The 55747-nt window shown below is 74.3% G+C and carries 49 protein-coding genes and 6 tRNA genes (1 of these 55 cut by a window edge); 19 read left to right on the top strand and 36 right to left on the bottom strand.

Annotation, left to right across the window (positions count from 1 at the left end):
• Positions 1-351: the 3' portion of a DsbA family protein gene (locus tag ACFVUH_RS15370; protein WP_355370771.1), read on the top strand. Its footprint begins 150 nt before the window's first position; only the last 351 of its 501 coding nucleotides appear in the window; its start codon lies off the left edge, out of view; it ends in the stop codon at positions 349-351.
• Positions 352-355: 4 nt separating this feature from the next.
• Here the strand turns inward: ACFVUH_RS15370 and ACFVUH_RS15365 are convergent, their stop codons facing one another.
• From ACFVUH_RS15365 to ACFVUH_RS15355, 3 genes are all read right to left on the bottom strand, one after another.
• A complete protein-coding gene (locus tag ACFVUH_RS15365; RefSeq protein ID WP_387913614.1) occupies positions 356-1198 on the bottom strand; it encodes a GNAT family N-acetyltransferase in 843 nt (280 codons plus the stop codon).
• 94 nt (positions 1199-1292) lie between these two features.
• Positions 1293-2123: an aminotransferase class IV gene (locus tag ACFVUH_RS15360; protein WP_387913613.1), complete on the bottom strand. Its 831-nt coding sequence runs from the start codon at positions 2121-2123 to the stop codon at positions 1293-1295.
• Positions 2124-2192: 69 nt separating this feature from the next.
• Entirely contained in the window at positions 2193-3254 is a 1062-nt protein-coding gene (locus ACFVUH_RS15355; RefSeq protein ID WP_387913612.1) for a chorismate-binding protein, read from the bottom strand.
• Positions 3255-3545: 291 nt separating this feature from the next.
• Here ACFVUH_RS15355 and ACFVUH_RS15350 point away from each other — a divergent pair.
• The 6 genes from ACFVUH_RS15350 (at position 3546) to ACFVUH_RS15325 (ending at position 4183) form a co-directional block, all read left to right on the top strand.
• A tRNA-Gly gene (locus ACFVUH_RS15350) sits at positions 3546-3618 on the top strand.
• Positions 3619-3658: 40 nt separating this feature from the next.
• Positions 3659-3732: transfer RNA gene (locus ACFVUH_RS15345), tRNA-Cys, on the top strand.
• A gap of 34 nt (positions 3733-3766) precedes the next feature.
• A tRNA-Val gene (locus ACFVUH_RS15340) sits at positions 3767-3841 on the top strand.
• A 27-nt stretch (positions 3842-3868) separates the two neighbouring features.
• A tRNA-Val gene (locus ACFVUH_RS15335) sits at positions 3869-3940 on the top strand.
• Positions 3941-3998: 58 nt separating this feature from the next.
• Positions 3999-4070: transfer RNA gene (locus ACFVUH_RS15330), tRNA-Val, on the top strand.
• Between the two features lie 41 nt (positions 4071-4111).
• Positions 4112-4183 (top strand) — tRNA-Val (locus ACFVUH_RS15325).
• A 326-nt stretch (positions 4184-4509) separates the two neighbouring features.
• Here the strand turns inward: ACFVUH_RS15325 and ACFVUH_RS15320 are convergent.
• A complete protein-coding gene (locus ACFVUH_RS15320; protein ID WP_355370781.1) occupies positions 4510-4710 on the bottom strand; it encodes a hypothetical protein in 201 nt (66 codons plus the stop codon).
• 433 nt (positions 4711-5143) lie between these two features.
• Here ACFVUH_RS15320 and ACFVUH_RS15315 point away from each other — a divergent pair, with 433 nt between their 5' ends.
• Positions 5144-7360 (top strand): protein kinase, encoded by a 2217-nt coding sequence (locus ACFVUH_RS15315; RefSeq protein WP_387913611.1) that lies wholly within the window; start codon positions 5144-5146, stop codon positions 7358-7360.
• Between the two features lie 366 nt (positions 7361-7726).
• Here ACFVUH_RS15315 and ACFVUH_RS15310 read toward each other — a convergent pair whose 3' ends face one another.
• Positions 7727-8536 carry an RNA methyltransferase gene (locus ACFVUH_RS15310; protein ID WP_355370786.1) on the bottom strand — a complete coding sequence of 270 codons (810 nt, stop codon included), beginning with the start codon at positions 8534-8536 and terminating at the stop codon, positions 7727-7729.
• A gap of 98 nt (positions 8537-8634) precedes the next feature.
• Between ACFVUH_RS15310 and ACFVUH_RS15305 the strand changes: the two genes are divergently transcribed.
• A complete protein-coding gene (locus tag ACFVUH_RS15305) occupies positions 8635-11406 on the top strand; it encodes a SpoIIE family protein phosphatase (RefSeq protein ID WP_387913610.1) in 2772 nt (923 codons plus the stop codon).
• Between the two features lie 222 nt (positions 11407-11628).
• Here the strand turns inward: ACFVUH_RS15305 and cobA are convergent, their stop codons facing one another.
• The 17 genes from cobA to ACFVUH_RS15220 all read right to left on the bottom strand — a co-directional run bounded on the left by cobA (position 11629) and on the right by ACFVUH_RS15220 (position 33275).
• Positions 11629-12882, bottom strand: a complete 1254-nt coding sequence (gene cobA, locus ACFVUH_RS15300; protein WP_387913609.1) for a uroporphyrinogen-III C-methyltransferase — start codon at positions 12880-12882, stop codon at positions 11629-11631.
• A gap of 97 nt (positions 12883-12979) precedes the next feature.
• Positions 12980-16669, bottom strand: coding sequence for a nicotinate-nucleotide--dimethylbenzimidazole phosphoribosyltransferase (gene cobT / locus ACFVUH_RS15295; protein WP_387913608.1), 3690 nt, complete (start codon positions 16667-16669; stop codon positions 12980-12982).
• 471 nt (positions 16670-17140) lie between these two features.
• A complete protein-coding gene (gene cbiE, locus ACFVUH_RS15290) occupies positions 17141-18436 on the bottom strand; it encodes a precorrin-6y C5,15-methyltransferase (decarboxylating) subunit CbiE (protein ID WP_387913606.1) in 1296 nt (431 codons plus the stop codon).
• A gap of 211 nt (positions 18437-18647) precedes the next feature.
• The gene (locus ACFVUH_RS15285; protein ID WP_355370800.1) at positions 18648-19313 is read right to left on the bottom strand and encodes a GNAT family N-acetyltransferase; all 666 of its coding nucleotides are present in this window, start codon (positions 19311-19313) and stop codon (positions 18648-18650) included.
• A 205-nt stretch (positions 19314-19518) separates the two neighbouring features.
• Positions 19519-20349, bottom strand: a complete 831-nt coding sequence (locus ACFVUH_RS15280; RefSeq protein ID WP_355370803.1) for a MetQ/NlpA family ABC transporter substrate-binding protein — start codon at positions 20347-20349, stop codon at positions 19519-19521.
• A gap of 59 nt (positions 20350-20408) precedes the next feature.
• Entirely contained in the window at positions 20409-21152 is a 744-nt protein-coding gene (locus ACFVUH_RS15275; RefSeq protein ID WP_355370806.1) for a methionine ABC transporter permease, read from the bottom strand.
• The gene (locus ACFVUH_RS15270; RefSeq protein ID WP_387913603.1) at positions 21149-22189 is read right to left on the bottom strand and encodes a methionine ABC transporter ATP-binding protein; all 1041 of its coding nucleotides are present in this window, start codon (positions 22187-22189) and stop codon (positions 21149-21151) included. Before ACFVUH_RS15270 ends, ACFVUH_RS15275 begins: the two co-directional genes overlap by 4 nt.
• A 569-nt stretch (positions 22190-22758) precedes the next feature.
• Complete coding sequence (locus ACFVUH_RS15265) at positions 22759-23259, bottom strand: GNAT family N-acetyltransferase (RefSeq protein ID WP_355370811.1); 501 nt, start codon at positions 23257-23259, stop codon at positions 22759-22761.
• Positions 23260-23680: 421 nt separating this feature from the next.
• Positions 23681-23938 (bottom strand): RNA polymerase sigma factor, encoded by a 258-nt coding sequence (locus ACFVUH_RS15260; RefSeq protein ID WP_387913601.1) that lies wholly within the window; start codon positions 23936-23938, stop codon positions 23681-23683.
• A 113-nt stretch (positions 23939-24051) separates the two neighbouring features.
• Positions 24052-25485, bottom strand: coding sequence for an argininosuccinate lyase (argH, locus tag ACFVUH_RS15255; protein WP_355370816.1), 1434 nt, complete (start codon positions 25483-25485; stop codon positions 24052-24054).
• 86 nt (positions 25486-25571) lie between these two features.
• Entirely contained in the window at positions 25572-26765 is a 1194-nt protein-coding gene (locus tag ACFVUH_RS15250) for an argininosuccinate synthase (RefSeq protein WP_387913600.1), read from the bottom strand.
• A 199-nt stretch (positions 26766-26964) separates the two neighbouring features.
• The gene (locus ACFVUH_RS15245) at positions 26965-27513 is read right to left on the bottom strand and encodes an arginine repressor (RefSeq protein ID WP_350545237.1); all 549 of its coding nucleotides are present in this window, start codon (positions 27511-27513) and stop codon (positions 26965-26967) included.
• A 17-nt stretch (positions 27514-27530) separates the two neighbouring features.
• Positions 27531-28793, bottom strand: a complete 1263-nt coding sequence (locus ACFVUH_RS15240) for an acetylornithine transaminase (RefSeq protein ID WP_387913599.1) — start codon at positions 28791-28793, stop codon at positions 27531-27533.
• Positions 28790-29665, bottom strand: coding sequence for an acetylglutamate kinase (gene argB, locus ACFVUH_RS15235; RefSeq protein ID WP_355370945.1), 876 nt, complete (start codon positions 29663-29665; stop codon positions 28790-28792). The genes ACFVUH_RS15240 and argB overlap by 4 nt, the downstream gene beginning before the upstream one ends.
• Before the next feature lie 88 nt (positions 29666-29753).
• Positions 29754-30926: a bifunctional glutamate N-acetyltransferase/amino-acid acetyltransferase ArgJ gene (gene argJ, locus ACFVUH_RS15230; protein WP_387913598.1), complete on the bottom strand. Its 1173-nt coding sequence runs from the start codon at positions 30924-30926 to the stop codon at positions 29754-29756.
• Entirely contained in the window at positions 30923-31951 is a 1029-nt protein-coding gene (gene argC / locus ACFVUH_RS15225; protein WP_380686017.1) for an N-acetyl-gamma-glutamyl-phosphate reductase, read from the bottom strand. Before argC ends, argJ begins: the two co-directional genes overlap by 4 nt.
• Positions 31952-32051: 100 nt before the next feature.
• The gene (locus ACFVUH_RS15220; RefSeq protein WP_387913596.1) at positions 32052-33275 is read right to left on the bottom strand and encodes a methyltransferase; all 1224 of its coding nucleotides are present in this window, start codon (positions 33273-33275) and stop codon (positions 32052-32054) included.
• Between the two features lie 105 nt (positions 33276-33380).
• Here ACFVUH_RS15220 and ACFVUH_RS15215 point away from each other — a divergent pair, with 105 nt between their 5' ends.
• From ACFVUH_RS15215 to ACFVUH_RS15205, 3 genes are all read left to right on the top strand, one after another.
• The gene (locus ACFVUH_RS15215; protein WP_355370833.1) at positions 33381-33785 is read left to right on the top strand and encodes a VOC family protein; all 405 of its coding nucleotides are present in this window, start codon (positions 33381-33383) and stop codon (positions 33783-33785) included.
• Positions 33786-33816: 31 nt separating this feature from the next.
• Entirely contained in the window at positions 33817-34191 is a 375-nt protein-coding gene (locus ACFVUH_RS15210; protein ID WP_355370836.1) for a S4 domain-containing protein, read from the top strand.
• 146 nt (positions 34192-34337) lie between these two features.
• Complete coding sequence (locus tag ACFVUH_RS15205) at positions 34338-34589, top strand: hypothetical protein (RefSeq protein ID WP_355370839.1); 252 nt, start codon at positions 34338-34340, stop codon at positions 34587-34589.
• A 69-nt stretch (positions 34590-34658) separates the two neighbouring features.
• On the opposite strand, the gene ACFVUH_RS15200 is transcribed toward ACFVUH_RS15205, so the two are convergent.
• From ACFVUH_RS15200 to ACFVUH_RS15190, 3 genes are all read right to left on the bottom strand, one after another.
• Positions 34659-35168: an FBP domain-containing protein gene (locus tag ACFVUH_RS15200; RefSeq protein ID WP_355370842.1), complete on the bottom strand. Its 510-nt coding sequence runs from the start codon at positions 35166-35168 to the stop codon at positions 34659-34661.
• 114 nt (positions 35169-35282) lie between these two features.
• Positions 35283-35828 carry an HD domain-containing protein gene (locus tag ACFVUH_RS15195; protein ID WP_387913593.1) on the bottom strand — a complete coding sequence of 182 codons (546 nt, stop codon included), beginning with the start codon at positions 35826-35828 and terminating at the stop codon, positions 35283-35285.
• Positions 35825-36712: an SAM-dependent methyltransferase gene (locus tag ACFVUH_RS15190; RefSeq protein WP_355370848.1), complete on the bottom strand. Its 888-nt coding sequence runs from the start codon at positions 36710-36712 to the stop codon at positions 35825-35827. Before ACFVUH_RS15190 ends, ACFVUH_RS15195 begins: the two co-directional genes overlap by 4 nt.
• A 279-nt stretch (positions 36713-36991) precedes the next feature.
• Between ACFVUH_RS15190 and ACFVUH_RS15185 the strand changes: the two genes are divergently transcribed.
• Both ACFVUH_RS15185 and ACFVUH_RS15180 read left to right on the top strand, forming a co-directional pair.
• Positions 36992-37888 (top strand): polysaccharide deacetylase family protein, encoded by an 897-nt coding sequence (locus tag ACFVUH_RS15185; protein ID WP_387913591.1) that lies wholly within the window; start codon positions 36992-36994, stop codon positions 37886-37888.
• Positions 37889-37938: 50 nt separating this feature from the next.
• Positions 37939-38937 carry a ketopantoate reductase family protein gene (locus ACFVUH_RS15180; protein ID WP_387913590.1) on the top strand — a complete coding sequence of 333 codons (999 nt, stop codon included), beginning with the start codon at positions 37939-37941 and terminating at the stop codon, positions 38935-38937.
• A 94-nt stretch (positions 38938-39031) separates the two neighbouring features.
• Here the strand turns inward: ACFVUH_RS15180 and ACFVUH_RS15175 are convergent, their stop codons facing one another.
• Positions 39032-39850 carry an SDR family oxidoreductase gene (locus ACFVUH_RS15175; RefSeq protein WP_355370856.1) on the bottom strand — a complete coding sequence of 273 codons (819 nt, stop codon included), beginning with the start codon at positions 39848-39850 and terminating at the stop codon, positions 39032-39034.
• A 295-nt stretch (positions 39851-40145) separates the two neighbouring features.
• Between ACFVUH_RS15175 and ACFVUH_RS15170 the strand changes: the two genes are divergently transcribed.
• Complete coding sequence (locus tag ACFVUH_RS15170; protein ID WP_355370859.1) at positions 40146-41021, top strand: 3-hydroxybutyryl-CoA dehydrogenase; 876 nt, start codon at positions 40146-40148, stop codon at positions 41019-41021.
• Between the two features lie 413 nt (positions 41022-41434).
• Here ACFVUH_RS15170 and ACFVUH_RS15165 read toward each other — a convergent pair whose 3' ends face one another.
• The 9 genes from ACFVUH_RS15165 to infC all read right to left on the bottom strand — a co-directional run bounded on the left by ACFVUH_RS15165 (position 41435) and on the right by infC (position 50925).
• Positions 41435-42166 carry a hypothetical protein gene (locus tag ACFVUH_RS15165; RefSeq protein WP_355370861.1) on the bottom strand — a complete coding sequence of 244 codons (732 nt, stop codon included), beginning with the start codon at positions 42164-42166 and terminating at the stop codon, positions 41435-41437.
• A 107-nt stretch (positions 42167-42273) separates the two neighbouring features.
• Positions 42274-43119 carry a chitosanase gene (locus ACFVUH_RS15160; RefSeq protein ID WP_355370864.1) on the bottom strand — a complete coding sequence of 282 codons (846 nt, stop codon included), beginning with the start codon at positions 43117-43119 and terminating at the stop codon, positions 42274-42276.
• Positions 43120-43304: 185 nt separating this feature from the next.
• Complete coding sequence (pheT, locus tag ACFVUH_RS15155; protein ID WP_387913588.1) at positions 43305-45806, bottom strand: phenylalanine--tRNA ligase subunit beta; 2502 nt, start codon at positions 45804-45806, stop codon at positions 43305-43307.
• Complete coding sequence (pheS, locus tag ACFVUH_RS15150; RefSeq protein WP_355370869.1) at positions 45806-46927, bottom strand: phenylalanine--tRNA ligase subunit alpha; 1122 nt, start codon at positions 46925-46927, stop codon at positions 45806-45808. Before pheS ends, pheT begins: the two co-directional genes overlap by 1 nt.
• A gap of 248 nt (positions 46928-47175) precedes the next feature.
• A complete protein-coding gene (locus tag ACFVUH_RS15145; RefSeq protein ID WP_355370872.1) occupies positions 47176-48279 on the bottom strand; it encodes an ATP-binding protein in 1104 nt (367 codons plus the stop codon).
• A 116-nt stretch (positions 48280-48395) separates the two neighbouring features.
• A complete protein-coding gene (locus tag ACFVUH_RS15140) occupies positions 48396-49262 on the bottom strand; it encodes an RNA methyltransferase (protein WP_355370875.1) in 867 nt (288 codons plus the stop codon).
• A 98-nt stretch (positions 49263-49360) separates the two neighbouring features.
• Positions 49361-49756 (bottom strand): 50S ribosomal protein L20, encoded by a 396-nt coding sequence (gene rplT / locus ACFVUH_RS15135; RefSeq protein ID WP_030395970.1) that lies wholly within the window; start codon positions 49754-49756, stop codon positions 49361-49363.
• Between the two features lie 109 nt (positions 49757-49865).
• The gene (gene rpmI / locus ACFVUH_RS15130) at positions 49866-50060 is read right to left on the bottom strand and encodes a 50S ribosomal protein L35 (protein WP_045701618.1); all 195 of its coding nucleotides are present in this window, start codon (positions 50058-50060) and stop codon (positions 49866-49868) included.
• A gap of 139 nt (positions 50061-50199) precedes the next feature.
• Complete coding sequence (gene infC, locus ACFVUH_RS15125) at positions 50200-50925, bottom strand: translation initiation factor IF-3 (RefSeq protein ID WP_355370948.1); 726 nt, start codon at positions 50923-50925, stop codon at positions 50200-50202.
• Positions 50926-51385: 460 nt separating this feature from the next.
• On the opposite strand from infC, the gene ACFVUH_RS15120 reads away from it, so the two are divergent.
• Entirely contained in the window at positions 51386-51763 is a 378-nt protein-coding gene (locus ACFVUH_RS15120; protein WP_380687750.1) for a DUF1844 domain-containing protein, read from the top strand.
• Positions 51764-51821: 58 nt separating this feature from the next.
• Here the strand turns inward: ACFVUH_RS15120 and ACFVUH_RS15115 are convergent, their stop codons facing one another.
• On the bottom strand, positions 51822-52595 hold the full coding sequence (locus ACFVUH_RS15115) for an SseB family protein (RefSeq protein WP_355370881.1): 774 nt from the start codon (positions 52593-52595) through the stop codon (positions 51822-51824).
• 100 nt (positions 52596-52695) lie between these two features.
• On the opposite strand from ACFVUH_RS15115, the gene ACFVUH_RS15110 reads away from it, so the two are divergent.
• The 3 genes from ACFVUH_RS15110 to ACFVUH_RS15100 all read left to right on the top strand — a co-directional run bounded on the left by ACFVUH_RS15110 (position 52696) and on the right by ACFVUH_RS15100 (position 55637).
• Complete coding sequence (locus tag ACFVUH_RS15110; protein ID WP_387913587.1) at positions 52696-53940, top strand: amino acid deaminase/aldolase; 1245 nt, start codon at positions 52696-52698, stop codon at positions 53938-53940.
• A 79-nt stretch (positions 53941-54019) separates the two neighbouring features.
• On the top strand, positions 54020-54451 hold the full coding sequence (locus ACFVUH_RS15105; protein ID WP_387913586.1) for a hypothetical protein: 432 nt from the start codon (positions 54020-54022) through the stop codon (positions 54449-54451).
• A 265-nt stretch (positions 54452-54716) separates the two neighbouring features.
• The gene (locus tag ACFVUH_RS15100) at positions 54717-55637 is read left to right on the top strand and encodes a lytic polysaccharide monooxygenase (protein ID WP_355370890.1); all 921 of its coding nucleotides are present in this window, start codon (positions 54717-54719) and stop codon (positions 55635-55637) included.
• The last annotated feature ends 110 nt before the right edge of the window (positions 55638-55747 follow it).

Genomic DNA, 55747 nt, shown 5'->3' with positions numbered 1-55747 from the left:
AAGCACGCCTACCCCGCCGCCGAGGCGGCCGAGGAGGCCTTCGCGCAGGGCCTCGGCTGGCCGTTCGTCGAGGCCCTGCTGGAGCGGGTCGAGGACCTGGAGGCGCGCGGCACCCAGGTGCTGCTGGAGGTGGCCGGGCAGGTGGGGGTGGACGCCGAGGAGGTGGACACCGCGCTGGTGGACGGGCGGCACATGCTGACCGTGGACGCCGACCAGGCCGAGGGCCGGGCGATCGGGGTGACGGGCACGCCGACGTACGTGGTAGCCGGGCAGCGCTTCGACGGCGGGCAGAGCCAGGACGGCCTGCTGGAGCGCGTCATCGCCGCCGTCGAGGCCGCGCGGGCGTCCTGACCCGTCACAGCAGCGGCTTGCCGAACACCCGGTTGGTGACCCGGTAGCCGAGCGACTCGTAGAGGCGGATCGCGACCTCGTTGCCGCTGAAGACGTTCAGCCCGAGGTCGCGGACGCCCGCCGCCAGGCACTCGCGCTCGGCGAGGCGCATCAGCGTCCGGCCGTGGCCGCGGCCCCGGTGGGCGTCCGCCACCTCGACCACCATGACCCAGGCCAGCGGGGCGCCGTCGGGCAGGTCGCGCAGCCGCAGTGCCAGCCAGAGCGAACCCAGTGGCTCCTCCCCCGCCGCGTACAGGCGGCGCAGCGCGACGCCCGCGGTGTCCGCGCCCTGCGGCAGCAGTCTCACGTGGTCGGCGTCGGACTTGGCGCGGGCCTCCTCCGCGCCGAGGCCGGAGGCGCACAGGTCCTCCAGGTAGCCGGCCTTGGAGTCGGCCAGCCAGGCCGGGAACTCCTCGGCGCCGATCGGGCGCGCGGTGACGCCGGGCGGCAGGGCGGGCGGCGCGTCCAGCCGCTTGACCATGTTCCGCATCCGCTCGGTGTAGCCGAGGGTGACCGCGAGCGAGCGGGCGACCTGCGCGGACTCGGGGATGTCGGCGTCCACCCGGGTGCAGCCCCAGCCGCGCAGCACCTCCTCGGCGGCCAGCGCGCCGATCGTTCCGCGCCCCCGGCCGCGCCCGCTGCGGACCTCCAACTCGGCTATCTCGCCCCAGACTTGACTGCCACGCGGGACGGCGGTGGTGCGCAGGCCGCCGACCGGGCGGCCGTTGACGCAGATCTGCCAGCGCCGGGTGCGGCCGCCGGCGGGGGTGGGGGTCTCCGGGCTCTCGGGGCGCAGCGTGGTGGTCATGTCGGGGTCCCTTCCCCGCCGTCCGGCTCTTCTACCGGCCGGGACGCGTCGTCCCCGCCGCGGGGTTCCCGGCGGGGACGGCGCGGGGCGGTGCTCAGCGGTCCAGGTCGTCGCCGCTGCGCTCGGCGAAGGTGGCCATGGCCTTGGCGGTGACCGGGCCGGGGCCGGGCAGTTCGCGGTCGTCGACGCGGGTGACGGCCTGGACGTCGCGCAGCGAGGAGGTCAGGAAGATCTCCTCGGCCTCCCGGAGCGCGTCGAGCGGGAGGTCGGCCTCCTCGGCGCCGCACCAGTCGACGACGAGTCGGCGGGTGATGCCGGCCAGGCAGCCGGAGGCGAGCGGCGGGGTGAGCAGGCGGCCGTCGAGGACGACGAAGACGTTGGAGCCGGTGCCCTCGCAGAGCCGGCCGGCGGTGTTGGCGAGCAGTGCCTCGGAGGCGCCCGCGCGGTGGGCGGCGGCGAGGGCGACGACGTTCTCGGCGTAGGAGGTGGTCTTGAGGCCGGCGACGGCGCTGTACTCGTTGCGGCGCCAGGGGACGACGGTGACGGCGGTGGTGTCGGGGCGGCGGGTGGCGGTGCCGAGGGAGGCGACCAGGGTGGGGCCGGTGTCGCCGCGCTCGGAGCCGAGCGGCGCGGTGCCGCCGGTGTAGGTGATGCGCAGACGGCCGAGCGGCATCGGGTTGGCGGCGAGGACGGCCGCGCAGGCCTCGCGGACCCGGTCGTGGTCGGGGTCCGGCAGGCCGAGGCCGCGGGCGGAGCGGGTGAGCCGCTCCAGGTGGCGGGTGACGGCGAAGGCCTTGCCGTCGACGGCCTTCATGGTCTCGAAGACGCCGTCGCCGGTGGTGAGTCCGTGGTCGAGGACGGACAGGGCCGGGTCGGCGGAGTCGACGAGGGTGCCGTTGACCCAGCTGGTGGTCGGGTGCTGCATCGCGGGGTGCTCCTCGCGGGAGGGGTGCGGGCCGGCCGGAAGCGGGCGCGGTCCGGGGCGGGGTCGGGGTCAGTCGGTGTCGGGGCGGGGCTCGGTGCCCGACGCTATCGCGACCAACCGGGCGGCCTTCAGCTCGGTTTCCGCCCACTCGCGTTCGGGGTCGGAGCCCCAGGTGATGCCGGCGCCGGTGCCGAAGCGCAGTTCGGGCGCCGCCGGGTCGCTCCGGTCGATCCAGAAGGTACGGATGCCGACGGCGAGTTCGCCCTCGCCGCGATCCGCGTCGACCCAGCCGACGGCGCCGCAGTAGGGGCCGCGCGGGGCGGTCTCCAGGGCTTCGATGATCCGCAGGGCGCTGGACTTGGGGGCTCCGGTGACGGAGCCGGGCGGGAAGGTGGCGGCGAACAGGTCGGGCCAGCCGGTGTCCGGGCGCAGGGTGCCCTCGACGGTGGAGACCAGGTGGACCAGGCCGGGGTGCTTCTCGACCGCGCACAGGTCGGGCACGGTGACGGTGCCGGTGGCGCAGACCCGGCCGAGGTCGTTGCGGACCAGGTCGACGATCATCACGTTCTCGGCGTGGTCCTTGTCGAGCAGGTCGTGCTCGGTGCGGCCGGTGCCCTTGATCGGGCCCGAGGAGACGGTGCGGCCGGTGCGGCGCAGGTAGAGCTCGGGCGAGGCGGTGGCGATCTCCACGCCGTGCCCGGGCAGCCGGATCGTTCCGGCGTAGGGGGCCGGGTTCCCGTGGGCGAGCAGGCCGGTGAGGGCGTCGACGTCCGAGCGGGCGGGGTCGGGCAGCGGCGCGGAGAGCACCCGGCAGAGGTTGGCCTGGTAGACCTCGCCGGCCGCGATGTGCTCGCGGATGCGGCGCACGCCCGCGGTGTAGGCGGCGCGGTCGAGCGAGCTGCGCCAGGAGCCGGCGGCCGGGCCGTGCCAGCCGGCGCCGGAGGGCGGGGCAGGGGCCGGGCGGACGTCGTCGAAGCGGGCGCAGGTGAGCCGGCCCTCGAAGTCGTGCGCGACGGCCCACCAGCCGGCGGAGTCCAGGGCGGCCGGGTCGGAGGTGACGTCGCGCAGCCCGGTCGCGAGGCGGCCGCCGAAGCGGGCGAGGGGGTGCTGGGGGTCGGGGTGGCCGGACACGGTTCTCCTGCGCGGGGCTTTGCTGGGGGTTGCGGTGCCTGAAGTGTAGGTCGGGGGGCGCGAGCAGAACCGGCCGTCGCGCGGGCGTACGCCGGGTGACCTGCGGGTGTCACTCAGGGTGTCGTTCCACCGCCGCCGCGCCCGTCCGGGCCGGTCCGCGCCGGGGCGTCCGACGGCCGCCCGCCGGACATGCTGCGGGAACGGATTTTTAGCTGGCCCGGGAATCCGCTAGAGTTCAACACGTCGCCAGGGAGCGCAGCCGGGAAAACCGGTGAAGATCCCGGCAGACAGGCGGACGTGGCTCAGTTGGTAGAGCATCACCTTGCCAAGGTGAGGGTCGCGAGTTCGAATCTCGTCGTCCGCTCGACGAAGGACAGTGTAAGATCGTCCTTCGAGTGTTGCCTGGTGGAGTGGCCGAGAGGCGAGGCAACGGCCTGCAAAGCCGTCTACACGGGTTCAAATCCCGTCTCCACCTCCAAGAGGCTCGCCCGGCTCCGCCGGGTGGCCTCCCCGCGCGATTAGCTCAGCGGGAGAGCACTACCTTGACACGGTAGGGGTCACTGGTTCAATCCCAGTATCGCGCACCATGCCCGGCCCTGCCGGACACCTGCCCCGCGCGATTAGCTCAGCGGGAGAGCACCACCTTGACACGGTGGGGGTCACTGGTTCAATCCCAGTATCGCGCACGTCGGATCCTCCAGGATCTTCGGATCCCGGGGTTCGCTGCGGAACACCACCGCACCAGCGCGATTAGCTCAGCGGGAGAGCACTACCTTGACACGGTAGGGGTCACTGGTTCAATCCCAGTATCGCGCACGTCGGGTCCCTCGGGGCCTGCTGCAGGACCGCCTTACCAGGCGCGATTAGCTCAGCGGGAGAGCACTACCTTGACACGGTAGGGGTCACTGGTTCAATCCCAGTATCGCGCACAGTGACGGCCGGGGCCGCGACTCGAACGGGTCGCGGCCCCGGCCGTTTCGGCGTTCCCCGAACTGTTCTCGCGCGGTGTTCCCGGAGGCCTTGGCCGGGAGCCTTGCCCGGGAGCGTTGCCCGGAAGGAACGGAAGACGCAGAAGAGCCGCGTACGGTCGCCCTCACCGACGTCCGTACGCGGCCTCTCCGCCTGCCGGGGCGCTCTGCGCGCCGCTCCTCGCCCGTCCGCGTGTCATCGCGGGCGCGGCCTCCCCGGCGGCACTGGCTCCCCGTCCCCAGGGGATCAGTGCCCGTTTCGGTGGGCACCGAGGTGCCCGGCCCGGTCAGCGGCCGATCAGTTCGGCCACCGCCTGGGCCTGGTTCGCCATCTGCTCCCAGCCGCCGAACAGGACGGCCAGCAGCACCGCGCAGGGCAGTGCCATCGCCACCGCCACCGCCGGGTGCCGGGTCGGCTCCGCGGCGCCGGGCTGGGTGAAGGCCGGCCGACGTCGGCGGGAGGTGGATCCCGTGGGCTGCGGTGCCATGCCCCTGACTCCTCTTTCGTGAGCTCGGCCGGTGGATGGACGGTGGTGCACGTGGACGCGGTGGACGGCTTACCTCGGGGGACGAGCTCCCCGTCCACCGCTGAGAACAACGGTATGGCGGGAGGGGGTTGGCGGGCGTCATGCCGTCGTACTGTTCTCCGGGCCTCCCGGAGGATGACGATCAGACCTGGGTAGTACTACCGCAGGGGGAGACGTCCGAGACCCGGTCCCAGGGGGAACCCTGAGAGGCGACCCCGAGAAACGATTCGCCGGCACACCGCCCGAATGTCAGTGCAAGATCCGACAATCGGACGGTGGCTTGAGGTGTTGCGTATCAGCACACCGCAGCGGGCAGTCCGTAAGCTGTGCCAGACAGGAACTGACGACGCCCCATCCGACGGGGCCTCACCCACAGTCTGACGGGGAAACGAGAATGGCGATGATGCGGCTGAGGCGTGAGGACCCCCGCATCGTCGGGCCGTACCGCCTGCACCGGCGGCTGGGAGCCGGCGGCATGGGCGTGGTCTACCTCGGATCGGACCGCAGGGGGCAGCGCGTCGCGCTCAAGCTGATCCGCGCCGAGCTGGCCGAGGACGTCGAGTTCCGCACCCGCTTCGCTCGCGAGATCGCCGCCGCCTCCAGGATCCGCGGCGGCTGCACCGCCCGCGTCATGGGCTCCGACATCGAGGCCGACCGGCCCTGGCTGGCCACCGCGTACGTCCCCGGGCCGTCGCTGTACAAGCGGGTCGGGGACGAGGGGCCGCTGGGTTGGTCCGAGGTCGCCCGGATCGGGGCCTCGCTCGCCGACGGGCTGGTCAAGGTGCACGAGGCCGGCGTCGTCCACCGCGACCTCAAGCCGTCCAACATCCTGCTGTCGCCGCGCGGGCCGCGCATCATCGACTTCGGCATCGCCTGGTCGCGCGGGGCCAGCACGCTCACCCATGTCGGCACCGCCGTCGGCTCGCCCGGCTTCCTCGCCCCCGAGCAGGTGCGGGGGGCCGCCGTCACGCCCGCGACCGACGTCTTCGCCTTCGGCGCGACCCTCGCGTACGCGCTCACCGGGGACAGCCCGTTCGGCTCCGGGGCCTCCTCGGAAGTCATGCTCTACCGCGTCGTCCACGAGGAGCCCGACCTGTCGGCGGTGCCGGCGCAGCTCGCGCCGCTGATCCGGGCCTGCCTGGCCAAGGAGCCCGCCGAGCGGCCCGGCGCGGCGGCGCTGCACGAGCGGCTGAGCGAACTGGCGGCGCGTGGTGCGGCGGCCGGCCCGGGCGCGATGCCGGGCGGCGCGGCGGGCCACGGCTCCGGCGGTCCCTTCGGCCGGGGTCGCGGGGCCGCCGCACGCGGCCAGGCCGCCGCCGGGGGCGGCGGGGTCGGGGCCGGTGGGGTCGGTCCGGCCGGTGGCGTGCCGGGCGTGGGCCGGGCGGGCGCCGTCCGGGGTGCCGGGCCCGGGACGGAGCGAGTCGGGGCGGGGCACCCGGGACGTCCTGCACACCCGGGGCACCCGGGGCACCCGGGGCACCCCGTGCGGCCGGCCGGGCCGGTGCCGGCCGCACCGGCCGCCGCCTCACCGCGCGGGGTCCCGGCGCCCGGGCGGGCGCCCGAGCAGGCCGCCGCCGCCTCCGCCCGGGCACGGGCGGCGGGCGCGCCGGCCGGCGCGCCGCGACGGTCCCCCGCCCCGAGCGACGGGCAGGCGGCCACCGCGCCGCTCCCCCGTCCCGACGCGGCCCAGGCCACCCGGCCGATGCGCGAGCGCCAGCAGACCCCGCCGCCCGCACGGCCGGGACGGCAGCGGCCGGGCGGGCCGCGCGGCCGGGCGGGCGACCGCCAGCACACGCCCGCCCCCGGGGGGCGCCCCGGGACGGCGCGGCAGCGGCTGATGCGGCAGCGGCTGGTGGTGTTCGTGACCGTGACGGTCGGGGTGGCGCTGGCCATCGCGGCGGCGCAGGGGTGCGAGAACCGGGACAAGCAGGGGCTGCGGCCACCGGCGAGCTCCACCGCCGCGGCGGGCCCGACGGCCGGCGCGGGGCCCGCGACCGCCCCGGCTCCGGAGACGTCGACCGGGGCGGGTCTCTCGGCGGACGGGATCGCGCCGTCGACCACTCCGCTGGCGGCCGCGGCCCACGGGGCCCCGGCGGGCGGCGGTGCGGAGGGCGCGCTGACGCCCGCCCAGGGCGCGGGTCCGGTGGTCGACTGGCTGAACCGCTCCTACGCCGATCCGGCGGGCGGCCCGGCCATCGCCCTGCGCGACGGCCACTCGGCGGGCGCGGGGCCGCAGGTCGTGCTCAGCGCGGTCCTCCCGGCGCGGTACAAGGGCGCCCCGGCGGCGCTGGTCGTCCTGCGGCGCTCGGAGGGGTCGGTGCCGGTCGACCTGGTGCAGCTGTTCGCCTTCAACGGGGACGCCCCGGTCGCACTGACCTCGCGCTCGTCGGCGGCGGACCCGCAGGCGACGGCGGCCTGGCGGCTGGAGGCCGGGGCCCTGGTGCGGGAGGAGCGGGTCGCCCAGACCGGGGCCGCCACGTCCACCCGCTACACGCTGCGCGCGGACGGCACCCTGGAGGAGTCCTGGCCCGGCTCCCCCACCATGACGCCCCCGATCACCACCCCACCCCCCGCCGCGGCCCCCGCACCCCCCACCGCCCCGGCCGGCTGACCCGGGGAGGGAACCGGAAGTCGGCCGGACCGACTTTTGGTGCCGCACCAGACCCGGTCGGCGGCGGGCGCGGGCAAGCCGCGACCACAACACGCGAGCCCGCCGAAGCAGGAAGTCGGCGGGCCCGACTTTCCGCGTAGCAGCACGCGCCTCGCCGGAGGCGGCGACGATGGGCGGGCACTCCCGAGCAGGAAGTCGGCCGGACCGACTTTGCGTGCAGCAGGCGCCTCACCGAAGGCGCCCACGATGGGACTCACGCCGGGGCCGGGCCGACCTGCCGTGCCGCAGCGCGGCGCTTCGCCGAAGGCGGTGGGGCACACCGGAGCAGGAAGTCGGCGGGCCCGACTTCCTGTGGGGGGGTGGAGGTCAGGCGGTGGCGGTGACGGCGTAGAAGGCGACGGCTGCGGCGGCGCCCACGTTGAGGGAGTCGACGCCGTGGGCCATGGGGATGCGCACGGCGTGGTCGGCGGCGGCCAGGGCGTGGCGGGTGAGGCCGTCGCCCTCGGCGCCGAGCATCAGGGCTGCCTTGGGGAGGCGGTGCGGGGCGAGGTCGGCCAGGTCGACGGCGGTCTCGGCCGGGGTGAGCGCGAGCAGGCTGAAGCCGGCGGCGCGCACCGTGTCCAGGGCGGCCGGCCAGGGGTCCAGCCGGGCGTACGGGACGGCGAAGACGGCGCCCATCGAGACCTTCACCGCACGCCGGTACAGCGGGTCCGCGCAGTCGGGCGAGAGCAGCACGGCGTCCATGCCGAGGGCGGCGGCGCTGCGGAAGATCGCGCCCAGGTTGGTGTGGTCGACCAGGCCCTCCAGCACGGCCACCCGGCGGGCGCCGGCCAGCAGCTCGGCGGCGTCCGGCAGCGGCTGCCGCTCCATCGAGGCGAGGGCGCCGCGGTGGACGTGGTAGCCGGTGACGGCCTCGGCCAGGGCGGGTTCGACGACGTGCACGGGCGCGTCGGCCTCGGCGATGACGTCCGCCATCACGTCCAGCCACTTGGGGGTCAGCAGCATCGACCGCATCCGGTAGCCGGCCGCCAGGGCGCGGCGGACGACCTTCTCGCCCTCGGCGATGAACAGGCCCTCGGCGGGTTCGCGGCGGCGGCGGAGTTCGACGTCGGTCAGGCCGGTGTAGTCGGCGAGGCGCGGGTCGGCGGGGTCGGTGATGGTGCGGGGTTCGGACACCCTGTGATCTTGCCAAGTCGGGCCGGGGAAGGCCAACCGGCCCAATGGGCGGCGTGGTCGTCCTTGGCCCGCCGCCGCGTGGAGTGCAAATATGACGTATGGCCCGTTTTCCGGGTCGATCTTGGGCGCCGTCGGACCCCGATGCGGCCGGTTCCACCTCCGCCTCCCGGTCCACCGGCACCGGCGCAGGCTCGCCCGGTGGGCGCCCACACGGTCGGCACCAGCGATCACGAACGGCCCGGCCGGCACCGGCCCGGGTCCGGTCGGTGGCCGGGCAGGTCTTCGCGCTGCAGGTCGTGGTGGTACTGATGCTGGTGGTGGCGGCGGTGGTCGCACTGCTGGTGCAGTCCCGCAACGACGCCCGGCAGGAGGCCACCAACCGCTCGGTGGCGGTCGCGCAGACCTATGCCAACTCGCCGGGCATCGTCGCGGCGCTGCGCTCCCCCGACCCGACCGCGCTGCTGCAGCCCTCCGCGCAGTCGGCGCGGATCAACGCGGGCGTGGACTTCATCGTCGTGATCAACACCGACGGCATCCGCCTCACCCACCCCGATCCGGCCCGGATCGGCCACAAGATCATCGGCAACTACCAGCCCGCGCTGAACGGACAGGTGGTGACCGAGCAGGTCACCGGCACGTTCGGGTCGCTGGTGCAGGCCATCGTGCCGGTGCACGCCCCGGACGGGCAGGTGATCGGGGCGGTGTCGGCAGGCATCACGGTCGCCAATGTGAGCAGTGCCAGCGAGCGGCAGCTGCCGGTGGTGCTCGGTACGGCCGCCGCCGGGCTCGCACTGGCGACCGGCGGGACGGCGCTGATCAGCCGGCGGCTGAAGCGGCAGACCCGCGGGCTGGGGCCGGCCGAGATGACCCGCATGTACGAGCACCACGCGGCGGTGCTGCACTCCGTGCGCGAGGGCGTACTGATCATCGGCGACGACGGGCGGCTGCTGCTCTGCAACGACGAGGCACGCCGGCTGCTGGACCTGCCGCCGGACGCGGAGGGCCGTCCGCTGACCGAGCTGGGCCTGGAACCGGCGCCGCTGGAACTGCTGGCGGACGGGCGGGCCGTCAGTGACGAGGTGGTGCTGGCCGGTGAGCGGCTGCTGGCGGTGAACGTGCGGCCGACGGACCGCGACGGCGGGCCGCCGGGGTCGGTGGCCACGCTGCGGGACTCCACGGAACTGCTGGCGCTGTCCGGGCGGGCCGAGGTGGCGCAGCGGCGGCTGCGGCTGCTGTACGACGCCGGGGTCACGGTGGGCAGCACGCTGGACGTGACGCGGACGGCGGAGGAGCTGGCGCAGGTGACGGTCGGCCGGTTCGCCGACATCGTCACGGTGGACCTGGCCGACCAGGTGCTGGAGGGCGACGAGCCGCCGTCCGGTCCCACGCTGCTGCGGATGCGGCGGACGGCGCTGTCGGCGGTGCGGGAGGACGTGCCGTTCCACCCGGTCGGCACGGTGCTGGAGGTGGGGCCGTCGACGCCGCTGGCGGGGGCGTTGAACAGCGGGCTGCCGGGGCTGGAGCCGCGGTTGGCGGAGTCCGCGGGGTGGCGGGAGCAGGATCCCGAGGCGGCGGCGCGGGTGCTGGCGGACGGGGTGCACTCGCTGGTGCGGGTGCCGCTGAAGGCGCGCGGGGTGCTGCTGGGGATCGTCCGGTTCTGGCGCTCGGAGCGGCCGGAGCCGTTCGAGGAGGAGGACCTGGCGCTGGCGGAGGAACTGGTCGCGCACGCGGCCGTGTGCATCGACAACGCGCGCCGGTACACCCGGGAGCACGCGATGGCGGTGACGCTGCAGCACAGCCTGCTGCCGCGCAGCCTGCCGGAGCAGAACGCGCTGGAGGTGGCACACCGGTACCTGCCGGCGCAGGCGGGGGTGGGCGGGGACTGGTTCGACCTGATCCCGCTGCCGGGGGCCCGGGTGGCGCTGGTGGTGGGGGACGTGGTGGGGCACGGGCTGCACGCGGCGGCGACGATGGGGCGGCTGCGGACGGCGATCCACAACTTCTCGACGCTGGACCTGCCGCCGGACGAGTTGCTGGGGCACCTCGACGAGCTGGTGAACCGGATCGACCTGGAGGAGTCGGCGACCGGGGTGTCGGCGGCGGTGACCGGGGCGACCTGCCTGTACCTGATCTACGACCCGGTGGCGCGGCGGTGCACGGTGGCGAGTGCGGGGCATCCGCCGCCGGCGCTGGTGCGCCCGGACGGGTCGGTGGTGTTCCCCCAGCTGCCGACGGGGCCTCCGCTGGGGCTGGCGGTGCTGCCGTTCGAAACGGTGGAGCTGGAGGTGGCGGAGGACAGCCGGCTGGTGCTCTACACGGACGGGCTGGTGGAGGACCGCGAGCGGGACATCGACGAGGGGTTGGAGCTGTTGCGGGCGGCGCTGGAGGGGCCGCCGCGGACACCGGAGCAGACCTGTGCGGACGTGCTGGGGGCGATGCTGCCGGAGCGGCCGCAGGACGACATCGCGCTGCTGGTGGCGCGGACCCGGGGGCTGTCGGCGGACCGGGTGGCGCAGTGGGAGGTGCCGTCGGATCCGGCGGCGGTCGCCGGGGTGCGGGCGGCGGTCGCGGAGCGGCTGGAGCAGTGGGGGCTGGCGGACGCGGCGTTCGTCACCGAGTTGATCCTGAGCGAGCTGGTGACCAACGCGATCCGGTACGGCACGGGGCCGATCAAGGTGCGGCTGCTGCTCGACCGGTCGCTGATCTGCGAGGTGTCGGACGGCAGCAGTACCTCGCCGCACCTGCGGTACGCGGCCACCACGGACGAGGGCGGGCGCGGGCTGTTCCTGGTCGCCCAGTTCGCGGACCGGTGGGGGACGCGGTACACGGCCACCGGGAAGGTGATCTGGACGGAGCAGCCGCTGGAGTAGCCGGGCGTGGTCGCTCGGCTGCTTGGCTGCTTGGTTACTCGGCCGTGCACTTTGCAAAGTCCACACTTTGCAAAGTGCACGTAACGCGAGCATCGAGGGTGCTGAGCTGGGATTACGTGTCAGCACTTTGCAAACAGCAGCTGTTTGCAAAGTGCTGACGGACCGGCGGACGCAGGCGGGCGGGCGGACGCGGGCGGGCGGGCCGGCGGAAGAGCCGGGGGGTCAGGCGCCGGCGGCCGTGGCGGGGGCGAGGACGTTGACGACGTCGCCGATGACGATGACCGCCGGGGGCTTGATGCCCTCCGCCTCGACGGTGGCGGCGACCGTGGCCAGGGTGGCGTCGACGCGGCGCTGGGCGGCGGTGGTGCCCTCTTGGACGACGGCGACCGGGGTGTCGGCGGCGCGCCCCTCCGCGATCAGCCGGGCCGCGATGGCGCCGATCTTGTCGACGGCCATCAGCAGCACCACGGTGCCCGTCATCCGGGCGAGCGCGCCCCAGTCGGTCAGCGACCGCTCGTCGTCCGGCCCGACGTGCCCCGAGACCACCGTGAACTCGTGCGTCATCCCCCGGTGGGTGACCGGCACCCCGACCGCCGCCGGCACGCTGATCGAGCTGGAGATGCCCGGCACCACCGTGACCGGCAGCCCGGCCTCGGCGCAGGCCAGCAGCTCCTCACCGCCGCGCCCGAACACGTACGGGTCGCCGCCCTTCAGCCGCACCACGAACTTGCCGGCCTTGGCGTGCTCGACCAGCGTCCGGTTGATCGCCTCCTGCGCCATGAAGCGCCCGTACGGAATCTTCGACGCGTCGATCACCTCGACGTGCTCCGGCAGCTCCGCCAGCAGCTCGCGCGGCGCCAGCCGGTCGGCCACCACCACGTCGGCGTCCGCGAGCAGCCGCCGGCCGCGCACCGTGATGAGGTCCGGGTCGCCCGGGCCGCCGCCGACCAGCGCGACCCCCGCGCCGTGCGCGCGGTACTGGCGGGCAGCGAGCGAGCCGTCCCGCAGTCCCTCGACGATCGAGTCGCGCAGCGCGGCCGAGTGCCGCGGATCGCCGGTGAGGACGGCGACGGTCGCCCCGGCGTCCCGCCCGCTGGCCGGCGTCCACGCGGTGGCGGCGGAGGCGTCGTCGCTGCGGGCGCAGAACACCCGCTCGCGCTCCGCCTCCGCGCTGACGGCGGCGTTCACCGCCGGGTCGTCGGTGGCCACCAGCGCGTACCAGGTGTCGGCGAGGTCGCCCTCCTGGTAGGACCGCCGGTGCCAGGTCAGCTCGCCGGCGTCGGCCATCGCCTGGACCGCCGGGGTGGTGGCCGGCGAAATCAGCTGCACGTCCGCGCCGGTGGCGAGCAGGGCGGGCAGCCGCCGCTGGGCGACGTGCCCGCCGCCGACCACCACGACGCGGCGGCCGGCCAGCAGCAGGCCGACGGGGTACGGGGTGCGGCCCTCGGTGCTGGGGTGAGGGGTGGGCGCGGTCATCGGTGGTGCTCCTGGATCGGTGAGGGTGCGGGGGTGCGGCGCCGCTCCGCGCACCGGCGCGCCCTCGGGCCGGTGTGCGGAGCGGTTCGGACGAGCGTCAGGCCTTCTCGGTGACCCCGGCGGAGTCGAAGGTGGCGACATCGTGCATCGCACGGGCCGCACTCTGCACCAGCGGGAGGGCCAGCAGGGCGCCGGTGCCCTCGCCGAGCCGCAGGTCGAGGTCGATCAGCGGGCGCAGGCCGAGCTTGGCGAGCGCGGCCTGGTGGCCGGGCTCGGCCGAGCGGTGGCCGGCGATGCAGGCGGCCAGCACCTCGGGGGCGATCGCCTTGGCGACGAGCGCGGCGGAGCCGGCGATCACGCCGTCCAGGATGACCGGGGTACGCAGGCTGGCCGCACCGAGCAGGAAGCCGGCGAGGGCCGCGTGCTCCAGGCCGCCGACGGCGGCGAGGACGCCGATCGGGTCGGCCGGGTCGGGCTGGTGCAGGGCCAGGGCGGCCCGGACGACCTCGACCTTGCGGGCGTGCGTCTCGTCGTCGATGCCGGTGCCCCGGCCGGTGACCTCGGCCGGGTCCTGGCCGGTGAACACCGAGATCAGGGCCGCGGAGGCGGTGGTGTTGGCGATGCCCATGTCACCGGTGATCAGGGCCTTGTTACCGGCCGCGACGAGGTCGCGGGCGGTCTCGATGCCGACCTCCAGGGCCTTGAGTGCCTCCTCGCGGGTCATCGCCGGACCCTGCGTCATGTCGTCGGTGCCGGGCTTGACCTTGCGCGGCAGCAGACCGGTGGTGCGGCCCTGCTGGATCGCGTCCGGCAGCTCGGCCGCCACGCCGACGTCGACCACGCAGACCTCGGTGCCGATCTGCTTGGCGAAGGCGTTGACCACCGCTCCCCCGGCGAGGAAGTTGCCGACCATCTGGGCGGTGACCTCCTGCGGCCAGGGGCTGACGCCCTGGGCGTGCACGCCGTGGTCGGCGGCGAAGACCGCGACGCAGGCGGGCTCCGGGATCGGCGGCGGGCACTTGCGGGACAGGCCGCTCAGCTGGGCGGAGATGATCTCCAGCATGCCGAGCGAGCCGGCCGGCTTGGTCATCCGCTTCTGACGGTCCCAGGCCTCGCCGAGCGCCTTGGCGTCCAGCGGGCGGATGCCGCGCAGGGTCTCGGAGAGCGCGTCGTGCGGCTCCTCGCCCGGCAGGGCGCGGTTGCCGTACTGCTCCTCGTGGACGACCCAGGACAGCGGGCGCTTCTTCGCCCAGCCCTGCTGCTGGAGCTCGGGCTCGTCCGGGAAGGCGTCGACGAAACCGACGCACAGGTAGGCGACGACCTCCAGGTGCTCGGGCAGGCCGAGCTCGCGGACCAGCTCCTCATCGTCGAAGAAGCTCACCCAGCCGACGCCGAGGCCCTCGGCGCGGGCGGCCAGCCAGAGGTTCTCGACCGCGAGGGCGGACGAGTACGGGGCCATCTGCGGCTGGGTGTGGCGGCCCAGGGTGTGACGGCCGCCGCGGGTGCGGTCGGCGGTGACCACGATGTTGACGGGCGTCTCGAGGATCGCCTCGATCTTGATTTCCTTGAACTGCTTCGCGCGGCCCTTGGGGAGCGTGTCCGCGTACGCCTCGCGCTGACGCTCGGCCAGTTCGTGCATCCTGCGGCGGGTCTTGGCGGAGCGGATGACCACGAAGTCCCAGGGCTGCGAGTAGCCGACGCTGGGGGCGGTGTGGGCGGCCTCCAGGACGCGGATCAGCACCTCGTGCGGGATCGGGTCGGGACGGAAGCCGTTGCGGACGTCGCGGCGCTCGCGGATGACCTGGTGGACGGCCTCGCGGCCGGCGTCGTCGTAGCCGGGGGCGGCCGGGCCGCGCGGTTCGGCGGGCTCGACGGCGGCTTCGGCGTCCTCGGGCTCGGACTCGGACTCGGTCTCGGTTCCGGCTCCGGTCTCGGTTCCGGCTCCGGTCTCGGCCTCGGTTGCCTCGGCGGCTACGGCAGCGGGCTCGGCGGGCTGCGTGGCGGCCTCGGCCGCTTCGGCGGTGGCGGTCGGCGCGGTGGCTTCGGCGTCGGCTCCGGCTTCGGCTTCGGCGGGCGCGTCGGTCGCCGGCGCGGCCTCGGCGGCGACCGGGGCCTCGGCGGGCTGCTCCGCGGGGGTCGGCTCGACGACGGGCTGCTCCTGCGCGAGGGCCTCGGCGACCGGGACGGCGACGGGCCGGCCCGAGGGCATCTCGCCGGTTCCGGCGGCGGTCTCGGCAACCGCCTCCGCGACGGGCTCGGCGACGGTCTCGGCCGGGGCCTCGACGACGGGCTGCACGACGGCGGGCTGCTCGGTGACGGCCTGTTCGGCGGCCGGGGCCACCGACTCGGCCGACTCGGCGACGGGCTCCGCCGGCTCGGCCACGGGCTGCTCGGCCTGGGCGGGCACAGCAGGCACCGCGTGCTCGGCCGGCTCGGCCTGGACCTCGACGACGGGCTCGGCCGGAGCCTCGGCGGCGGCCGCTATGGGGGCGGACTGCTCCGCCTCCGTCACGGCGACGGGCGCGGCGGCCGGGGCGGGCTGCGCGACGGCCTCGACCTGCGGCAGACCGTGCGGGGTCGGCGCGGCGAGGAAGGCGGAGATCCGGCGGGGCGGGCCGGCCGGGGCGGCGGAGGCCTCCCCCGGCACCGGCTCGGCGGCGACCTCGACGGGCTGCGCGGGCTGCTCCACGGCCGCCTCGGCCGGGGCCTCGACGGTGGCCACGGCCACGGGCTCCGCCTGGGCGACCGCTGCGACCGGTGCGACGGGGACGGCGTGGGCGGCGGCCGGCTCGGCGGTCTCCGGCACCCCGGCGGGGGCGACCGGCTGCGCGACGGCCTCGACGGGCACCACGGCCTCGGTCGGCGCGGCGGGCGCGGCGACGGCCGCGACGCTCTCGACCGGCTCGGCGGACACGGCGGGCGCGGCGACGGCCTCCGCCACGGGAACCGGAGCCTCGACGGGCGCGGCGGCCGGCTGGGCGGCGGTCTCGACCGGCTGGGCGACCGGCACCGGCTGAGCCACGGGCGCAGCGGCCACCGGGACCGCCTGCGGCTCCGGCTGGACGGCGGCCGGCACGACCGGGATGCCGTGGGCGGGCGTGGCGCCGGTCGACGGGCCGCGGTCGGCGAGCGAGCGGACCGGGACCTGGCCGGTCATCAGGGAGGGGTCCGGGATCGGCGGGCCGGCGTGCAGCGGGCGGCGCGGCGCCTGAGCGGCCGTCATCGCGTCGGGGCCGTGGCCCTGGACGGGGACGGTCTGGGCGCCGGGCGCGGGCTGGGTGTGCGGCGGGACCTGCGGGGCCTGGGCGTGCGCGGTGCCGTGGGCGGCGCCGAGCACGGGCGGGTCCAGCGGGGGCCAGGACGGCTCGACGGGGGTGCCGGGCGGGGTCTGCTGGTCGGCGGCCGGCTCGCCCCAGGAGCCCTGCGGGCCGGGCATCAGCAGGACGTCGTCCTCGTCGTCGAGGCCGTCGGGCTGGTCGACGAAGTGGAAGGCGGGGCGCTGGGCGCCCGGGTCGACGGTCCAGCCGTCGCCGACGCCGACGCCGCCGCCGGGAATGCCCGGGGCGCCAGGGGCGCCAGGGGCGCCGGGGATGCCGGGCGCGCCGAGCGGGGTGCCCTGGGCGGGGACGCCGTGCGGCGGGTGGGCGCCGGGCAGGCCGGTGCCGTCCGTCGCGACGCCCTGTCCGGGTGCGACGGCCGCGGCGCCCTCGGGGCCGCCGAGCGGGTCGGGCCCGGCGAGCAGGTGCTCCGGCAGTCCCTCGTTCGGGACGTGGCCGCCATCGGTCATGTCAAAGCTCCTTCCAGGCCGCTGCCGCGCCCTCGGCGACGCGATCAACGACCGCAGCGCCCATCCGCACGGGTCGGGCCTGCACCGGCCCGCCCCTCAACCACACACGGCCGCCGCGCCGAGGCGCTGCGGCCGAAGTCCTTCCGGCGCGCTGCGGCACCCCGGCCCGCGCACCACCCGCGGGGGATGGCGCGTCATCTGAAACAACGACAAGCCGGGGCAACCGGCACGACCGCACCGGACCCTACGGCATTCTCCAGGTCCGGCGGGCGGCCCGTCGAATTGCCCACACTTCGAGCCGTACCGGTCCGTACCGCGTCGGATCGGCGACGAACAGGCCGGATCGCGCGGGCCGGCGGAGGCCGCAGCCGTCCCGGACGCCACACTACCGGCCCGGCGGGGCCGCCTCTCGAATCGGTGTCCGGATGCGACCTGGATCACCGTCCGGCCGGGGCGGGCGGCACCGGGCCTTCACGCTTTCTGCTCACCCCAGAGCAGGAAGGTGCCGGGGTCGCCCACGCCGAGGCGCAGCCCGTGGCCGCCGTCGCCGGCCGTGCCGGGGGTACCGGAGGGCGCGAGGAGGGGCGCGGACTGGAGCAGCGCGCCGTCGGCGCGGTAGCCCGCCTCGGCGATGGTGCGGCGGACCTCCTCGGCCTCGGCGAGGGTGCGGGCGACGGCGACGATGCGTTCGGGGCGGCGGGAGAGGACGGCGCGCACGGCTTGCGGTCCGCCGGTCTCGACGACGGCGGCGTCGGGTTCGGGGAGTTCGCCGAGGACGTCGGGGCCGTGGCCGTGGACGGTCTCGACCTCGACGCCGTAGCGGCGGGCGTTGACGGCGAGGCGGGCGCAGGCGGCCGCGTCGGCTTCGACGGCGACGACGGCGGCGCCGAAGCGGGCGGCCTCGACGGCGAGTGCGCCGCTGCCGGCGCCGACGGACCAGACGAGGTCGCCGGGGCGCGCGCCGAGGCGGGCGAGCACGAGCGCGCGGACGTGCGCCGGGAGCGTGTCGGTGGCGCCGGGCGTGCGCCCGGTGCCGGTGTAGGTGTCGGTCGGCAGCGCCCAGCCGCGGTCGGGGCCGGGGTAGCCGACGGGGCGTCCGGCGATCCAACCGGCCGCTTCGCCGGCGGCGCCGCTCTGCGGTCCGCCGCCGGGGCCGCCGGCGCTGCTGCCGCCGATCACCAGTACGACGCTGGGGTCGCGCCAGATGCGGTCGGCGACGCGGTCGGAGGTGAGGACGGTGACGTCCTCGTCGGGGGTGCCGAGGGCCTCGCAGACGACGAAGGTGCGGTGGACGCCGCGGAGCATCAGGGCGAGTTCGCTGGGTCCGGCGCCGGGGGCGCTGAGGACGGCGACCTTGGGGTGGGCGCGGCAGACGTTGGCGGCGCGGCGCAGCCGCCCGCCGTGGGCGCTGACGACCTGGGCGTCCTCCCAGGGCATGCCGGCGCGGGCGAAGGCGGCGGCGACGGAGGAGACGGCGGGGAGGACTTCGAGTTCGAGGCCGTACTCGGGGCGGCGCAGGGTGCGGACGACGCCGAAGAAGCCGGGGTCGCCCTCGGCGATGACGACGGCGGCGCCGCGGTGTTCGGCGATCCGGCGGGCGGCGAGCTGGATGCTGCCGAGGGCGAGGCGTTCGGCGCCGGGCGGTACCGGGAGGGCCTTGAGCTGGTAGGGGGCGCCGGCCACCAGGGTGGCCGCGGCGAGGGCCGCGGCGGCGGCCTCGGTCAGCGGTGTTCCGTCCCACCCGACGACCGTGATCCGGTCAGCCATCTGCGGCCGTCTCCCTCGCCATCCGTGCGCCGACAGGCGACGCCGGTGTGCGGCGCCGGTCAGAGGCTACCGGGTGCGATCCCCTCGGCGTGGACATCTCGCACACCTGTGCACGACGGGCGCGGCGGACGGAGCGGACCGAACGGGGCGGACCGCACGGGTGGGACCGGGCTGGTGGGGACCGGGCGGGCGCAGGCCGGGCGGGGACGGTTCAGTCGCGCAGGACGTAGCGGTCGCCCCCGGCCCAGGCGGGGGCCGGGGCCTCGGGCGCTTCGAGGTCCTCGGGCAGCAGGCTCCACAGGATGAGGTCGCTGCGGCTCTCTCCCCCGGCCCGCTGACCTGCGGGCGCCCCGGAGCCGACCTCGCTCACCTCGCCGCGCACTATCCAGGCGCTGCGCAGCACGCCCTCGCTGATGCCGCCGATCTTCTGGGCGACCTGCTGGGCGGCGGTGTTGCCGGCGGCGGTGCGCAGTTCCAGGCGCAGGAAGCCGCGGTCCTCGAAGAGCCACTGGGCGACGCCGAGGACGGCCTCGGGGGCGTAGCCCTCGCCGCGGGCCCAGGCGGCGGTGATGAAGGAGATCTCGGTGGAGCGCAGCCGCCAGTCGGTGTTGCGGAGTTCGACGAGGCCGACCAGGCGCTGGGTGAGGTGCTCGGTGACGGCGAGGACGATGCCGTGGCCAGCGGCGCGGTGGGCGGGGGCGAGGGTGCGGGCCAGCTCGACGGCGTGGGCCTCGGTACAGGGGTGCGGCTGGTCGGTCCAGGCCAGGACGAGTTCGTCGGCCATCATGGCGGCCAGTCCGGGGGCGTCGTCCTCCGCAAGCGGGCGCAGCAGCAGCCTCTCGGTGCTGATGGCGGTCTCGGGGAAGCTCGCTGCCATGCCGTCTCTCCTCGCCGGGTCGTGGACACACCGTACGCCTCGCCGGTGCCGGGTTGTCACGCGGTGCACGGACCGGACGACGGTACGTCAGAAGTGGGTCTGTCGGACCGTCACTGGTGCATACTGCCCGACCGGGCCCCCGCCTGCTTGCGGCGGGGGCCCGGTGGTGTCCGGCGGGACGGGTCGGTGGCGCGGTCGGCGTGGATCAGAACGCCGGGATGACGGCGCCCTTGAAGGTGTCGTCGATGTACTTCTTCACCTCGGGCGAGTGGAGCAGCTCGGCGAGCTTCTTGACCCGGGGGTCGTTCTCCTTGCCCTGCTTGACCGCGAGGATGTTGGCGTAGGGGTTGCCCTCGGCCTTCTCCAGGATGAGCGAGTCGCTGGTGGGCTTGAGGCCGGCGTCGATGGCGAAGTTGCCGTTGATGACGGCGGCGTCCAGGTCGTCGATGGAGCGGGGCAGCTGGGCGGCCTCCAGCTCCTTCCACTTGAGGTTCTTCGGGTTGCCGGTGACGTCGGCGGGGGTGGCGGCGGTGCCGACGCCGTCCTTGAGGGTGATCAGGTTGTTGTCGGCGAGGAGCTTGAGCGCGCGGCCCTCGTTGGTGGCGTCGTTGGGCAGGCCGACGGTGGCGCCGTCCTTGATGTCGCCGATGGCCTTGGCCTTCTTGGAGTAGAGGCCGAGCGGCTCCAGGTGGACCGTCTCGACGGAGACGATCTGGGTGCCGTGCTTCTTGTTGAAGTCCTCCAGGTACGGCACGTGCTGGAAGTAGTTGGCGTCGGCCGAGCCGTCCTGCACCGCGGTGTTGGGGGTCACGTAGTCGGTGACCTCCTTGATGGTGAGCTTGAGGCCGGCCTTCTCCGCCAGGTTGTCCTTGACGTACTTGAGGATCTGGCCGTGCGGGGTGGGGGTGGCGGCGACGGTGAGCGGCGCGTTCGGGTCCGAGGAGGACTTCGAGTCGCCGTTGCTGCCGCAGGCCGCGAGGGAGAGGGCGATGCCGGCGGTGGCGAGGACGCTGGTGAACTTCAGAACGTTGCGCACGAAAAGTGCCTTTCTGCGTGGTACCGGGGAGCCGGGTCCGGGTTCGGACGCCGGGAGGTCTAGGGGGCGACGAGCTCGTTCTCGTCGGCGGCGGCCCGGGCGGCGGGGACGCGGGGGCGCAGCAGGCGGGTCCGTCCGCCGGTGCGGCCGCGGTGGGCGAGGGAGCGGACGGCCTGGTCGCCGATCAGCTGCACGACGGTGACGATGATCACCAGTTCGGCGACGATGATCCACATGAAGGCGGTCTCGAAGCGGAAGTAGCCGTAGTTGATGGCGAGGGTGCCGAGGCCGCCGCCGCCGACCGCGCCGGCCATGGCGGAGTAGCTGACCAGGGTGATGATCGTGGTGGTGACGGAGGCGACCAGGCCGGGCAGGGCTTCGGGGATCAGCGTCTTGCGGACGATGGTCCAGGTGGAGCCGCCCATCGCCTGGACGGCCTCGACCAGGCCGCGGTCGACCTCGCGCACGGAGGTCTCGACGAGGCGGGCGAAGAAGGGGATCGCGCCGATGGTGAGCGGCACGGTCGCGGCCTGCCAGCCGATGGAGGTGCCGACCAGCCAGCGGGTGAAGGAGATCAGGGCGATCATCAGGATGATGAACGGCACCGAGCGGGCGATGTTGACGGCGGCGCCGAGCACCTTGTTGACGGGCCGGTTCTGCAGCAGGCCGCCCTTGTCGGTGAGCACCAGCAGCACGCCGAGCGGCAGTCCGAACAGGACGGTGCCGACGGTGGCGGCGCCGACCATCTGGAGGGTCTCCCAGGTGGCGGGCCCCATCAGTTCCTGCATCTGGTCCCAGGTCATGCCGCCGCTCCCTTCGTGCTCGCGGTGCGGGCGGCGTCGAGGACGTCGACCTGCAGGCCCTGCTCGCGCAGGAAGCCGATGGGCACCACGTTGTCCTGGTGGCTGCCGGGCAGTTCGACCCGCATCCGGCCGACCATGCGTCCGGCGATGGTCTCGACCGCGGCGCCGAGGATGTTGATGTCGATCTGGTAGGTGCGGGCGAGCTGGGAGACGAAGGGCTGGGCGGAGGTGTCGCCCTGGAAGGTGATCTCCAGCACGGTGGCGCCGGGGTGGCCGGTGCCGAACTCGCCGAGCGGGAAGAGTTCGCGGGCCAGCTCGGAGTCCGGCCGGGCGAGCAGGTCGCCGAGGGGGCCGGACTCGACGACCCGGCCGCCGCGCATCAGGGCGGCGGAGTCGCAGACGGACTTGATGACGTCCATCTCGTGGGTGATGAGCAGCACGGTGAGGCCGAGCTGCTGGTTGAGGTCGCGCAGCAGCTTGAGGATGGAGCGGGTGGTCTCGGGGTCGAGCGCCGAGGTGGCCTCGTCGGAGAGCAGCACCTTGGGGTCGCCGGCGAGGGCGCGGGCGATGCCGACACGCTGCTTCTGGCCGCCGGAGAGCTGGCCGGGGTAGCTGCGGGCCTTGTCGGCGAGGCCGACGAGGTCGAGGAGCTCGGCGGCCTTGCGGCGGCGCTCGGTGCGGTCCAGGCCGACGATCTCCAGCGGGAGTTCGACGTTCTGCTGGACGGTCCGGGAGGAGAGCAGGTTGAAGTGCTGGAAGACCATGCCGATCCGGCGGCGTGCCTCGCGCAGCTCCTTGCCGGCCCGGTTCTCGCCGCCGGAGAGGGCGGTGAGTTCGACGCCGTCCACGGTGACGGTGCCGGAGGTGGGCCGCTCCAGCATGTTGACGCAGCGGATGAGGGTGGACTTGCCGGCGCCGCTGGTGCCGACGACTCCGTAGACCTCGCCGGGGCGGACGTGGAGGTCGACGCCGGCGAGGGCGGTCACCTCGCGGCCACGGGATCGGTAGACCTTGGTGAGGTCCGTGGTGGTGATCACAACTGCTTCCGTAAGTCGGGGGCGGGCGGCGGGCGGCCGCCGCACCGGGGGGTGCGGTCGGCGACGCGCGACGGCGTCACGCCTGGGGGGTGCGATCCGCCGTCCCCCGGTCGCGGCCGTCGGCCGTCCGGACCGCGCGGAGGCGCGGCCCTGGCGGTTCACCGTGTCCGCGGGCGGGCGGACGGGTGGGGGGTGACGGGTGCGGGAAGGGGTGCGGCGGGAGCGGGCGCGCTCACACGGACGGGAGCGGCGCGGGGTTCTCGCTTCGGGGCGCGAGGGTTGGCACTCTCAACGGGTGCCGGGGGCGGTGGCCCTCAGCGGTGACACATTCGACGGCACATGGCACGCTCACCTGCCGGCAGTGTGCCGGTGGGGGTCCATTTCGTCGTCGCAGTCATGTGAGCCAGTAAAACAGATGGGCCGGGGGAACCCCAATTATTCGGCACCGCTGTCCGCAATACGGACAGTGATCGACTTGACCTGCGGCGACGCGGCTCGGCGCCGCCACCGTGGTCCGAATGGTGGCGGCGCCGACGAGGACCGCGACGGTCGGGGGGTCCGGGCGGGGTTCAGGCGGTGGCGGCGAGCACGGCGGTGGCGGGCTTCTCCAGGTGCACCAGGGTGAGCCGGCCGCTGACCTGTTCGACGGTGGTCTGCCGGTAGCCCTGGCGGGCGTAGAGGCGCAGGTTGCCGAGGCTGCGCTGACCGGTGAAGAGCCGGTAGGAGGTCACCGCGCCGTGCTCGGCGAGCCGCTGTTCGAGGGCTTCCAGCAGCCGGCCGCCGAGGCCGTGGCGCTGCATGCGGGGGTGGACGACCAGGCGCCCTATCCGGCCGATGCCGTCGGCGCCGACATGGCCGCGGACGGTGCCGACGACCTCGTCGCCGAGGCGGGCGACCAGGACGTGCTGCTCGGTCAGTTCGGTGCGCATGCTGTCCAGGGTCTGGGTCAGCGGCTCGATGGCCCAGTCCCCGTAGAGTTCGGCCTCGCTCTGGTAGCCGAGGTACTGGAGCTTGAGGATCTGCTCCGCGTCGTCCGTGTCGGCGGTCGAAATGATGACGCTCATGCCCATGTGCGGGGGCCTCCCCATCCTTGTTCCGGCGCGCGATCGTGAGGGTGTCGCACCGGTTTCCCTGCCGGAGGTGTTGTCCCGGCCGGGGATCCGCCCAGACCGGGGTGGCGCACGAACGTACCGGCCCGCACGGCCCTGGTGGGGCCGTGTCGGCGGCAACGCGCCCACGGTCAGTATCGGGGCGGGCACGTCACCGTCAAGAGCGACGTTCGCCAGCGCCTTACCCGTGTGTCAGCTCAGCTCAACCTCACGGCCGCCGGACGTGGCGAGGGTCACGCCCGGCCGGGCGGGTGACGGGAGGGGCGGACGGGGCGGGCGTCACGTCCGAGGGGGTGACGGCGCGGGGGTGACGGTAGAAGGGGCGACGGCAGAAGGGGCGACGGCGGCGGGGCCCGGATGAGCGGGGTCACGGCCGGCCGGGTCAGGCGTGGCGCTCGGTGCGCAGCAGGGCGCGCAGGCAGGCGAGGCAGCGGGCGCGGGTGGGGCCGATGGAGCCGCGCGGCATGCCGAGGCGGTCGGCGAGCTCGCGGTAGGTCGGCGGCGGGTCCTCGGCGAGGGCGGCGACCAGTTGCGGGCAGCGTCCGGGCAGGGCGGCGACGGCCTCGCGGACCAGGCGGCGGCGCAGGCCGGCGAGGACCTCGTCCTCGGCGGACGGGTGGGGCGGGAGCTCGGTGCACATGCCGTGCTTGACCCGGCGGGGGCTCCGCCGGTTACGGGCGTCCGGTGGCGTGCGCGCGGGAGGGGCGCGGCGGTTCGTCCGCCGCGCCCCTCCCCCGGGTGGACCTCCGGTGGTCAGCCGGTCACCCACTCCTGCTGGGCGGTGAGGTCGGCCTTGACCTCAGCGAGCTGGACGGCGACGGCGTCGGGGGCGGTGCCGCCGCGGCCGTTGCGGGAGGCGATGGCGCCGTGGACGCTGAGCACGGTGCGGACCTCGGGGGTGAGGTGCGCGGAGATGGCGGCGAACTGCGCGTCCGTCAGGTCGGCGAGCTCGATGCCGTGGGCCTCGCACTCCTTGACGCAGGCGCCGGCGACCTCGTGCGCGACGCGGAACGGCACGCCCTGCTTGACGAGCCATTCGGCGATGTCGGTGGCGAGGGAGAAGCCGGCCGGGGCGAGTTCCTCCAGCCGCTCGCGGTGGACGGTGAGGGTGGCCATCATGCCGGTGAAGGCGGGCAGCAGGACCTCGAGGGTGTCGCAGGAGTCGAAGACCGGCTCCTTGTCCTCCTGCAGGTCGCGGTTGTAGGCGAGCGGGAGGGCCTTGAGGGTGGCGAGCAGGCCGGTGAGGTTGCCGATGAGCCGGCCGGACTTGCCGCGGGCGAGTTCGGCGATGTCGGGGTTCTTCTTCTGCGGCATGATCGACGAGCCGGTGGAGAAGGCGTCGTGCAGCGTGATGAAGCCGAACTCCTTGGTGTTCCAGATGATCACCTCCTCCGCGATGCGGGAGAGGTTGATCCCGATCATCGCGGTGACGAAGGCGAATTCGGCGACGAAGTCGCGCGAGGCGGTGCCGTCGATGGAGTTGCCGACCGAGCCGCCCTCGAAGCCGAGGTCGGCGGCGACGGCCTGCGGGTCCAGGCCGAGCGAGGAGCCGGCCAGGGCTCCGGAGCCGTAGGGGGAGACGGCGGTGCGGGCGTCCCACTGGCGCAGCCGCTCGGCGTCGCGGCCGAGGGCCTGCACGTGCGCGAGGACGTGGTGGGCGAAGAGCACGGGCTGGGCGTGCTGGAGGTGGGTGCGGCCCGGCATCGCGGTGTCCGGGTGGGCCTCGGCGAGGCCGACCAGGGCGTGCTGGAGGTCGAGCAGCAGGCCGCCGATGGTCTTCGCGTGGTCCCGCAGGTACATCCGGAAGAGGGTGGCGATCTGGTCGTTGCGGGAGCGGCCGGCCCGCAGCTTGCCGCCGAGGTCGGGGCCCAGGCGCTCCAGCAGGCCGCGCTCCAGGGCGGTGTGGACGTCCTCGTCGGCGATGGTGCCGGTGAAGGTGCCGGCCTCGACGTCGGCGAGCAGCCGGTCGAGTCCGTCGTGCATGGCGGCGAGTTCGTCGTCGCTGAGCAGGCCGGCCTTGTGCAGGACGCGGGCGTGGGCCTTGGAGCCGGCGATGTCGTAGGGGGCGAGGCGCCAGTCGAAGTGTACCGAGGCGGAGAGCCTGGCCAGGGCCTCGGACGGGCCGTCGGCGAAGCGGGCGCCCCAGAGGCGGACGTCGCCACCGGGTGCGGGCTGGTCGGCGGACATCGCAGGCTCCTTACTGACGTGCGGAAGGTGGAGGGGGTGGCCCCGGCCGGCCCCCGGGAGGGGGGCGCAGCCGGGCCGGGGGCGGATCAGCCCTGGTCGCGCCGGGCGGCGATCTTCGAGGAGAGGCCGAAGATCTCGATGAAGCCCTTGGACATCGACTGGTCGAAGGTGTCGCCGGTGTCGTAGGTGGCGAGGTTGAAGTCGTACAGCGACTGCTCGGACTTCCGGCCGTTGACGACGGCCCGGCCGCCGTGCAGGACCATCCGGATGTCGCCGGAGACGTGCTGGTTGGCCTCGTTGACGAAGCCGTCGAGGGCGCGCTTGAGCGGGGAGAACCACAGGCCGTCGTAGACCAGCTCGGCCCAGCGCTGCTCGACCTGCCGCTTGTAGCGGGCGAGCTCGCGCTCGACGGTGACGTTCTCCAGCGCCTGGTGGGCGGTGATCAGGGCGATCGCGCCGGGGGCCTCGTAGATCTCCCGGGACTTGATGCCGACCAGCCGGTCCTCGACCATGTCGAGGCGGCCGACGCCCTGTGCGCCGGCCCGCTTGTTGAGCTCCTCGATGGCCTGCAGGACGGTCACCTTGCGGCCGTCGATCGCGACCGGGACGCCGGCCTCGAAGGTGATGACGACCTCGTCGGCCTCGCGCGGGACGGCCGGGTTCTGGGTGTACTCGTAGACGTCCTCGATCGGGGCGTTCCAGATGTCCTCCAGGAAGCCGGTCTCGACGGCCCGCCCGAAGACGTTCTGGTCGATCGAGTACGGGGACTTCTTGGTGGTGGCGATCGGCAGGCCCTTGGCCTCGGCGAAGGCGATGGCCTTGTCCCGGGTCATCGCGTAGTCGCGGACCGGGGCGATGCACTTGAGGCCCGGGGCGAGGGAGTTGATGCCAACCTCGAAGCGGACCTGGTCGTTGCCCTTGCCGGTGCAGCCGTGGGCGACGGTGGTGGCGCCGTGCTTCTGCGCGGCGGCGACCAGGTGCTTGACGATGACGGGCCGCGAGAGGGCCGACACCAGGGGGTACTCGCCCTGGTAGAGGGCGTTGGCCTTGAGGGCCGGCAGGCAGTACTCGTCGGCGAACTCCTCGCGGGCGTCGGCGACCTCGGCCTCGACGGCACCGCAGTCCAGCGCCCGCTGGCGGATGACGTCCAGGTCCTCGCCGCCCTGGCCGACGTCGACGGCGACGGCGATGACCTCCGCGCCCGTCTCCTCGGCGATCCAGCCGATGCAGACGGACGTGTCCAGACCGCCCGAGTAGGCGAGTACGACGCGCTCGGTCACGGCTTTCTCCTTCACAACTGTGCGAACAGGCTTACGGCGATAGGCATAAGTATGCACTACTCCGTATGAAACTCAAAACCCGGTCCACCGGGCGGGATCCGGATACGCCGGTGGGCCCGGCCGGAGCCGGGCCCACCGGGGTGGAACAGAGGGTGGAACAGACGATGGAGCGGGGGGTGGAACAGGGGGTGGAGCGGGACTACTGCGCCTTCGCCTGGGCGAGTTGCATCAGGTGGTCGGCGAGGGCCTGGCCGCCGGCCGGGTCGCGGCTGATCAGCAGGACGGTGTCGTCGCCGGCGATGGTGCCGATGATCTCGAACACCTCCGCCTGGTCGATCGCCGAGGCCAGGAACTGCGCCGCGCCGGGCGGCGTGCGCAGCACGACCAGGTTGCCCGAGGCGGTGGCGGAGACCATGAGCTCGCCGGCCAGCCGGGCCATCCGGCCCTCGGTGGCGGACTCCCCCATCGGCGCGCGCGGGGTGCGGTCGCCGCCCTCGGCCGGGACGGCGTAGATGAGCGCGCCGTCCCGGTTGCGGATCTTCACCGCACCCAGCTCGTCCAGGTCCCGGGAGAGGGTGGCCTGGGTGACCACGAGTCCGTCGTCGGCGAGCAGCTTGGCGAGCTGGCTCTGCGAGCGCACGGGCTGGCGGGTGAGCAGGTCCACGATCCTCCGGTGGCGCGCGGTGCGGGTCTGCGGGACCTGCGGCGTCGGGCCGGCGGCGGACTGCTCAGAGTTGGGTACGGTCATGTGATTATTCTCCCGGACTACGCTCGGTTCGCATCGTCCGGGGCGTCCTCGCGGACGGCCCGCAGGACGGCCGGCAGCGCCGCCAGGAAGGCGTCCGCCTCCTGCTCGGTCAGCACCAGCGGCGGCGCCAGCCGCACCGCGTCCGGCACCGCGGCGTTCACCAGGAACCCGGCCTCCTGCAGGCCCGCCTGGATCTTCGCCGACACCGGCTCGGTGAGCACGATGCCCAGCAGCAGCCCGGCCCCGCGCACGTGCGAGACCAGCGGGTCGTCGAGCGCCTCGACACCGTGCCGCAGCCGGTCCCCGATCTTGCGCGCGTGCTCCAGCAGGCCCTGCGACTCGATGGTGTCCAGCACCGCGAGACCGGCCGCCGCGGCCACCGGGTTGCCGCCGAAGGTGGTGCCGTGCTGGCCCGGGGTGAGCAGCTCGGCCGCCTCGCCGAAGGCCAGCACCGCGCCCATCGGCAGGCCGCCGCCGAGCGCCTTGGCCAGCGTGACGACGTCCGGCTCGATGCCCTCGAACGCCTGGTGGGCGAACCAGTGTCCGGTGCGGCCGACGCCGGTCTGGATCTCGTCCAGGACCAGCAGGGTGCCGGTGGCGCGGGTGATCTCACGGGCCGCGGCCAGATAGCCGTCGGGCAGCGGGATCGCACCGTTCTCGCCCTGGATCGGCTCCAGGAAGACGGCCGCGGTCTCGGTGGTGACGGCCGCGCGCAGCGCCTCGACGTCGCCGAACGGGACGTGCGTGACGTCGCCGGGCAGCGGGCGGAACGGGTCCTGCTTGGCGGGCTGGCCGGTGAGCGCCAGGGCGCCCATGGTGCGGCCGTGGAAGCCGCCCTGCAGGGCGACCAGATGGGTGCGGCCGGTGCGGCGGCTGATCTTGAAGGCGGCCTCGTTGGCCTCGGCGCCCGAGTTGCAGAAGAACACCCGGCCGGGGCGGCCGTCCAGGTGCAGCAGCCGCTCGGCGAGGGCGACGGTGGGCTCGGCGATGAACAGGTTGGAGACGTGGCCGAGGGTGGCGATCTGCCGGGTGACGGCCTCGACGACCGCCGGGTGGGCGGTGCCGAGGGCGTTGACGGCGATGCCGCCGAGCAGGTCGGTGTACTCCTTGCCGTCGGCGTCCCAGAGCTTGCTGCCCTCGCCGCGGACCAGCGGGATCCGCGGGGTGCCGTAGTTGTCGGTGAAGGCGTGCTGCCACCGCTCGGTGAGCCGGGCGTTGGCGGTCGTGCCGGCGTCGGAAGTCGTGCCGGCGTCGGAAGTCGTGCTGGCGTCGGAAGTCATGCGAGTCCCCCGGTCACGGTCGGTTCGTCGTCCGGCACGACCATCGTGCCGATTCCCTCGTCGGTGAAGATCTCCAGCAGCAGGCTGTGCGGCACCCGGCCGTCCAGCACGCGGGCGGTGCCGACGCCGGAGCGCACGGCGCGCAGGCAGCCCTCCATCTTGGGCAGCATGCCGCTGCCCAGGGTGGGCAGCAGCTCCTCCAGCTCGGAGGCGTCGAGCTGGCTGATCACGTCGTCGGAGTGCGGCCAGTCCTTGTAGAGGCCCTCGACGTCGGTGAGGACGACGAGCATCTCGGCACCGAGCGCGACCGCGAGGGCGGCGGCGGCGGTGTCGGCGTTGATGTTGTAGACGTGGCCGTCGGTGCTGCGGGCGATCGAGGAGATCACCGGGATGCGGCCGTCGGCGATCAGCCCCTTCACCGCGCCGGCCTCGATGTTGACGATGTCGCCGACCAGGCCGATGTCGACCTGCTCGCCGTCCACGACCGCGTACCGCTTGACGGCGGTCATGGTGTGCGCGTCCTCGCCGGTCAGGCCGACCGCGAACGGGCCGTGCTGGTTGAGCAGGCCGACGAGCTCGCGCTGCACCTGCCCGGCGAGCACCATCCGGACCACGTCCATGGTCTCGGGGGTGGTGACCCGCAGGCCGTTGGTGAAGGAGGACTCCAGGCCGAGCTTGTCGAGCTGGGCGTTGATCTGCGGGCCGCCGCCGTGCACCACCACGGGGTGCAGGCCGGCGAAGCGCAGGAAGACGACGTCCTTGGCGAAGGCCGCCTTGAGCTCCTCGTCGACCATGGCGTTGCCGCCGAACTTGATCACCACGGTCTTGCCGTGGAAGCGCTCCAGCCACGGCAGGGCCTCGATGAGCGTCATGGCCTTGGGCAACGCGGTGTTGTTGCGGGCCTGTTCGCCCTTGGGTGCGATCTGCACTGTTCTGCTTCCCCGGCTCTGCTGGCGACGGTCAGGTGGAGTAGGCGCTGTTCTCGTGCACGTAGTCGGCGGTGAGGTCGTTGGTCCACAGGCTGGCCCCGGCCTCGCCGGCGTTGAGGTTCGCGGTGATGACGACCTCGCGGCCGGTCATGTCGACCAGGTCGCGGTCCTCCCCCACGCTGCCGTCCCGGCAGACCCAGACGCCGTTGATGGCGACGTCCAGGCGGTCGGGGTCGAAGGCGGCGTCGGTGGTGCCGATCGCGGCCAGCACCCGGCCCCAGTTGGGGTCCTCGCCGTGGATGGCGCACTTGAGGAGGTTGTTGCGGCTGATCACCCGGGCGACGTCGACGGCCTCCTGCTCGGTGGCGGCGCCGGTGACGTCGATCCGGATGTCCTTGCTGGCGCCCTCGGCGTCGCCGATCAGCTGGCGGGCCAGGTCGGCGCAGACGGTGCGCACGGCTTCGTCGAACTCGGCCCGCTCCGGGACGGTGCCGCTGGCGCCGGAGGCGAGCAGCAGCACGGTGTCGTTGGTGGACATGCAGCCGTCGGAGTCGATCCGGTCGAAGGTGGTGCGGGTGGCGCCGCGCAGCGCCGCGTCCAGGACGCCCGCGTCCGCCTCGGCGTCGGTGGTCAGCACGACCAGCATGGTGGCCAGGCCCGGGGCGAGCATGCCGGCGCCCTTGGCCATGCCGCCGACCGTCCAGCCGGCCGGGCTGGTGACCTGGGCGGTCTTGTGCACGGTGTCGGTGGTCTTGATGGCGATCGCGGCCTGCTCGCCGCCGGTGGCGCTGAGCGCGGCGGCGGCCAGGCCGACGCCCGGCAGCAGGATGTCCATCGGCAGCCGCACGCCGATCAGGCCGGTGGAGGCGACGGCGACCTCGCCGGCGTTGAGCTCCAGCTCCTCGGCGACCTTCTCGGCGGTGGCGTGGGTGTCCTGGAAGCCCAGCGGCCCGGTGCAGGCGTTGGCGCCGCCGGAGTTGAGGACGACGGCGGAGACCGTGCCGCCCTTGAGGACCTGCTCGGACCAGAGCACGGGGGCGGCCTTGACCCGGTTGGAGGTGAAGACGCCGGCAGCGGCGAGCGAGGGCCCGTCGTTGACGACGAGCGCGAGGTCGGGAGTGCCGGAGGCCTTGATCCCGGCGGTCACGCCGGCGGCCCGGAAGCCCTGGGCGGCGGTGACGCCGACGTTCTGGTGGTCGGTCACGGTGCGACTCCGTTCACGGGAAGGCCCAGCTCCTCGGGCAGACCGAGGGCGATGTTCATGCTCTGCACCGCGCCGCCGGCGGTGCCCTTGACCAGGTTGTCGATCGCGCTGATCGCCACGATCCGCCCGGCGGCCGGGTCCAGGACGACCTGCACCAGCGCGGCGTTGGAGCCGTAGACGCTGCTGGTCTGCGGCCACTGCCCCTCGGGAAGCAGATGGACGAACGGCTCGTCGGCGTACGCCTCGGCGTAGGCGGCGCGCAGCTCCTCGGTGCCCACCCCGGGCTTCGCCTTGGCGGAGCAGGTGGCGAGGATGCCGCGCGGCATCGGGACGAGGGTGGGCGTGAAGGAGACGGTGACCGGCTCGCCCGCCAGCGGGGTGAGGTTCTGGGCCATCTCCGGGGTGTGCCGGTGGACACCGCCGACGCCGTAGGCGCTGACGCTGCCCATCACCTCGCTGCCGAGCAGGTGGGTCTTGGCGGCCTTGCCGGCGCCGGAGGTTCCGGAGGCGGCGACGACCACCGCCTCGGGCTCGGCCAGGCCCGCCGCGTAGGCGGGGAACAGCGCGAGGGAGACGGCCGTCGGGTAGCAGCCGGGGACGGCGATCCGGTTGCTGCCCTTGAGCGCGGCGCGGTGGCCGGGCAGCTCGGGCAGGCCGTAGGGCCAGGTGCCGGCGTGCGCGGAGCCGTAGAACTGCTCCCAGTCGGCGGCGGCCTTCAGCCGGAAGTCGGCGCCGCAGTCGACGACCAGCACGTTCTGGCCGAGCGCCTCGGCGACGGCGGCGGACTGGCCGTGCGGCAGCGCCAGGAACACCACGTCGTGGTCGGCCAGCACCTCCGGGGTGGTCGGCTCCAGGACCCGGTCGGCCAGCGGCAGCAGGTGCGGCTGGAGCAGCCCCAGCCGGGTGCCCGCGTTCGAGCCGCCGGTCAGCGCCCCGATCTCCACCTCGGGGTGGCCGAGCAGCAGGCGCAGCACCTCACCGCCCGCGTACCCGCTCGCGCCGGCGACGGCGACTCGCAATGCCATGGCGTTCCTCCTTCGTCGTGGCATGAATATACGCAGTACGGAACATTCATGCAAGGAGTATGCGCAGGACGGCCCGCGGGCCGGACCGGTGCGGCGCCGCTCAGCGCTTGACGGCCTTGAGCACCACGAACTTCGGATTGCCCGCGACCGTGCGGCAGTTGCCGAACAGCCGGCGCAGCTTGACGTGGTAGCCCAGGTGGCGGTTGCCGACCACCCACAGCTCGCCGCCGGGGCGCAGGGCGCGGCGGGCGCCGGTGAACATCCGCCAGGCGGTGGCGTCGGTGGTGGCCTGGTGGGAGTGGAACGGCGGGTTGTTGAGCACCAGGTCCACCGAGCCGGCCGGCAGGCCCGCGTCGGCGAGCGCGTCGGCGGTGAGGAACTCGGCGGGGGCGTCCGGGCCGAGGTTGGCGCGGAAGGTCTCCTCGGCGGAGGCGACCGCCTGGTGGGACTCGTCGACGAAGACCAGCCGGGCACCGGGGGCGGCCAGGGCGGCGGCGGTGCCGACCACGCCGTTGCCGCAGCCGAGGTCGACGACCCGGGCCCCGGGGGCGGCGGTGGGCAGGTGGGCGAGCAGGAAGCGGGTGCCGATGTCGAGGCGGTCGGCGCAGAAGGTGCCGGCGTGGTTGACCACGGTGCGGCCCGAGGCGGGGCCGATGTCGCCGGGCAGGGCGTAGCGGTGCGGCCAGGGGTTGGGGCCGGGGTCGAGCGCCCGGTCGGGGGTGCAGAGGATCAGCCGGGCCTTGCGGACCGCGAGCGAGGTGCGGGTGGGGCCGAGGATCCGCTCGAAGAGCTCCAGGGTGGAGGTGTGGATCTCGGTGGTCATGCCGGTGCCGAGGACCACCGTGTCCGGGTGCAGGGCCGGGGCGAGCCGGTGCAGCTGGTCCTCCAGCAGGGCCAGGCTCTTGGGGACGCGCACCAGCAGGACGTCGGTCCGCCCGGGCGGGGTGTCGCGGGTGGTGAGCAGCCGGGCGGCGCCCTCGCCGGCGCCGGCCCGGGCGAGGTTGGCCGCGGTGGCACACTGGGCGAGGTGCGAGTCGCTGATCTGGGTGATCCGCGCGGGGGCCTGCTCGGCGGGGGCGGTGGCGAGCGCGGTGGTCAGCGCGCCCCAGCGGTCGCCGAGGACGGTGACGGCGCGGCCGGCCAGGGCGGTGGGCCGGCCCTCGGCGGAGTCGGCCTCGCCGGCCAGGTGCCGCAGCAGGCACTCGTCGGCGGCGTCCCAGGCGCGCAGCCGCTCGCGCGGGTCCTCGGGGTGGCGGGTGAGGTCGAGGCCGCCCCACGGAGTCGGGAAGGGGGTCGCGGCGGCGGTGGTGGCGAGGTGGTTCATCGCCGCCCAGGCTAGCCGACCGGGCCACGGGCCGGCCGACCGGCGCCCGAGCGCGGACCGGGGCGGCGGCCGATACTGGGAGGGCCCGACGGAAGGGGCGCGGCCATGGACTGGAAGCTCGAAGTGGTGGTGGTCCCGGTGACGGACGTCGACCGGGCGAAGCTCTTCTACGAGGAACGGGTCGGCTTCACCGTCGACCACGACAGCCGGATCCGGGACGGGGTGCGGGTGGTGCAGCTGACGCCGCCCGGCTCCAGCTGCTCGATCGTGGTGGGCACGGGACTGACGGACGCGCCGGCCGGCTCGCTGAAGGGACTGCAGCTGGTGGTGCCGGACATCGACCGGGCGCACGCGGAGCTGGTGGCGCGGGGCGTGGAGGTGAGCCCGGTGCAGCACTTCGACGACGGGGACCGGGTGGACGGGCGGGGCGAGGTGTGGAACTCGTTCGTCTTCTTCAGCGATCCGGACGGCAACGGCTGGGCCGTCCAGGAGGCGCCCGGCCGGCGCTGACGCCCGGCGGCCAGGGCCCTAAGCTCGGAGGATGGTCGAAGACGAGGGAAGCGTCCGGGTGGACAGCTGGATCTGGTCGGTGCGGCTGGCCAAGACGCGGTCGGCCGCGGCGGCAGCGTGCAAGGCCGGGCACGTGCGGGTCAACGGCGAGCGGGCCAAGCCGGCGCAGGCGCTGAAGCCGGGTGACGAGGTCCGGGTGCGCGTGGAGGGGTGGGAGCGGGTCGTCGTGGTGACGAAGCTGATCCGCAAGCGGGTCGGCGCGGCGGTCGCGACGGAGTGCCTGGTGGACAACAGCCCGCCGCGCCCGGCGCGCGAGTTCGTCGCCGCGCCCGGCGTGCGGGACCGGGGCGCCGGGCGGCCGACGAAGCGCGACCGCCGGGAGATGGACGAGCTGCGGCGGCGGTAGCGACTGCCCCGGCAGCCGCACCGGCCACGGCAGGTTCCTGCCGAATTGGTCTCGACCATTGCCCTGGATCCGGCGGCGGAGGAGGCTCGCTGCGAAGCGCCGGGCGGGCAGTCCGGCGCTCGTGTCCGAGGAAGGAAAGCACCGGCATGGCAATGCGCAAGGCGGTTTCCACCATGGCCCTGGCCGGCCTGCTCGCGGCGGGCGGCCTGATGGCCGCCCCGGCCGCCCAGGCGTCCACCACCAAGACGACCGGCTACGTCTACGTCGGCATGTACCCGAGCGGTGACGCGTGCCACGCCGCGGGCAGGGCCTACGTCGCCCGGGGCCAGGCGGTCTCGTACTTCTGCGACGTCCTCGACTTCCCGCCGTACACGGCCCGCCTCTCCATCTGGGCCTGATCGCGCCGCGGACCGGCCGGCGACGCACCCCGTCGCCGGCCGGTCCGGCGGTGGCGGCGCCGACGCGGGTCAGGCCGCCAGGGTGTCGGTGCGGACCTGGGTCAGGAAGGCGTCCAGGTTGGCCAGCGTCCGGGCGATCTGCTCCTCCAGCGGGAGCGACTCGTTGGGGCGGGTGACCGCCGCGGAGTTCTTGCGCCCGCGCACGTAGAGCGAGCAGGCGAGATCGGCGCAGATGTAGGTGCCGACGGTGTTGCCCTCCCGCCCCGCCGCCCCCGCCCGGCGGGCGGTGAGCAGCGCCACGCCGGAACCCGCGTGGGCGGTGACGCACAGCGAGCAGACGTTGGTCTTGGTCATGCTCCGCCGGAACGAGGGCACCCGCAGGGTGACGCCGACCAGCTCGCCGCGGTGCTCGGCGACCAGATAGGCGCGGTCGGGCGCGCCCTGGTCCCGCCAGCCGAGGAAGTCGAGGTCCTCCCAGGGGAGTTCGGCGAGCCCTCGGGGCAGGTTGAGCCGCCGGGCCTCGCCCTTGGAACAGTTGACGAAGGACGCACGGATCTCGGGGTCGGTCAGCGCTCGCATGCCCGGCAAGCTAACACCGCCCCGCCGCACCCGTCTCCCGATTTTCCGCGCGCCCCCACCGTTCCCGAGCCCCGAACCGCCCGCCGCCCCGCCGTCCCGCCGCCGCCGCCGCGCTCAGGCCACCGGGTGGGCGGCCTGGACGGCGAGCCGCCGCGGGGCGTCGGCGCCGATGCCGGTCAGCAGGTCGTCGAGGGCGAGGAACACCTCCCAGGACTCGCATCCGGCCGCCCGCGCCAGCCGGGCGACCACCCGGTCCTCCAGGTCGCGGACCCGGCCGTCCTTCCACGCCTTGTCGGCCAGACTGACCAGCAGGTCCTCCACGGTGGTGCCGGGCTCGCCCCAGCCGCCGTGGGTGCCGGCGAAGCGGGCGAGGCGCTGCGGCACGCCGTGGGCGAGCAGCAGCTCGTACCCGGCCCGCTCGTGCAGCGAGCCGGGGACGGAGAGCTCCTCGCGGTGGACGGCCTTGCCGATGTCGTGGGTGGCCGCGCCGAACAGCACGGCCTCCCGGTCCACCGGCACCCCGTACCCGGCGCACCGGTCGAGGATCGTCCCGGCGACCTCGTGCACCAGGCCGAGATGGGCCGTCAGCCGGGGCGGGGCGTCGACGGCCGCCAGTAGGACGGCCGCGGCCTCGGGCAGGGGCGGGGTTCGGGCGGTCATCCGCGCTTGAAGGCGACGCCCGCGTAGGCCGAGACGTCCTGCCAGCCGTCGGGGAGGTCGGCGGTGCGGATGTGGCCGGCCTCGGGGCGCCAGAGCGGGAGCTGGACGAGGCCGGGGCCGGCGAACTCGAAGTCGCCGAAGAAGGGTTCGACGGCCGAGCGCGGGCGCAGCACCAGCGGGGCGCTGGCGCTGCGGTAGACGCGGGTGCCCTCGGCGGCGCTCTCCCGGGAGGCGAAGTCGGGGCTGCCGTGCGAGAGGATCAGCGCGCTCCCCGGCGCGAGCGCGTCGCGCAGGGTCCGCACGATCCGCTCCGCGCCGTCCTCGTCGCGGATGAAGTGCAGCACGGCGACCAGCATCAGGGCGACCGGTTCGCCGAGGTCGACGGCGGCGCTCAGGGCCGGGTGGGCGAGGATCGCCTCGGGCTCGCGCAGGTCCGCCTCGATGACGGAGGTGTGGCCGGCCGGGTGGCCGGCGAGCAGGGCGCGCGCGTGGGTGGCCACGATCGGGTCGTTGTCGACGTAGACGACCCGGGCGTCCGGGGCGACCCGGCGGGCGACCTCGCTGGTGGAGCCGACGGCGGGGATGCCGGTGCCGATGTCGAGGAACTGCCGGATGCCCCGGCCGGCCGCGAACTCGACGGCGCGGCCGAGGAATTCGCGGTTGGTGCGGGCCAGCAGCCGCAGCGCCGGATAGGCGGCGATGGCGGCCTCGGCGGCCGTGCGGTCGGCCTCGAAGTTGTCCTTGCCGCCGAGGTAGTAGTCGTACATCCGGGCCGTGTGCGGGACCCCGGTGTCCAGTTCGGTCGGCGGCTGCCAGTCCTCGGCGCGCGCCCAGTCCCAGTCGGTGCCGGTGACGCCCAGCGCCGCCGTCCTGTCCTCACTCATCTGCCGCCCCCTGGTGTGTCCACGACGTCCGCAGTGTCCCCTGCCGGACGGTTCCTGTCCTGTCCCCCGCCCCGCGACCGGCCGGCGGCCGGTGGCGGCCCCCACCGCGCGGTGCGCCGTGATCGTAACCGACGAAACGCCGCCCAAACAGCGGAAGTTCAGGTTTCCGCAGTATCCGAACAGCGATGTGTGTGCACGTCAACGACGGTCCGCGAGCGACTCCGGGCCGACGGCGCCGGCGGTCGCCACCCGGTGACGTCGTCTCTATGCTGGCTGCCGATGACTGCCGACCGGCGCACCGTCCTGCGCACCACCGTCAAACTGGCCGCCCTCACCGCCGTCGGCGGCCTGCTCACCGCCTGCGGCGACACCGGCCGACGCCGGGCCGACCCGGGGACGTTCGCCACGCGTCCGGGGCCGGTGGACCCGTCGGGCACCGTCGACCCGGCCTGGGCCGCCGGCGAGGGACCGGCCTCGCCGGCACCCGGCGAGGCCACGGCCGCCGCGAGCGCCCCGCCCACCGCGGACGCCACCGCGCCGCCCACCCCGCCGGTGCTGCCGCCGCTGGCGCCCGGCACCCCGGTCGAGGTCGCGTACGGGCCGCGCACCGGCCGCAACGTCGCGCTGACCTTCCACGGCAGCGGCGACCCGGCGCTCGCCACCGCGCTGCTGGAGATCGCCGAACAGCGCGGCGTCGGGCTCACCGTGATGGTCGTCGGCAGCTGGCTCGACCAGCAGCCCCAGATGGCCCGCCGGATCCTGGACGGCGGCCACGAGCTGGGCAACCACACCCAGAACCACCAGAACATCTCGACCATGACACCCGACAAGGCCCGCGCGGAGATCGCCCAGTGCGCGGAGCGGCTGCAGCGGCTGACCGGCTCGATCGGCCGCTGGTTCCGCCCCTCGGCCGCCCAGTACGCCACGCCGATGGTGCGGGAGCAGGCCAGGGCGGTCGGCTACGAGCACGTGCTCTCCTTCGACGTGGACCCGCGCGACTACGCCGACCCGAGCGCCGCCGAACTGCAGCGCCGGGTGCTCGGCTCGGTGCGCGGCGGCTCGGTGGTCGCCCTGCACCTGGGCCACCGCTGCACGGTCGACGCGCTGCCCGGCATCCTCGACGGCCTCGGCAAGGCCGGCCTCACCCCGGTGACCGCGAGCCGCCTCTGCGCCTGACCGCTCCCCGGGGCCCGCGGGGCGCCCGGGGCACGTGCGATGCTTCGGGGATGCGGTACATCATCATCGGGGCGGGTGCGGTGGGCGGCACGATCGGTGCCCGGCTGCACGAGGGCGGGCACGACGTGGTGCTGGTGGCGCGCGGCGCGCACCTGGCGGCGCTGCGCACGGACGGCCTGCGGTTCGGCACCCCGCAGGGGGTGCGGACGCTGCGGATCCCGGCCGTCGGCGGGCCGCGGGAGGTGGCGCTGCGGGCGGACGACGTGCTGGTGCTGGCCGTGAAGACGCAGGACACCGCCGCCGCGCTGGCCGCCTGGGCGCCGTGCCCGGTGGCCGGGGGCGGGACGGCCGCCGAGCGGCTGCCGCTGGTGTGCGCGCAGAACGGGGTGGAGAACGAGCGGCTCGCCCTGCGGCTGTTCCGCGAGGTGCTGGCGATGTGCGTGTGGATGCCGTCCACCCATCTGGCGCCCGGCCGGGTGAGCGCGGGCGGCACCCCGGTGAGCGGGGTGCTGTGGCTGGGTGGCCACCCGTCCGGCACCGGCGGCGCCCGGGCCGCCGCGATCGCCGCCGACCTCGCCGCCTCGGGCTTCAGCGCCCCGGTGGATCAGGACGTGATGCGCTGGAAGTACACCAAGCTGCTCGGCAACCTCGGCAACGCGCTGGACGCGGTGGCCGGTGGGACCGACGGTGAGGAACTGCGGGCGCTGCGGGAGCGGGCGGTCGCGGAGGGCGTCGCCGTGCTGGCGGCCGCCGGCATCGCCCACCGGGACCCGGCCGAGCAGGTCCGCTTGGCGCGTGCGACGCTGCGGCTGGAGCCGGTGGCCGGCGAGGAGCGCAGCGGTTCGTCGTCCTGGCAGAGCCTGGCGCGCGGCACCGGCTCGATCGAGGCCGACCACCTGAACGGCGAGATCGTGCTGCTGGGCCGGCTGCACGGGGTGCCGGCGCCGCTCAACGAGGCACTGCAGCGGCTGGCCGGGGAGTTCGCCCGCACCGGCCGGGCGCCGGGCTCGCTCACCGCCGAGGAGCTGTCGGTGCTCACCGCCCTGTGACCGGGCCGGCCGTCCGCTCGCCCGCCCGCGTGCCCGTCCGCCCGTCCGCCCGCGTGCCCGACCGGTGGCGCCGACGGTCCGGCCGTTCGGCGCGTCAGCCCATCGGATCGCCGGGCCCGTAGGGGCGCAGCCGCAGCGTACGGGCGTCCGCCGCGCGGATCTCCTCCGCCCGGCGGACGAGCTCCCCGAGGTCGTCCCGCCCGGCGTGCAGGAAGCGCCCGTGCAGCGCGTCGAAGCGCCCGCGGGCGGCGTCCACGGTGACGGCGACCATGTACGGGATGGAGCCCCAGTCCTTGGTGTCGCGGAACATCGGCATCCCGGCGGTCATGTCGGTGGCGACCGCGCCGGGGCTGATGTCGAGGATCACCACATGGTGCTCGGCGAGCGAGTCGGCGAGGTTGTCGGAGAGCTGGAGCAGCGCGCCCTTGGAGGTGGCGTACGCGGTGTAGTGGCCGTCGGGGCGCAGCGCGAAGCCGGAGTTGAGGTTGACGACGCGCCCCCGCCCGCGCCGGACCATGCCGGGCAGGACGCAGCGCAGCAGGTTGTAGGGGCCGCGCAGATTGACCTCGACGACCTGCCACCACTGGTTGACGTCGGTCTCCCAGAGCGGGACCTCGGCGCGGTCGACCTGGCCGGCGTTGTTGACCAGCAGGTCGACGGGGCCGAGGTCGCGTTCGATCAGCCGGACGGCCTCGCGCACCGAGCCGGGGCGGGTGACGTCGGCGGTGACGGCGACGCCGCGCGCGCCGTGCCGCACGCACTCCTTGAGGGTGTCGGTGAGGGTCTCGTGGGTGCGGCCGACGAGGCCGACGGCCATGCCCTCGGCGGCGAGGCCGACGGCGATCTCCCGGCCGATGCCGCGGCCGGCGCCGGTGACCAGGCCGACCTGTCCCGTGAGCGATCCCGTCGGCATGCCCGTGCTCCCTCCGTCCGTTGGTGACCACCCCGCGGTCAGGCCCCGCATTCTGTCGCCCGGGCGGCCGGGGCGTCGCCGGGGCGCCCCCGCGACGCGGGCGGACCCACCCGTTCGGGGGAAGGCGCCGGCCGCCGGGCCGACCGGGGAGGGGATGACCTACTCGCCGGTAGGGAGTAGTAACGTCGTCGGGACGGTGCACCGGTCCGCACATACCGGTGTCCCGCACCGCCGAACAGCAGCTGCTGGGCCATCTGTCGCTGGGCGACCCCCAGCACCACCGAAGGGCAACGGAGTGAGTGACATCGCGCGCGTCGGAGTGATCGGCTGCGGACTCATGGGGTCGGGCATCGCGGAGGTGTTCGCCCGGGCGGGGCTGGACGTCCTGGTCGCCGAGGCCAGTGGGGAGGCGCTGGAGTTCGGGCGCGCCCGGCTGACCAACTCGCTGGACACCGCCGTGAAGCGCGGCAAGCTGACCGAGGAGCAGCGGGACGAGGCACTGTCCCGGCTGGCGTTCACCGTCGACCTGGCGGACTTCGCCGACCGCGACCTGGTGGTCGAGGCGGTCGCCGAGCGCGCGGACATCAAGGTGAAGATCTTCGAGACCCTGGACCGGGTGGTCGAGCGCCGGGACGCGATCCTCGCCTCGAACACCTCCTCGATCCCGATCGTGAAGCTGGCCGCCGCCACCTCCCGCCCGGAGCAGGTGATCGGCCTGCACTTCTTCAACCCGGCGCCGGTGCAGAAGCTGGTCGAGGTGATCCCGACCCTGACCACCTCGGCGACCACCACCGACCGGGCGGAGGCGTTCGCCACCGAGGTGCTGCAGAAGGCCCCGATCCGGGCCCGGGACCGGGCCGGCTTCGTGGTGAACGCGCTGCTGGTGCCGTACCTGCTGTCGGCGGTGCGGATGTTCGAGTCGGGGGTGGCGACCGCCTCCGACATCGACAAGGGCATGGAGGCCGGCTGCGCCCACCCGATGGGCCCGCTGCGGCTGTGCGACCTGATCGGCCTGGACACCATCGTCTCGATCGCCGAGTCGATGTACGACGAGTACAAGGAACCGCTGTACGCCGCTCCCCCGCTGCTGTCGCGGATGGTGGACGCGGGCCTGCTGGGCCGCAAGTCCGGCCGCGGCTTCTACGACTACACGGCGACCGCCACCGCCTGACGGCCGACGCCCGACGGTCGGCGCGGACGTGACGGGGCCCGGGAGCGGTATCCAGCTCCCGGGCCCCTGGTGTGCCACCCAATTGCTGCGCACCGGCACGTTTAAGGGTGTGGGTCAGTTTCACAGCGTTGCTCTGCCATTGAAGCTACCGCGCCGCGGAGAGGCGCAGACGGGAGTCGAACCCGCATCCCACGCTGTAGCACACACCCGGTCGATCCGGCGCTCGGCGGCGAATGCTGAGACTTGAGCGAGAGTCTGAGTCTTACGGGGCGCCTCTGCCATTTGGGCCACTCCGGCACGTGGTGCCGGAGGAGGGAATCGAACCCCCACCGTCTCCCCGGTATCAGCTTCAACTTCAGTGTCAGCTTGCGCTTTTCACGCCACCCCCGGTCTCACCCGGGGGGCTCGTGGGGCTACCCGAACAGGTAGCCGAACACCGCGTCGCCGACCCGCCGGTCGTCGACCTCGGCGCCGTTGGCCTCCTCGCGGGCGAACTGGACGGCCTGCTGGAGCTTCTCGACCCGCTCCAGGAGCTCGTTGACCCGCCGGGCGGGCAGGGCTCCGGAGAACTTCACGGTCGTCCAGTAGCCGATCGCGACGTCCTCGTAGTACACCTCGACCTGCGCCGGGTGCTTCTCGGTGGCCTCGGCCTTGACGTGGTTGCGCGGCACCTTCCTGGTGCGGATGGTGCGCACCGCCTCGGTCTTCCAGGAGTCCGTGGACGGGTCGTGGCTCCAGGCCTCGGCGGCGTCCAGGACGGGCAGCTTGCGGACGAAGGTCCGCAGGTCGGTGAGCTGCTTCTCCAGGAAGAGCAGGTAGGTGACCGGCGCGGCGGCGACCAGCGTGCGACCGTCGACGACGACGTCGGCGCGGGCCTCGGTATTGGCCCAGTCCTTGGTCGCGGTGACGTCGAACAGCCGGGTCAGGGTGGTGGCCGTGGCCCGCAGCACGTCCTCGGCCTTGACCTGGACGCGGGTGGACTCGGGGGGCAGCTGCTCGCCCTCCTCGTCCTTGGGCTGGTACGTCCGGGAGATGCCGGCCAGCAGCGGGGGCTTCTGCAGGTCCTGGTGGGACTGCGTCAGCTCCTGGAAGGACTTCGACTTGACGCCCTTTTCGACGGCGATGATCTGGTTCAGCTTGGCCACGTCGGGGACGCTACCAGCGCGTCCGTTCGGGCGTCATCCGAATAAACGGGCCGGTGGCGGGAGGCCCGGCCGGGCGCCGGGCGCACCCGCCACCGCCCGGCGGCGGGTCAGCTGTTGATGGCGTAGCTGTCGCCGTAGACCTTCCACTTCAGCGGCGGGTTGAGGTCGAAGTTCCCGGCGTTGAGGAAGACCAGCTGCTCGGTGTCGACCCGGCTGGTGTCGGCGTGCGCCGCCTCCTTCTTCATGACGACCTTGCGGGCGTCCAGGAAGGCCTTGAGGTAGGTGGCCTCGTCGCCGCCCTGGGCGGGGGTCTTCGCCTTCTTCATGGCGGCGCTGCGGATGCCGCCGAAGCTGTCGCTTCCGGAGCCGGGGCCGTGCATCACGATGGCGTCGTAGTAGACGAACTGGCCGAGCGCGCGCAGGCCGTCGGCCTTGGCCTGCTTGACCGAGGGGTTGAAGTAGACGCGGTCGCGCTCGTCGTTCTGGGCCCGCTGGAAGACGGTGTCCTTGGCGGCGGTGGCCCAGTCCTTCTCGAAGGCGGAGCCGAGGCCGGCGTGCGAGTCGGTGCCGTTGACCTTGCGCAGCGCCGGGAGGTACTTGGCGAGGAGGTTGCCCGGCGCGAGGTCGGTGTAGTGCTCGACGAGTTCGAGCATGTCGCCGGTGCCGGAACAGAAGCCGATGATGCCGGCGGTGTAGCCGCGGCCGTCGTTGATGTCCTCGATGTACTTGTACTGGGCCTTCCAGTCGAGGGAGGAGTTCTCGGCGCTGGACACCAGCTGCATGGCGATGTCCTTCTTGTGCGGGTCGTCCAGGCCGACGGCGGCGAGCCGGACGGTGCCCGCGACGGGGGCGGCGTGGACGGTGCCGGCGGCCGCGACGGTGGCCGGGGCGGCGGCCAGCAGGGCGGCGAGGGCGAGGCGGGCGGTGCGGACGGTGCGGTGCTGGGTACGCATCTGACGCTCCGTTTCCCTGGTCCGGGCCTGGGGGCGGCCGGACCCGACGAGGAGTTAGGAAAGTTTCCTAACTTGATTGAAGCGTTCACGCCGGGCGCGGCGCAAGGGGACGGTCCGCAATCGCACGGCACGGCACGCGGACGGGCCCCGGCCGGTGATCCGGCCGGGGCCCGTCCGACGGGGCGTCAGGCGCCGCGCAGCACCGCGCCGGTGCGGGCGACGGCCTCGGCGACGGCCGCCTCGCGGGCGGCGCTCGCCTCGTCGGCGGTCAGCGTCCGGTCCCCGGCGCGGAACCGCAGCGCGTACGCCAGCGACTTCTTGCCCGCGCCGACCTGCTCACCGGTGAAGACGTCGAACAGCCGGATCGCCTCCAGCAGTTCACCGGCCCCGGCACGCAGCGCGGCCTCCACGTCGGCGGCCTGCACCGCGTCGTCGACGATCAGCGCGACGTCCTGGGTGGCCACCGGGAAACCGGAGACCGCCGGGCCGTCGACCCGCACGGCGCCGTCGGCCGCCAGCAGGTCCAGGTCCAGCTCCATCGCGGCGGTGCGATCCGGCAGGCCCAGCGCCTTGACGACGCGCGGGTGCAGCTCACCGGCGTGGCCGACCACCCGGTCGGTGCCGGCCACCACCAGCTCGGCGCAGCGGCCCGGGTGCCACGGCATGAGCCGGCCCTGGCGCACGGTCAGCTCGACGCCGGCGGCGCGGGCCACCGTGCGGGCGGCCTCGATGGCGTCGGCCCAGCTCGCCGGCGCGCCCTTGCCCCACCAGCCGGAGGGCAGCCGCTCGCCGGCCAGCGCGACGGCGACCCGGCGCGGCTGGTGCGGCAGCGCGGCGTCCAGCGCCGCCAGCTCCTCGTCGCTGGGCCGGCGGTCGACGGCCGGACGCGGGGCGACCGACCGCTCGTCCTTCGGCAGGAACACGGTGCCCGTCTCGAAGATCGCCAGATCGGTGTTGCCGCGGCCGACGTTGCGGCGCAGCGCCCCGAGCAGGCCCGGCAGCAGCGTGGTGCGCAGCCCCGGCTCCTCGTCGTTCAGCGGGTTGACCAGGGTGACGGTCCGCCGGCGGCGGTCCTCCGCCTCCAGGCCGAGCGCCTCGAAGGCGGCCTCGCCGACGAACGGGTAGTTGTTGACCTCGACGTAGCCGGCGCCGGCCAGTGCGACGCCGACCCGGCGGTGCATCCGCTGGGCCTCGGTCAGGCCCTTGCCCGGCGGGACGGTGGGCATCCGGGCGGGGACGTTGTCGTAGCCCTCCAACCGGATGACCTCCTCGGCGAGGTCGTACGGGTCGGTGAGGTCGGGGCGCCAGGTCGGCGGGGTGACCTCCAGGATGTCGGCGCCGGCGACCGAGCAGCCGATCTCCTGCAGGCGCCGGGTGACGGTCTCGCGGCCGTACGCGGTGCCGGCGACCCGGTCGGGCAGGTCGGCGGCGATGGTGATGGTGCGCACCGGGTGCGGGGCGGCGATGTCGGTGACGCCCGCCTCGGCGGTGCCGCCGGCGATCAGCACCAGCAGGTCGACGGCGCGCTGCGCGGCGGCGCGGGCGGCCTCGGGGTCGACGCCGCGCTCGAAGCGCTTGGACGCCTCGGAGGGCAGCTTGTGCCGCTTGGCGCCGCGGGCGATGGCGACCGGGTCGAAGTGCGCCGCCTCGATGATCACCTCGGTGGTGCCCGGGCCCGCGGCCGGGTCGAGGATCTCGGTGGAGGCGCCGCCCATGACGCCGGCCAGGCCGATCGGGCCGCTGTTGTCGCAGATCAGCAGGTCCTCGGCGGACAGCGTGCGCTTCACGCCGTCCAGCGTGGTGAGGCTCTCGCCGGCCTCGGCGCGGCGGACCACGATCGGGCCGTCGACGCGCTGCTTGTCGTAGGCGTGCAGCGGCTGGCCGACCTCCAGCATCACGTAGTTGGTGATGTCGACGGCCAGCGAGATCGGGCGGATGCCCGCCTTCTGGAGCCGGCGCTGGAGCCAGATCGGGGACTTGGCGGCCGGGTCGAGGCCGACCACGGTGCGGGCCACGAAGCGGTCGCAGCCGGCCGGGTCGTTGACCTTCACCAGGTAGCCGAAGGAGTTGGCCGGCGGCACGTCGAGCAGCGCCGGGTCGGCCAGCGGCAGCCCGTACGCGGCGGCGGCCTCGCGGGCCACGCCGCGCATGGACAGGCAGTAGCCGCGGTCCGGGGTGACGGCGATGTCGAGCACCTCGTCGACGAGCTGGAGCAGCTCGATGGCGTCGGTGCCGGGCTCGAACTCGGGCGGGAGCACGATGATGCCGTTGTGGTCGTCGCCCATGCCGAGCTCGCGGGCCGAGCAGATCATGCCGGCCGAGGTCTGGCCGTAGGTCTTGCGGGCCGCGATCGGGAACGGGCCGGGCAGCACGGCGCCGGGGAGCACCACGACGACCTTGTCGCCGACGGCGAAGTTGCTGGCGCCGCAGACGATCTCCTGCGGCTCGCCGGTGCCGTTGGCGGCGCCGACGTTGACGAAGCAGTGCCGGATCGGCTTCTTGAAGCCGGTCAGCTCCTCGATGGAGAGCACCTCGCCGACCACCAGCGGACCCTTGAGGTCGCCGCCGAGCTGCTCGACGGTCTCGACCTCCAGGCCGGCGCGGACCAGCCGCTCGGCCACGTCGCGGCCGGTCTCGCCGGCCGGCAGGTCGACGTACTCGCGCAGCCAGGAAAGCGGGACGCGCATCAGATCTCCATCCCGAACGGGAGGGTGAAGCGCACGTCACCCTCGACCATGTCGCGCATGTCGGCGACGTTGTGACGGTTCATCAGGATCCGCTCCAGGCCCAGGCCGAAGGCGAACCCGCTGTAGCGGTTGGGGTCCACGCCGCAGGCGACGAGCACCCGCGGGTTGACCACGCCGCAGCCGCCGAGCTCGATCCAGCCCTCGGAGCCGCAGGTGCGGCAGGGGCGGTCCGGGTTGCCGACCGACTCGCCGCGGCACACGAAGCACTGCAGGTCGATCTCGGCGCTCGGCTCGGTGAACGGGAAGTAGGAGGGCCGCCAGCGCAGCTCCAGGCCGTCGCCGATCAGGGTCGAGACCAGCTGCTCGATGGTGCCCTTGAGGTCGGCGAAGGTGATGCCCTCGTCCACGGCCAGGCCCTCGACCTGGCGGAAGACCGGGGTGTGGGTGGCGTCCAGCTCGTCGGTGCGGTAGACCCGGCCGGGGCAGACCACGTAGACGGGGGGCTCGCGGTCGAGCAGGGTGCGGGCCTGGACCGGGGAGGTCTGGGTGCGCAGCACCACGCCGGAGTCGGCGGAGCCGTCCGGGGCCTGGACGAAGAAGGTGTCCTGCATGGAGCGGGCCGGGTGGTCCGGGCCCAGGTTGAGGGCGTCGAAGTTGAGCCACTCGGCCTCGACCTCGGGGCCCTCGGCGACCTGGTAGCCCATCGCGACGAAGGTGTCCTCGATGCGCTCGGCCAGCGTGGTCAGCGGGTGGCGGGCGCCGCGCGGGGTGCGGTCGTAGGGCAGCGTGACGTCCACCGCCTCCTCGACCAGCACACGGGCGTCGCGCTCGGCCTCCAGTTCGGCCTGCCGCTTGGCGAGCGCCTGGTTGACGGCGCCCCGGGCCTGGCCGATCAGCTTGCCGGCCGCGGCCTTGGCGTGCGGGGGCAGGGCGCCGATCTCGCGGTTGGCGAGGGACAGGGCGGAGCGGTCGCCGGTGTGGGCGACCTTGGCCTGCTTCAGCTCGTCGAGGCTGGTGGCGGCGGCGAACGCGGCGACGGCCTCGTCCCGGGCCGCCTCCACCACCTCGGGCTTGAGGGCCTCGACCTCGACCGGGTCGTACGACTTGTTGGGTGCCGACATCTCTATCTTTCCCGTGCTCCTGCTCGTCCGTGCTCAGGTAAGGGGGCTCATGCCTTCGCGTCACGCCCGGCGTGGCCGGGGCACGGGCAGCCGTTCTCCGAACCGGGGAGGCGGGGTGTCCGCGGCGCGGCCGCGCGGGGCGTTCCACAACGCCAAAGGTCGAGTGTAGTCGCAGCGCGTAGCGCGACCGCCGTCAAGCCCGCCCGGTGGGCCGACCGCGACAGGCGGTGCCTGCCGTCCACGCTCGTTCAGAGCATGAAGTCGGGGATCCCGGCGGGCAGGATGAATCGGAACCGGGCGCCGCCGCCGGGCGCGCGGTCGACGCGGATCGAACCGCCGTGGGCCTCCACGATGCCCTTGACGATGTAGAGGCCGAGCCCGGTGCCGCCGCGCTTGGAGCCGCGCCAGAAGCGGGTGAAGACGCGCGGCACCGCTTCCTCGGGGATGCCGCTGCCTTCGTCGCTCACGGTGACCGCTGTGCCTTCCACGATGCGGGGCGGGGCGCCGGGGCGCTCCCAGACGGGGGCCTCGACGACCTCCTTGGCCGGTGCCACCTCGATGGTGACAGTTCCCTCGCCGTGCCGCACCGCGTTTTCCAGCAGGTTGGCGAGCACCTGGTCGACCTTGTCCGGGTCGGCCCACAGCACGGTCAGCGGCTCGCTGACCCGGACGTCGAAGCGGTCCTCGGGGATGCCGGTGGCGACCTTGCGCTCGACGTGCCGGCGTACGGCGGCGGCCAGGTCGACGACCTGCTTGCGCAGCTCCAGCCGGCCGGCGTCGATCCGGGAGATGTCCAGCAGCTCGGCGATCAGCCGGGTGACCCGGTCGGCGTCGGCGTCCACGGTCTCCAGCATCAGCCGCTTCTGCCCGTCGGTGAACCGCTCCCACTTGGCGAGCAGGGTCGCGGTGAACCCCTTGACGCTGGTGAGCGGCGAGCGCAGCTCGTGCGCCACGGTGGCGATCAGCTCGGCGTGGCTGCGCTCGGTGCGCCGGCGCGCCTCCGTGCCGCGCAGGGCGATCACCAGCCGCTCCAGCGGGCCGCCCGGGTGCGCGCGGACGTAGCGGGCGGAGACCAGCACCTCACGGCCGCCGGGCAGCAGCAGGTTGCGCTCCGGCTGGCCGGTGCGCACCGCCAGGCCGCCGTACGGGTCGGTCAGCTGCCACCAGCGGCGGCCGTCGAGGTCCTCCAGCGGCAGGACGTCCTCCAGCTCGCTGCCGAGCGCGGCCTGCGGGAGCACGCCGGTCAGCCGGGCGGCGGCGCGGTTGAAGCAGGTCACCCGGCCCAGGGCGTCGGCGACCACCAGGCCGTCCGGCAGGTCGTCCGGGTCCAGTTCTGCCCCGCTGCCGACCATGGGTGTCCTCCCCGATTACCCACCGTGTCTTTCCCCCCACCGAGGCAGACCCTAGCGCCTCGCAGCCCCCGGTAGTAGGGCCCGCGTCGAGTTGCCGGCGCGGGCCGGCGCGCGGGTCAGCGCTCGGCGCGGCAGCCGCCGGGCGAACGCTGGGCGCGGGCCGAGGCGTAGAGGCAGACGGCGGCGGCGGTGGCCAGGTTGAGGCTCTCGGCGTGGCCGTGGATCGGCACGCGCACGACCTCGTCGGTCAGTGCGCGGGTCTCCTCCGGGAGCCCCCACGCCTCGTTGCCGAACACCCATGCGCCCGGCGCGCCCAGGGTGCCCTCGTCGAGCTCCCGGTCGAGGTCGCGCTCCCCGGCGCCGTCGGCGGCGAGCACCCGCACCCCGGCCTCGCGCAGCCGGCCGATCGCCTCCTCGACCGGCACGCCGACGGCGACCGGGAGGTGGAAGAGGCTGCCGACCGAGGCCCGCACGGCCTTCGGGTTGTAGAGGTCGACGGAGGCGTCGGTGAGCACCACGGCGTCGGCGCCGGCCGCGTCGGCGGTGCGCAGCACGGTGCCGGCGTTGCCGGGGTCGCGCACGTGGGCGAGCACCGCGACCAGCTGGGGGCGTGCGGCGAGCACGTCGGCGAAGGGCGTGTCGATGAAGCGGCAGAGCGCGACGATGCCCTGCGGGGTCACCGTGTCGCAGATCTCGGCGACGACCTCGTCGGTGGCGGTCAGCACCGGCAGCCCCTCGGCCAGGGCGGCCTCGACGATGCCGGCGTGCCGCTCGGCGGCGTCCGGCGTCGCGTAGACCTCGACCACGGCGTGCTCACCGGTGCCCGGCAGCCTGCCGAAGGCGACGGCCTCGCGCACGGCCTGCGGGCCCTCGGCGAGGAAGCGGCGCTCCTTGCCGCGCTGGCTCCGCTTGGCGAGCCGCCGGGCGGCGACCACGCGGGGCGAACGCAGGGAGGTGAGCAGGGGGGTGTCGGTGCTGGGCATGGTCTCGTTCTCCGGAGGCGCTGAAGGAGGGAGCAAAGCAGGACCGGACCCGCAGGCGAGCCTGCGGGTCCGGTCAGAGCTCAACCGATCTCGGAAGATCAGGCGGCGTCGGCGGCGGCCTTCGGGGCGTTCACGTCGGCCGGCAGCGCCTTCTGGGCCACCTCGACCAGGGCGGCGAAGGCACCCGGGTCGTTGACGGCCAGGTCGGCCAGCATCTTGCGGTCGATCTCGACGCTGGCGGCCTTCAGGCCCTGCACGAAGCGGTTGTAGGTGATGCCGTTGGCACGGGCCGCAGCGTTGATGCGCTGGATCCACAGCTGACGGAAGTCGCCCTTGCGCTTCTTGCGGTCGTTGAAGTTGTAGACCAGCGAGTGGGTGACCTGCTCCTTGGCCTTGCGGTACAGGCGCGAGCGCTGGCCGCGGTAGCCGCTGGCGCGCTCCAGGATGACCCGGCGCTTCTTGTGGGCGTTGACTGCCCGCTTGACGCGTGCCACTTGATTACTCCTTGGGTTGGACCACGGACTACTTCACGTGGTCCGTCATTCGAATGGGTCGGGAAGGATCAGCTGCCCCGCACGCGGCTCGCGCCGGGCGGGAGGGCGATCACTTGCCGAGAAGCTTCTTGATCTTCTTGGCGTCGGCGGGGGCCAGCTCGATCGTCCCGGCCAGCTTGCGGGTCAGCGTGGAGGGCTTGTGCTCCAGGAGGTGGCGGCGGCCGGCGCGCTCGCGCAGCACCTTGCCAGAGCCACTGATCTTGAAGCGCTTGCTGGCGCCACTGTGCGTCTTCTGCTTCGGCATTTCGCCGTATCTCCTCGTCGGTCCGTCCACGCCCGCGCGGTGTGCGCCGCGCGGGCGTGAAGGATGGATCTGCGGTGACCGGGCGGGGTGCCCCGTCACCCTGGTGGCCGGTCTCCCGGACCTTCCTGACCTGGGGAGGTCAGGCGCCCTGGGAGGCCTCGGCCGGCTGCTCGACCGGAGCGGCGGCCTCGGGGGCCTCCGTCTCGGCGGCGGCGTCCTGGGCCTCGACGGCGTCCTGGGCCTCGGCGGGCTCGTCGGACTCGGCGATGTCGTCGTCCGCACCGGCGGTGCGGCCCAGACGCTCGGCCTTGCGGGCGTCCGCGGCGGCGCGAGCCTCGGCCATCGCCTCGGTCTTCTTCTTGTGCGGGCCGAGAACCATGATCATGTTACGGCCGTCCTGCTTCGGCGAGGACTCGACGAAGCCCAGGTCCTGGACGTCGTCGGCGAGCCGCTGGAGCAGACGGAAGCCCAGCTCGGGGCGGGACTGCTCACGACCGCGGAACATGATCGTGATCTTGACCTTGTCGCCCTGCTTGAGGAACCGGACGACGTGACCCTTCTTGGTGTCATAGTCGTGCGGGTCGATCTTCGGCCGGAGCTTCATCTCCTTGATGACCGTGTGCGCCTGGTTCTTGCGCGCCTCACGGGCCTTCATGGCCGACTCGTACTTGAACTTGCCGTAGTCCATGAGCTTGCACACCGGCGGCCGGGCGGTCGCCGCGACCTCGACCAGGTCGAGGTCGTACTCCTGCGCGAGCTCCAGCGCCTTGGCAAGCGGCACGATGCCGACCTGCTCGCCGCTGGGACCGACGAGTCGCACCTCGGGGACGCGAATCCGGTCGTTGATGCGGGGCTCGGTGCTGATGGGGCCTCCTCGGTTGCACCTTCTGCGATGCGGCCGTCGGACGGCGGTCGCACGTAGTGGACTCGACCACTGGGCGGGGCTTCATTCGTGCTGCGCTGTGCCCGGCTCCGTTCGGCCGTTCACACCGCGACACGAAAAAAGCCCCGCTCGGTACAAGCGGGGCTCCACACAACCGGGGGCGGCACCCGGTGAGGGGCGCTGCGGCGACTGTCGGCACACTGGGCGCCCGTCGCGGACCGGACCCGTCGACCGTGAGGCCGATCAGGTGGGAGACTTTCGCGGTTGCCCTCTCGGGCCTCCTGGGTGGAGCCTCCACTTGCTGGCCGGACCTCCGTGAGGACGTCTGGCCGGTCAGTCTCGAAGCATACAGCGCCGGGGGGTCGAACGCTATTCCGCCCCCGCACACCCCGGCTTGTACGCTCCCTGTGTACGGACACCGGCACGACGGAACGAGCCACCTTTGAGCAGCGAGCCCACCCAGAACCCCGCCGCGGACGACGAGGCGATCGGCTTCGACGACCTCACCCGGGACATCGCCGAGGTCCCGGCCGTCGAGGTGATCACCACCGTCGCGGTGCACCTGATGAGCGCCGCCGCCGTGAAGTGCGGTCTCGCCGAGGGCGGCGAGAAGGACAAGGACCTCGACGAGGCCCGCAAGCTCATCACCGCGCTGGCCGGACTGGTCACCGCCGGCGCCCCGGAGATCAGCAACTTCCACGCCGCGCCGCTGCGCGACGGCCTGCGCTCGCTGCAGCTGGCCTTCCGCGAGGCCTCGATCGTCCCGGACGCCCCGGGTACCGGGCCGGGCGAGAAGTTCACCGGTCCGGTCTACTCCTGAGACCCCGACGGTTGCGTCCCGCGTGTCACGTGACACGCGAGACGCAACCGTGCCGCTCCTACCGCCGGTAGAGCGGCTCGCCCGGCAGCCCGGCGCTCGCCGGCAGCACCGCCAGGTCCAGCCCGCGGTCCAGCCGCACCCGCAGCACCGGGTCGGCGGCCACCGCCTGCCCGACCCGCTGCGCGGCCGCCTGCATCCCGGCCTGGTCCAGCGCCGGGTCCAGCAGGACCGCGAGCACCCCGTCCGAGTCCTCCGCCGGAGCCAGCAGCCCGGCCGTCACCTGCGGCTCGGCCGCCAGCAGCGCCCGGACCGCCTCGCGCACCTGCGGGTCGGCGGCCGGCGGCAGGTAGGGCCGGTTCTCCGCCAGCGCCCGCAGCCGGGCCCCGGACAGCTGGAACGGCACCGGCCCGGCCGGGTCCACCAGCAGGGTGTCCGCCCGCTCGGAGAAGGCCACCATCGCGGCCTGCGGGGCGGCGGTCGGCGCCGGACGGGCGTCCGCGCGCCAGCGGGCCAGCGACTCCAGCGAGGTGAAGGCCGGCAGCGCGCGCCGCCCGTCGGCGGCCTCCAGCACCGGGACGGCCATGTCGCTGGTCTTCTCGTGGCGGTGCCCGTTCGCGTCCACCTCGACCTCGCCGAGGATCGCCACGATCGGCACCATCAGCCGGGTGGGCGTCAGCGCCGCGAGCACCTCGGGCTCGGCGGCACGGTCCTGCGCCCAGCGGGCGAGCGCGGCGGCGAGCGCCGGGTCGGCGGTGCCGTCGTCGCCGGAGAAACCCGGGTCGGGGATGTTCTTGCCGACGAACGCCGGGTTGGAGAAGTCTTTGCGGTCCACCCGGCCGACCCTATGCCACCGGCCCCGCGCCCCCACACGGACCGAAGGTCCCCCGTCCGCCCCCTACCCGCGGGTAGAGCCGCTGTGGCAGTCTGCGCGCATGGCCACGCTCGAAGCCTCCGCCGCAGGCGCCGCCCGCCCCGCCCACGCCCCCTCGCCGGCCGCCGACCGCGCCCGGTACGACCGGGCCACCGCCCACCTGGACGGCCCGGTGGCCGTCCTCGACCTGGCTGCCTTCGACGCCAACGCGGCCGACCTGGTGCGCCGGGCCGCCGGCAAGCCGATCCGGGTGGCCAGCAAGTCGGTGCGCTGCCGCGCCCTGCTGGAGCGGGTGCTGGCCGTCGAGGGCTTCGCCGGGGTGATGAGCTTCACCCTCGCCGAGTCGCTCTGGCTGGCCCGCTCCGGGCTGCGCGACGTCCTGCTCGCCTACCCCTCCAGCGACCGGGCCGGCTTCGCCGCGCTGACCGCCGACCCGGAGCTCGCCGCCGCCGTCACCGTGGTGCTGGACGACCCCGCCCAACTGGACCTCGTCGACGCCGCCCGGACCGGGCCCGCCGAGGTGCGGGTCTGCCTGGAGCTGGACACCTCGCTGCACCTGCTCGGCGGCCGGGTGCGGGTCGGCGCCCGCCGCTCCCCGCTGCGCACCCCCGAGGACGTGGCCGCCTTCGCCGAGCTGGTGCAGCGGCGCCGGGGCTTCCGGGTGGTCGGGCTGATGGCCTACGAGGGACACGTCGCCGGGGTGGGCGACGCGGTGCCCGGGCGCCCGGTGCGCTCCGCGCTGGTGCGGGTGATGCAGGCGCGGGCGCGGGCCGAGCTGGCCGAGCGCCGGGCGGCCACGGTGCGGCTGCTGCGCCGGGTGGCCGAGCTGGAGTTCGTCAACGGCGGCGGCACCGGCAGCGTCGAGTCGACGGTGGCCGAGCGCGCGGTGACCGAGGTGGCGGCCGGGTCCGGGCTCTACCAGCCGCAGCTGTTCGACCACTACCGGGCGTTCCGCGGCCGGCCGGCGGCGCTGTTCGGCCAGCCTGTGGTGCGCCGCCCCGGGGTGGGCGTGGTGACCGTGCTCGGCGGCGGCTACCCGGCGTCCGGCGCGGCCGGCCCGGACCGCTCCCCCGCGCCCTACCTGCCGCCGGGTCTGCGCTACGACCCGATGGAGGGGGCCGGCGAGGTGCAGACGCCGCTGCTCGGCGCCGCCGCCGACGACCTGCTGATCGGCGACCGGGTCTGGTTCCGGCACGCCAAGGCGGGGGAACTCTGCGAGCGGTTCGCCGAGTTGCACCTGGTGGAGGGGGACGCGGTGGTGCGCACCGTGCCGACCTACCGGGGCGAGGGGCACACCTTCCTCTGAGCGGCGCGCCCACGCTCCACGCGGGGTCGCGGTTCCACTACCGTGGGAGGGCGGAACGGAACGGACGAAGGGGGAGGCCGTGGAGGCCGAGATCGCACAGCTGGTGACCACGGGCGCCACGACGGTGGTCGGACTGATGGCCACCGAGGCCTGGACGCAGGTACGTTCCCGGCTCGCGGGACTGCTGGGGCGCGGCCGGGACGCCGAGGAGGTGTCCGCCGAGCTGGAGGAGATCCGGGTCGAGGTGGTCCGGGCGGACGGCGACGAGGAGCTGGTCGGCGACCAGACGGCCGAGCTGCGCAACCGGATCCGCCGGCTGCTGCGCCAGGATCCGCAGGCGGCGGAGGAACTGCGCACCCTGCTGGAGGAGTTCACCCCGAGGCAGCCGCAGTCCGTCGTGATCAACCACACCGTCAACACGATGGACCACGGGACGGTCCACGGCACCGTCATCATGACCGGCTCCATCCGTGGATCCGTCAACGAGCGCCCCGCCCCTCCCGGGAACTGATCCAGCCGCCCCGGGGGAACCTTGGCCGCACCTTAAGAGGGCCCGATGGGATGCCTAACGCAGGCGCCCCGTCGGGCCTTTGTGCTGCTCGAAGGGCCACATTCCGTCAAAAAGTGGCCCACGACGCACTATTGCCAGCTGGTCTAGTCCAATCATACGCTCGCCCCAGGGGCGCCGCGCCGGGTCGGCGGGCCCCTCGGGCAGACGTGCCCGGCAGTTCCCCCCACAGCCTCGGCCCGGTTCACGGTCAAGGAGTCCCCACCCCATGTCCATCAAGCGAACCGCCATGTCCGTCGGCGTCGTCGGCGCCGCGTTCCTCTCCGTCTCGGCCGTCGGCATCGGCACGGCCTCCGCCCACGGCACCGTCACCAACCCGGTCAGCCGGGTCGCGGCCTGCTACGCGGAGGGTCCGGAGACGCCCAAGTCGCAGATCTGCAAGGACGTCGTCGCGCTCGGCGGCACCCAGCCGCTGTACGACTGGAACGAGGTCAACCTCCCCAGCGTCAACGGCGCCCACCAGGCGCAGATCCCGGACGGCAAGCTCTGCTCCGCCGGCCGCGACAAGTACAAGGCGCTGGACCTGCCGCGCGCCGACTGGCCGGCCAGCCCGGTCTCCGCCGGCAAGGTCAACTTCAACTTCCGGGTCACCGCCGCCCACCAGGGCAACCAGACCATCTACATCACCAAGCAGAGCTGGGACCCGACCCAGCCGCTGAAGTGGTCCGACCTCGACGCCGTCCCGGTCGCCCAGGTGGCCACCTCCCGCACCTCGGACAACGGCTACTACAACTACACCGGCACCCTGCCGCAGCGCACCGGCCGTCAGCTGCTCTACATGGTCTGGCAGCGCACCGACAGCCCGGAGGCGTTCTACAGCTGCTCCGACGTCGACTTCGGCAAGGGCGGCACCGCCGCCGCCGCGTCGGCGCTCACCGCCCAGGCCCCGGCCGCGCCCAGCGAGGCGCAGATCGCCGCCGGCCAGTCCAAGTCCACCGTCGCCCACCACGGGCACGGCGGCAACGCCGAGGAGCCCGCCGGCAAGGTCGTCGCGGCCGACAGCGCGGCGGTGGGTGGCGGCTCCGCCACCGGCCCGCTGCTGCTCACCGGTGCCGCCGCGATCGGCGTCGGCTGGGCCGGCATGGTGCTCCGGCGCCGTCGGGTCGAGGCTGTGCGACACGACGGCTGACCGCCGGAAGCCGGGGCAGGGCCGCTCCATCCCCCGTTCGGCCCCGCCCCGGCCGATCCACCGGCACTGAGAACGGCGGCGGCCCGCCCGGGGCCGAGGCGCTCCCGCTG

Origin of the sequence: Kitasatospora sp. NPDC058032 (assembly GCF_042885845.1) — a bacterium.
In the GTDB taxonomy this organism is placed as follows: domain Bacteria; phylum Actinomycetota; class Actinomycetes; order Streptomycetales; family Streptomycetaceae; genus Kitasatospora.
The sequence above is the reverse complement of the archived record's forward strand: the minus strand, read 5'-3'. Positions and strand labels throughout refer to the sequence as shown.

Coding starts and splice junctions, on each gene's coding strand:
- ACFVUH_RS15260 (WP_387913601.1), bottom strand. CDS start 23,938: ATGTGCACCGAGCTCCCGCCCCACCCGTCCGCCGAGGACGAGGTCCTC.
- ACFVUH_RS15285 (WP_355370800.1), bottom strand. CDS start 19,313: ATGGCAGCGAGCTTCCCCGAGACCGCCATCAGCACCGAGAGGCTGCTG.
- ACFVUH_RS15185 (WP_387913591.1), top strand. CDS start 36,992: ATGACTGCCGACCGGCGCACCGTCCTGCGCACCACCGTCAAACTGGCC.
- argB (WP_355370945.1), bottom strand. CDS start 29,665: ATGACGCTCATCGAGGCCCTGCCGTGGCTGGAGCGCTTCCACGGCAAG.
- cobT (WP_387913608.1), bottom strand. CDS start 16,669: ATGACCGATGGCGGCCACGTCCCGAACGAGGGACTGCCGGAGCACCTG.
- rpmI (WP_045701618.1), bottom strand. CDS start 50,060: ATGCCGAAGCAGAAGACGCACAGTGGCGCCAGCAAGCGCTTCAAGATC.
- ACFVUH_RS15160 (WP_355370864.1), bottom strand. CDS start 43,119: ATGCGTACCCAGCACCGCACCGTCCGCACCGCCCGCCTCGCCCTCGCC.
- ACFVUH_RS15275 (WP_355370806.1), bottom strand. CDS start 21,152: ATGACCTGGGACCAGATGCAGGAACTGATGGGGCCCGCCACCTGGGAG.
- ACFVUH_RS15110 (WP_387913587.1), top strand. CDS start 52,696: ATGGCCACGCTCGAAGCCTCCGCCGCAGGCGCCGCCCGCCCCGCCCAC.
- ACFVUH_RS15190 (WP_355370848.1), bottom strand. CDS start 36,712: ATGAGTGAGGACAGGACGGCGGCGCTGGGCGTCACCGGCACCGACTGG.
- ACFVUH_RS15175 (WP_355370856.1), bottom strand. CDS start 39,850: ATGCCGACGGGATCGCTCACGGGACAGGTCGGCCTGGTCACCGGCGCC.
- ACFVUH_RS15215 (WP_355370833.1), top strand. CDS start 33,381: ATGGACTGGAAGCTCGAAGTGGTGGTGGTCCCGGTGACGGACGTCGAC.
- pheS (WP_355370869.1), bottom strand. CDS start 46,927: ATGTCGGCACCCAACAAGTCGTACGACCCGGTCGAGGTCGAGGCCCTC.
- ACFVUH_RS15145 (WP_355370872.1), bottom strand. CDS start 48,279: ATGGTCGGCAGCGGGGCAGAACTGGACCCGGACGACCTGCCGGACGGC.
- argH (WP_355370816.1), bottom strand. CDS start 25,485: ATGTCCGCCGACCAGCCCGCACCCGGTGGCGACGTCCGCCTCTGGGGC.
- ACFVUH_RS15360 (WP_387913613.1), bottom strand. CDS start 2,123: ATGCAGCACCCGACCACCAGCTGGGTCAACGGCACCCTCGTCGACTCC.
- ACFVUH_RS15245 (WP_350545237.1), bottom strand. CDS start 27,513: ATGACCGTACCCAACTCTGAGCAGTCCGCCGCCGGCCCGACGCCGCAG.
- ACFVUH_RS15240 (WP_387913599.1), bottom strand. CDS start 28,793: ATGACTTCCGACGCCAGCACGACTTCCGACGCCGGCACGACTTCCGAC.
- ACFVUH_RS15200 (WP_355370842.1), bottom strand. CDS start 35,168: ATGCGAGCGCTGACCGACCCCGAGATCCGTGCGTCCTTCGTCAACTGT.
- argC (WP_380686017.1), bottom strand. CDS start 31,951: ATGGCATTGCGAGTCGCCGTCGCCGGCGCGAGCGGGTACGCGGGCGGT.
- cbiE (WP_387913606.1), bottom strand. CDS start 18,436: ATGGCTGACCGGATCACGGTCGTCGGGTGGGACGGAACACCGCTGACC.
- ACFVUH_RS15210 (WP_355370836.1), top strand. CDS start 33,817: ATGGTCGAAGACGAGGGAAGCGTCCGGGTGGACAGCTGGATCTGGTCG.
- ACFVUH_RS15195 (WP_387913593.1), bottom strand. CDS start 35,828: ATGACCGCCCGAACCCCGCCCCTGCCCGAGGCCGCGGCCGTCCTACTG.
- pheT (WP_387913588.1), bottom strand. CDS start 45,806: ATGCGCGTCCCGCTTTCCTGGCTGCGCGAGTACGTCGACCTGCCGGCC.
- ACFVUH_RS15100 (WP_355370890.1), top strand. CDS start 54,717: ATGTCCATCAAGCGAACCGCCATGTCCGTCGGCGTCGTCGGCGCCGCG.
- ACFVUH_RS15320 (WP_355370781.1), bottom strand. CDS start 4,710: ATGGCACCGCAGCCCACGGGATCCACCTCCCGCCGACGTCGGCCGGCC.
- ACFVUH_RS15305 (WP_387913610.1), top strand. CDS start 8,635: ATGGCCCGTTTTCCGGGTCGATCTTGGGCGCCGTCGGACCCCGATGCG.
- ACFVUH_RS15140 (WP_355370875.1), bottom strand. CDS start 49,262: ATGCCCAGCACCGACACCCCCCTGCTCACCTCCCTGCGTTCGCCCCGC.
- ACFVUH_RS15180 (WP_387913590.1), top strand. CDS start 37,939: ATGCGGTACATCATCATCGGGGCGGGTGCGGTGGGCGGCACGATCGGT.
- cobA (WP_387913609.1), bottom strand. CDS start 12,882: ATGACCGCGCCCACCCCTCACCCCAGCACCGAGGGCCGCACCCCGTAC.
- ACFVUH_RS15220 (WP_387913596.1), bottom strand. CDS start 33,275: ATGAACCACCTCGCCACCACCGCCGCCGCGACCCCCTTCCCGACTCCG.
- ACFVUH_RS15365 (WP_387913614.1), bottom strand. CDS start 1,198: ATGACCACCACGCTGCGCCCCGAGAGCCCGGAGACCCCCACCCCCGCC.
- ACFVUH_RS15205 (WP_355370839.1), top strand. CDS start 34,338: ATGGCAATGCGCAAGGCGGTTTCCACCATGGCCCTGGCCGGCCTGCTC.
- ACFVUH_RS15315 (WP_387913611.1), top strand. CDS start 5,144: ATGGCGATGATGCGGCTGAGGCGTGAGGACCCCCGCATCGTCGGGCCG.
- ACFVUH_RS15265 (WP_355370811.1), bottom strand. CDS start 23,259: ATGGGCATGAGCGTCATCATTTCGACCGCCGACACGGACGACGCGGAG.